Raw genomic sequence first — 57,671 nt, 5'->3', positions numbered from 1 at the left:
ACATTGCATCTTGCTGATGTAATTTTTTATATGATGGATTATAATCATGTGCAATCAGAAGTCAATTTACAGTTTGTTAAAGAGTTAAAACAGCGTAACAAAACCGTTTATCTTGTTGTGAATCAAATTGATAAGCATAAAGAAAATGAGCTGCCTTTTGAGGTATATCAACAAAGCGTAGCGCAATCATTTTTTAATTGGAATATAGAAGTTGACGGTATCTATTATACGTCTTTACGTATGCAGAATCATTCACATAACGAATTAGGACAGCTTGAGCAACGTCTTTCCTCGATCGTAAAGGAAAAAGATATGTATGTGAAAAGAGGAATGGAGAGAGAAGTATCTTATATGTTACAAGAACATTTCTCGTTTTTACATTCACAATATGAAAAACAATTGGAGCCGTTTCAAAAAGAGTTAGCATCGATGTTATCGCTTCAAGATGTAACGGTGATTTTAGAACAGCTTGCGGAAAAAGAAACACATTTTGCAAATACAGTACCGCAAGTGAAAGAACAGTTTTTTAGCGGCTTACAAAATATTTTAGACAATGCATATTTAATGCCGTTTGAGATGCGGGATTTAGCAAATCAATATTTGGAAACGAAGCTTACAAAATTTAAAGTTGGTTTACTGTTTTCAAAAGGAAAAACAGAGCAAGAAAAACAGCGTCGTTTAGAAGAGTTTTATGAAGCGCTACAGAAAACAGTAGAGATGCAGCTTGATTTTCATATGAAAGAATATGTTGTTACTTTCTTTAAGAAACAAGAGCTATTCACAGAAGAGCTTGGAAACGTAATACATGACTTAAATGCGGATTTTACGCCAGCATTACTGGAAGCTACTATTAAACAAGGAGCGGGATTTACTGGAGATTATTTGCTTCATTATACAGAAGATGTAGCAAATGAATTGAAGAAACGTTATCGCCGCGAAGCACAGTATGTATTTGAACAAGGTTTGCCGCTTTTGCACAGTAAAGTGCAAGCAAATATCCAACATGTACAAGAAGAAATAGCACAATACGAAGCGACAAAAAAGGCAAAGGAAATAAAATTACAGTGCATGCAAGAGTATGATCAGTATGAAAAATATTTACAAGATATTTGGCACAATCGTTTTTCGGTTCCGCAAAGTATAGATATAGAAAAAGCTTTACAACAAACGAAGAAAGTAACAAACGAAAAATTCCAATTACAAACACAAGTTGAAGTAGAGGGTGAACTTACTGTCAATGAGTCCAAACCAAATACGGAAACAAAGCTTAACATTGCTCAGATTATAGAACATGTTAAGGATGCAGAAGATGTTTTGCAGCACATGCCAGCTCTTAAACATGTACAACAAGAAATCATAGAGAAGAGAAAACGTGTGGAAGCGAAAAAGTTTACAGTGGCGCTATTTGGAGCGTTTAGTGCTGGGAAATCTTCTTTTGCGAACGCATTATTAGGAGAAAAGGTATTACCAGTATCACCAAATCCTACAACAGCAACAATTAATCAAATTTTGCCAGTAACAGAAGAAAAGCCGCATGGTACGGTAATTATACAGTTTAAATCAGAAACGGCACTTTTTGAAGATTTAAAGGCTGTTTACAAATTGTTTTATCGTGAAATTACTTCCTTGGAAGAAGCGTTTTTGCAAATTGATGATGTCTTGCAATATCCAGCACCGAGTGGTAGACAAAAAACAACGTTTAGTTTTTTACGTGCTGTACAGCGTGGATATGATGATGTAAGGAAACGCTTAGGAGAACAATCTCATGTAACATTAGCTGAATTTGCTGATTATGTTGCCAATGAAGAAAAATCATGTTTTGTGGAGTATATGGAGCTTTATTTTGATTGTGAATTAACAAGACAGGGCATTGCACTTGTGGATACGCCAGGGGCAGATTCTATTAACGCTCGCCATACAGACGTAGCGTTCCAATATATAAAGAATGCAGATGCAATTTTATTTGTAACATATTATAACCACGTGTTTTCACGAGCAGATCGAGAATTTTTAATTCAACTTGGTCGTGTGAAAGATACATTTGCACTTGATAAAATGTTTTTCTTAATTAATGCGGCTGATTTAGCACAGTCCGAAGAGGAATTACAAACAGTAAAAGGATATATTAGCGATCAATTATTGCAGTATGGAATTCGTAATCCACGTTTGTTCGCAATCTCTAGCTTATTTGCATTAGAAGAAAAACAAGGAAAAGAGATTCCAAAAGAAGCGTATGGCATTTTACAACAATCTGGCCTTGCACAATTTGAACAAGCCTTTACTTCGTTTATCATGAGAGATTTAATGCTTGTATCGGTTCATTCTTTACACGGTGCACTTCAAAATGGTTATAAGCTTCTTGCAAATATGATTGAAAGTGCAACACAAGGTAATGAAGAAAAGGAACAACAACGAAAAAAATATGAAGCAGAACGCGAAGAACTGCTTCACATAATCTCTTCCCATAGCGTCATCACAGAGGAAAAGTCTTTAGAAAATGAAGTGAAAGAACTTCTGTATTATGTAAAACAACGATTATTTTTACGTTACAATGATGTATTTACAGAATTTATTAATCCAGCTTCTTTACGAACGCAAGGGAATGTGAAAGATAAATTACAAGAATGCATGATGGAGTTAATTGCTTTCTTACAACATGACTTATTGCAAGAAATGCGTGCAACTTCACTGCGTCTTGAAAAATGGATAAATGAAACGATGAGACATGCGCAAGAAGAAGTGATAGATCAATGTGTGACAAGAAATGAACAGCTCGTAGTTCAGACAGATGGAACATATGACTATCGCGTTCTTACTCATGAAAACCCGTTTCCTAATATAGAAGAAAAACAGTTTAGAAGAGCGTTAGCTCATTTTAAAAGCGAGAAAAATTTCTTCGAGAAAAATGATAAAGCATTGATGCAAGAAGAAATGAAGCAAACGTTAGAACCGTTTGTAGCAGATTACGTAACAGAAGAACAACGCCTATTTAGTAATCACTATAAACGAGAATGGCTTCATAAATGGCAACTTGTGAAAACAGCTATGATGCAAGATGTAACGCAATACTATGAAAGTTTATTATTTGCGTTATTGGAAACAATTGATGTTTCTGCATACGAACAGCGAAAAGAAGAATTAAGAAAGCAATTATTAAAAATTGAAGAGGAACTAGAAGAAAAGTATTAAGAGAAAAAAATACGTTCAATCCGTTTTTGTAGTACAGTATCTAATGATTTTACAAATCCGGCGAATTCATCTGAGGAAACCATATGAGTTAGGACGAGACGTCTTCCATCTGGCGTTTCGCCGCATAAGACGAAGGAAGTGAACTCATATGGTTTTCCTTCTATCACTAATTTTGGATAGGAATACGTACCGTTTTTCTTTTTCTTCTCATCAATGGAGATTATATTGCATTTCTTTTCATTGTTGTCCATTATGATGACCTCCTTTGTATTACTTATGGAAGACAAGTATGGTTTAGAACAAAGAGGAGAGAGAATTTTCATGGGAGAATTAGTAATTGAATGTGTTTCACCAAATGAAGCGCCGCTCCAGCTACTATTACTTGCTGATCCAAGTGAAAGACAATTGAAATCGTATCTTCATAGGGGCATCATTTATGTCGCAAAGCGTTTTGAACGTGTAATTGGTGTATATGTATTGTTAGAAACGCGTCCAAATACAATGGAAATCATGAATATTGTTGTTTCTGAAAAAGAACAGGGAAAAGGCATCGGAAAGCAGTTGCTGCAGCATGCGATTCAAACGGCAAAAGGACAAAACATGCACACGCTTGAAATTGGAACGGGTAATTCTAGTGTCTCGCAGCTTGGTTTATATCAAAAATGTGGATTTCGCATGTTTTCTATTGATTTTGATTACTTTTCCAAGCATTATGAAGAAGAGATTATGGAAAATGGCATTGTATGTCGTGATATGATTCGGCTTACGATGGACTTAAATTAGGGGGAAGAGAACATGGAAGTACATGTAGCAATTACAGCGCATTCTCGTAAACAAAATGAAGTGGTAAAAGCATTTCTACAGTTAGATGCTCAGCGTGAAGCGGCGATTGAAGCGGCTGTATCACTTGCGTTAAATGAGAAACCTTTCTCTGTTGATGTAATTAATATGGTAACAAAACAAATTAATGAACTAGCAAAACACGGTATTGCACAGCAGCGTAAGATTGTAACAGAAGAAATGGTAATGGAATACGTAGGACGTTTAAAAGAGAAAGAAGGTCGTTAAGTATGATCGTTACAGCCGAATGGTTACACGAACATATACAAGATGAGCAGGTTCGAATTATCGATTGCCGTTTTGATCTAGCGAACCCAAATTGGGGAAGAGAACAATATAATGAAGCACATATTCCGTTTGCGCTCTATTTTGATTTAAATAAAGATTTATCTAGTCCGGTTACAAAGCATGGGGGACGTCATCCTCTTCCGAATATAGAAGAATTTGTACAAAAGCTTTCACAAGCTGGGATTGATGAACATACGACAGTTGTGGCGTATGATAGTCAAGGCGGAGCAATGGCTTCTCGTTTATGGTGGCTCTTAACATATCTTGGGCATAACAAAGCATATGTGTTAAATGGCGGTTTTCCAGCGTGGAAGGAACAAAATTTTGAAGTAATGAATGAAATGCCAGTTTTTGCATCGAAGACATTTGTTCCTTCCATAGAACATAATGCTGTTGCAACAATGGAAGAGCTGCAAGCTAAAATTAGCAAACATGCAGATATAGCATTGCTTGATTCGCGAGAACCAAAGCGTTATGCAGGATTAGAAGAATTAGTTGATAAAGCAGCTGGTCACATTCCAACTGCGCAAAATTATTTTTGGAAAGATGGAGTCACAGAGTTTGGTGCTTTTAAGGAGCAAAAGGAACAAGAAGATCGCTTTATCCATCTTGATAAAACGAAAGAAACGATTGTCTATTGCGGATCTGGTGTAACGGCGTGTCCAAACGTATTAACATTAAAAATGGCTGGTTTTACAAATGTAAAGTTATATGTAGGTAGCTGGAGTGATTGGATTTCTTATCCTGAAAATATAATTGTGAAAGAAAAACAGTAGCCTATTGCACCTTAAAAAAATTTGTATTACAATAAGGGCACAAACAAGAAATACTAAAAAAATAATATATTTTACATGTTGCAAACAATGTGATAAGATAACGACAAATAAATAAAACATCCTGCGGTGTGCGTAACTTATTTATGTCTAAAACCGATGATAGTAATACGGAAGTTCGATATTTAGAGGCCAACATCATGCCTTTCTTTGAGAAGGAAGATGAAGGCAACTGTGAGAACATCCACCTGCGAGTAGCGGGTTTTTGGACATTTACAAGAGACGGCACGTGCGGGGGTTCTATTTATACTTACAATTAATAATTACTGCCTACGATGTACGTAGCTTGTGTATGTCTTAAACCAATGATAGTAATACGGAAGTTCAATATTAAAATGTGGCCATCAAGCCATCTTTTTAAGAAGGAAGATGAAAGCATTTTTGAGAACATCCACCTGCGAGAGCGGGTTTATGGACATCTAGAAGAGAACGGCATATGTGGGGCTATAAAAAAACCTTACGTTTTATACGTAAGGTTTTTATTTTATTTGAAAGGATGGTACGGGACTTTGTAATGTTACCTACATTCGCCTGTAAATTCTCCATAATAAACATAGCATTTTCGATCTTCATCAATCTCCCTAGAGTCTAAGGCAAATTCCATTAATACTCCGTCCCTTTGAACATACAAAACATCTGAATGGAGATATGTTAAAATTTCCTCATGATTCCATACATCTTTACTTTCTATTAAAATCGAATTTACTCCTTGTAGTTCTCTAATCTCAAAACCTATATGGGAATATATTGTTTCTAAAGAATCGTCAAAGAACTTTTCTTTTTTGACATATAAAACTGCTGTTCCATCAGAGTCCATCGCGGTTGCTGTTACGGCATACGTATCCCCTTCTTTAATGAAATACTCACAAGTCATCCTTGCGACGGTTTCAGAGATAGAAATATCCGGATAGTTCCATAAGGCAGGATATTGTTTAGCTTGGTCATTGAGTCGATATTCTAACCGCAATCGTAATCCCTCTTCCTTTTTCTTCTATTTTATCATGAGTTCTTTTATAATAGAAATATAATATATAAGGAGCGTGGAAAGGTGACAAAAACAAAATTGTTAGTAACAGGTGTCCTTACTTCTTTAATGGCCGGCACTTTATCCAGCTGTACAAAAGATCTCCCTCCAAAACCAAATGATAGAAGTTGTTCCGATTGGGACTTTGATGATGAACTTGGGGTGTGGCGATGTGATGACAATCATTCAAGTTATCGTGGGCATTATTATTACAGTGGTAATTATTATCAAAATAAATCAACTTTCAAAAATTCACCTGAATTTAAATCCTATCAATCTTCGTCTAATTTTAAAGGAGGAATTGGAAGCGGTTCAAAAGGCGGATCCGGAGGTTAAATCATGTCGTTTTACATAAAAGAGCGAAGTAAATTTTATTCGAGATTTCCTCACTTTTGGTCTGATTTATACGGGAGTGAGTATAGCCTTTTTCATATTTTTGAAATAACCGAACAAACTATTGAGCAGTTGCAATTAGCAACAGAACGAATGGGAAAAGTATTTTTTAAGACTGCTAGTCTTCTTCGGACCTTGGGTGATGATCAACTTCTTGAACTGGGTTTTCCATCTTCAAGTCTGCCTTTTATCAGAATGAAATCATTGTTTCCAGAATCTGTTATTTCACGGTTTGATTTTGCTTTGACGGATGGTCGTATCAAAATGCTTGAGTTTAATAGTGATACCCCAACTTTTATTGTGGAATGCTTCCAAATGAATGGCATAGTATGCAAAGAATTCAATTATCATGACCCAAACGAGAGTCAGGAACTTCTTCTTTCTTCTGGTATCACAAAAGCAGTAATGGAAGCTGCTAAAGGAATAGAAATGCCAAACGTTGTTTTCACAGCCCATCATGAACATGTAGAGGATTGGAATACTACTATGTATTTGAGTCAGCTATGTCAGGTGAAAAACAAAATGGTGTCAATATCAGAACTTAGAATTACTGAAGATGCTTTGGTCGACAGAGACGGTGTGTCAATTGATATTTTATATCGTCAAACATATCCTATCGAAGATTTAGTTGAGGACCGGGATCCTAAAACCGGGGACCTTGTAGGGATCGAGTTATTGCAACTTGTAGAGAAAGGAAAGCTTTTTATAATAAATCCTGTTTCATCCTTTTTACTTCAGCCGAAATCGATTCAATGCTTGATTTGGGGATTAGCTGAGATAGGTGCTTTTTATACAAATGAAGAACGACAATGGATTAAAGAATATATGCTTCCTACTTACTTAGAACCAGATTTATTTTTAGGAAAAAGTTCTTTTGTTCAAAAACCTTCGTTCGGCAGAGAAGGTGACACGGTTACAATTCGTGACAAAGACACGAGCATTATGATTCAAAATTCATATCAAACGTATAAAAAAGAACTTCCCGTATTCCAAAAGTATATAACGCTTCCAGTTGTTTCTCTTGAGACTGAAAAAGGGGACGAGGAACTATCGTATGTGTTTGGGTCGTTTTTAATTGCTGGGAAACCAAGTAGTGTTGGTATACGTGCCGGTGAAAAAATTACGGGGAATGAATCTTATTATTTACCTGTAGGGATTAAGAAGGAGGATTATAAATGATGAACTTTTTACTTTATTTAGGGGTTTCACTCGGTCTTTTATGTATTGGTTTGTTTCTTATGGAAGTGACAACAAAAGTGAAGGAATTTTCATTAATGGCTAAAGGGAATCGAGCAGCAAGCTACGCACTTGGAGGAAGACTTGTTGGTCTTGCTATCGTCTTGTATTCTACTGCTGCCCATTCTGTTTCACTAATGGATATGGTTTTATGGGGAGCGATTGGAGTTTTTGCACAAATCGTTGTGTTTTATTTAGCCGAATGGTTCACACCGCGTTTCAACATTAATCAAAGTATCGAAGAAGATAACCAGGCTGTCGGACTTTTCCTTATGTTTTTATCAATTTCCATCGGAATTGTGATTGCTGGGTGTTTAACATATTAAAAGACCTTAAACAATTAGTATTAGAGTGTTCTTGTCCTAAAGTATTTTCTATAAAATACTTGTTGTAATAAGGAAAAGTTTGAATGCAAAGTGTTGACATCTATTTTAAATAGGAGTAACATTTTTCTTGTAACTAAATATGTCTCTGTTAGGTGAGGCTCCTGTATAGAGAAATGCTACTGCCCAAAAATGTCGAGAGACGCCAATGGGTCAACAAGAATGATCGAATTAAGGTCTTTTTTAATGTAGCTGGTTAAGAACCTATGCTATACAGTGCTAAAGCTCGGCGAGGGAGAGGTGCAATTGTTTTTAATATAGGCTACATAATATGTAGTTGTATTAAGCGTTGCTTATTTATGTATGTTCAGACCTTTACCCGCTCTTGGGTAAAGGTCTTTTTAATTAAGGTGTATTTGTTATATATAGTTAAAAATAATCATATGAGGAGGTGAGGAGCAATGTCAGCTTCGGACTCGGTTCCGTTACCCAGGTATTTCGAAAATAGAATGTGTAATGTAGGTAGGAAACGACTTGTTCCTCCCTCTATATCTATAAATAGATAAATTGAGAAACAATGAGCTTCTTCCTGCATGTGCGAAGGAGGAGACGGACGATGTTATATGTAAACAAACGAGAGGGAATTATAAATAATATAACTCATAAAAAAACGATAAAAGTACAAGAGGTTTTACAGAAGAATAATGAAATGCTGATGGAAGTTGCTATTCGAGATGTAAAATCTGTGTATGCTTATTTTAAAACAACAAGAAATGGCCTTTCTGTTAAAGAGGCAAAAAGACGTATTGTACAATATGGGAAAAATGAACGATATGTGAATAAAAAAGTGATGTTGACTCATATTATGATGAAATTGATGGGAAAAGTAAATCTCTTCGAAAAGGAAGCAAACCCAACGAACGCAATAACAATAAAAACAGTTACTGTTTTAAGAGTAGCAAATGATAAAGTGAACGGGATAGATACAAATTCTGAAATGATGAATATTCCAATAGAAGAATTGGTACCAGGAGATGTGATTTGCCTGTCAGCTGGTGATACTGTACCAGCTGACGCTCGCATTATTTACGCAAAAGATGTACTAGTTGATGAATCTCCTTTAACAGGAAAAGAGATGCTTGTGGAAAAGTATGAAAGCTGTTATCACATTGAAAAAAAACGATTTATGCCGTTAAAACGTATAAAAGATTATAATCCACTTTGTCTTGAAAATTTATGCTATCAAGGTACTCAAATTGTTAGCGGAACAGCAAAAGCGGTTGTTGTTTCCACAGGAAATAATACGTATGTGGAATTATTACATCAATGTTGTAAGTAATATTTATGGATGCTAAATAAAGCAAATCATTGTATAATAACAATTACAATCATTATTTGATTATACAACCTTGCGTCATGACGTGAGGTTTTTATTTTTGTCATTAGGAGATGAATTATGAAAAAAGTATTATTAGTAGATGGTATGGCATTGTTATTTCGTGCCTTTTATGCAACCAGTGTGTACGGACAATTTATGAAAAGACAAGATGGTATTCCGACAAACGGGATTCATGGTTATATGAAGCATTTATTAACAGCAGCTAGTACAATTGAACCGACTCATATTGTAACGTGCTGGGATATGGGGAGTACAACGTTTCGAACAGAAGCGTTTTCAAACTATAAGGCGAATCGCGGAGCACCGCCAGAAGAATTAATTCCACAATTTGATCTAGTGCAAGAAATGACTGCACATTTATCGATTCCGGTTATTGGTATGAAAGGATATGAAGCTGATGACTGTATTGGAACATTAGCAAAAATGTATCAACATGAAGCAGAAGTGTTTATTTTAACAGGTGATACAGATTTACTACAGCTAGTTGATACAAAAACGACAGTCATGCTTCTTCGTAAAGGAATTGGAAATTATGAATTTTACACACCTGGAAAAATCATGGAAGAAAAAGGTATAGAGCCGTGGCAAATTGTTCATGCAAAGGCATTTATGGGTGATTCAAGTGACAACTATCCAGGTGTTAAAGGCATTGGTGAAAAGACAGCTTATAAGATTATTCAAGAGCATGGAACAGTTGCGGGTGTTTTGGAAAACATTACATCATTAACAAAAGCACAGCGTACAAAGATTGAGAGTGACTTAGACAATTTGCACGTGTCACTACAACTTGCACAAATTCATTGTGAAGTACCAATTTCGTGCCAATTAGAAGAAGCTTATCACACAATTGATAAGGAAAAAATACAATTCGTTTGTAAGCAAATGAACTGGGGCAGGCCGGAAATGCTTGTAAATATGTTATAGAAAATAGCTTTGCTGTTGGCAAGTTTACGTTTGAATAGAAGAACGATATACATTTTAAACGATTGTAAAAATATACGTAGTTTTCATTTCAAATTCAAATGGATTTCACATGAATCTTTTATTATTACAACAATACAGATAATTATTTATCTTTTATATAAATAAAATTTTTTATCCTGTATGCATGGGCTCACCCTTTTGAAGATTCAAAGAGAATCGAAGAAGATAGGCGGGGGATCTCACTTGTAATAATGAAGGAGGAAGATTGATATGCGAAAAAAAATAAGAAAATCCATTAAACAGTTATTAATAGAAAATAAACAATTATTATTGAATGATAAAGAAAACATAAGAGAAATTGAAGAAAAAATTGAAAAAAGACATTTATCATATAGCGCAGCGAGTAATTGAGTAAAGAGCGGCTGAGAAATAAAGTGAAACTTAGAGGTTTCACTTTATTTTTTTGAGGAAAAAAAGGTTCTAAAGGAGTTGTCAAAGAAATTTCATTCTCATTGTGTCAGAAAACATGTATGATAGGAAAGGTAGAATTTTTGAATTTAGGTGGGGAAATAATGCAAACAGTTCAAGACTATCTTTCATTCTTACATACGAAAGGGTTTAAATTATCAGAGGATGCCCAAGGATTTATTATGTTTGGCCAAGGCTATACAGGTTCATCTGATGGAATTGTGAATGCGGCAATTGAAGCGACCATTAAGCATCAATTACAGTTTGATGGTAGTTATTTTATCGCTTTGCTAGAACGGTTGAAAGAAGAGGAAATTACCAATAAAAAAAGCGCGATGGCTTTTTTGCGGAAGTTGCAATCATAACTTTACGCAGCCTGCGCTTCTTTTTTTCGTTTATTTGGTAGTTCTACAAAGATCATGCCTAAGAAAATACAAATACACCCAATGATGGCGGATATTGATAATTGCTCATTTGCAACAAGAACACCTGTTATTGCTGCAAAGACGGGTTCCATTGCAAAAATAATTGCAACGCGGGAAGGCGATATATATTTTTGCGCTGTTGTTTGAATAAAAAATGCAAGGGAAGTTGCAAAAAGTGATGTTAACAATAGTGCAAATAAAAATGAGCGATTTGTCCATAATGATATCGAAAATAATTTCTCCCAATCTTCAAACAGAAATGCACAAATAGAAGAGAATAGTCCTACCGCTAATATTTGTGTTGTACTTAATAATAACGGAGATATTTTTTTTGAAAAGAATCCATTTACAAGGATATGAGCAGCAAATGCTACAGCACAACCTAAGATAAGGATATCTCCCATATTGAATTGAAAAGCATCTCCAGCTGTTAATAGAAATAATCCAATTGTAGCTGCTGTAATTCCGAGTATGATAAATAGATTTGCTTTTTGCTTTAAAAAGATAAACGATAAAATGGGTACCATAACAATGCTGAGGCCTGTTAAAAATCCGGCTTTAGAAGAGGTTGTATATAATAAACCAAATGTTTGTAGTAAATACCCAACGAATAAAAAGAATCCTACTATCATACCAGCACCGCTACTATAGCCTATGTATGTAATAGGTATTCTTTTCATAGAGATGAGCTGAATGATGGATAAAATCATTCCAGCTAATAAAAAACGTACACCATTAAAAGAAAATGGCCCGACAAATGACATGGCATTTTGAACGACAACAAATGTAGCTCCCCAAATGAAAGCAACAAACAATAAAGCGAGAGGAGCAATCCACTCTTTTTTCAATCCACTACCTCCGTTCGTTTTTTTGTATAGCTTTTCGTGCTAATTCATCGGCTGCTTTATTTTGGCTGCTTGGAATCCACTTTATAAAAAAGAGATCAAATTGCTGGATCATTTTTAGTGCCTCATCTAAAAGTGGTGCATATAATGGATTTTTCACATATTGTTTTTCAACCGCTCGTTCTACAAGTTGCGAATCTGTTCGAAACGATACAATTTTATAATTATGTTCGGTGCAATATTTTAATGCAGTAAGTAATGCATGATACTCTGCTTCATGGTTGCTCATCATTCCAAGCGGAACAGCCAGCTGTACAGGCGGCTGAACCCCTTTAATAAAAACCCCAGCGCCGGAAGGGCCAGGGTTTCCTTTTGATGCACCATCAATGTACACTTCAATCAAACTAAAACCCTCCAATTAACTGATTGTAATACTATAGCAACATGTAAATATTTCATTCGCTTTTAACATTTGAATTCCTTTTTTCGTTTTGAATCATTGCTGTCATGAACAAACCTCCTAAATCTTTCATGTTTTTATTATACGTCCTGTAAAAACAAAAGGATAGCGTTTGCTATATTGACTTGGATTTAAATAATAATTATAATTTAATTTTGTTTATTAAAATACCCGCGTGGTTCGTAACCATCCCACGTAAAAAAACTAAGGAGATCGTATAATGAAAGTTAAGACACTTGTTGGTAATGGGATTTTAGCGGCACTATATATTGCTGTTACTATGCTTATTCAACCTTTTGGTTTTACGAATATTCAATTTCGTATTTCAGAAATGTTTAATCATCTTATTGTGTTCAATAAAAAATATATTTACGGAATTGTGTTAGGGGTATTTTTAGCAAACCTCTTTTTCTCACCAATGATTGCATATGATCTTGTATTTGGAGTGGGACAATCTATTATCGCCTTGCTTTGTACAATCGTTTCGATGCGTTTTATAAAAGGGATATGGGCACGAATGATCTTTAATACAGTGGTCTTTACCTTTACAATGTTTATCATTGCGATTGAGCTCCATCTTGCATTTGATTTACCATTTTTGTTTACATGGTTAACATGTGCGATTGGTGAGTTTGTTGTAATGGTAATCGGAGGACCTGTTATGTATTTTATTAACAAACGAGTGCAGTTTGAGAAATTTGTGTAAGATTCATCAGAGAGTTGTTCACTTTATCGTGGCAACTCTTATTTATTTTACTTGTGTCATCTTGTATATGAGGATGAAAAATCTTGCGCTGGATTATAAATCCATTTTTATTTTGCAATAGATAAGTCGCTGCTATGTACGGCTAGATACACTCATCCGCCTAAAAAAGATTTTTAACTTTTGTTTATAGAGATAAATGAATTTCGAATAGAATACTGTCCGCATAGATAAAATAGGATAAAATAAGAGCATAATATGTAGTGTGAACGTGCATGGGTTTTATATATATAAGGGGGAGCATTATGAAATATAAAATTACTTGGTTATATCGAACAAAACATGGTTTAGAGACTAACCTAGAATCAGACTTCTTTCATTTAGAAGAGGCAATACAGTTCGCAGCGGATTTTGAAAAAACAGGCAGAGCGAAGGAATTGTTATTTCATGATGAAATGGGAGTAGAGTGGACGTTAAAAGAAGTTAAGAAACTGAGTAAGCAAGTTGAAGAAGAGCCACAAGATATTACGCTATATTTTGATGGAGGATATGATATTGAGACGAAAGAAGCGGGAGTGGGAGTAAGTATTTATTATAAGAAGCAAGGGAAAATGTATCGAATTCGCCGCAATGCGTACATAGAAGGAATTGATGATAATAATGAAGCGGAATATGCAGCGTTATTATATGGAATGAACATATTGGAAGAGCTAGGGGTTAAGTATGAATCGGTTATACTTCGTGGTGATTCTCAAGTCGTTCTCCAACAATTAGCGGGTGAATGGCCATGTTATGAGGAGCATTTAATTCATTACTTAGATCAAATTGAACAAAAAGCAAAACAGCTGAAGATAAAATTAGTATGTGAACCTGTTTCTCGAAAACAAAATAAAGAAGCGCATCAATTAGCAACGCAAGCATTGGAAGGAACGAACATTGATAGTCATAAAGAAATAACAGAATAGGAGTGTAGAAGGAGTGGATCGTAAGCAGTTAATTACCAAAGTAAACGATTTATTAGAAACATATTGCGATGATTGCTTTTTGCAGAAGCATTTTCGAAAAGAACATAGTAAGTATTATGCTCACTCCTTTTGCATTCGACAATGTACGATAGGAGAAAAATTACAAGAGTATGGGAAACAACTGTCTTGAACAATTATATCTTTTTTTGCAAAGCCGAAAGTTTTTTCTCTCACTAATGTGCATGTAAAGACTGGGAGGATTGATAGAAAACAAAAAAGATGGCATTTGCCATCTTTTTTGTTTCGTATTTCTACGTTTTATAATACAATCCGCTTCATTATAGGCGATAAGATGAAATGTTGATACCTTTCCACTCATAGTAATCTAAAATACCAGAGTAAATTGCTTCCGCAGCACGTTGTCTCCAATATTCCGAACCTAATTTTTCATTTTCTTTCGGATTGTCAATGAAAGCGAGTTCTGCAAGGATAGCAGGCATTGTATTTTCACGAACAACATATAAATCGCCATCTTTTACACCGCGGTTTTTCGTTTCCAGTGCATCTACGAGACGACTTTGTATCTTTTCAGCTAGTACACGGCTTTCTTCTGTATTAGGATTTCCAGAACTTCTAGATTGCCAATAGAATGTTTCTGTTCCATTTGCAGTACCATTGTAGCCGTTTGCGTGAATACTCACAAAAATATCTCCGTTATTTTGCTGTGCAAACTGTACTCGTTTTTGAAGTGATTCTTTAGCCGAATTACCAGGGCGCCAATCCGAATCACGAGTTAATAACACTTTAAACGGTGATTTGTGATTAAATAAATCACGAACACGTAAGGAAACATCTAATACAACTTCGTCTTCTGTTATGCCGTCATTGATACCAGCATGACCATCATCAACACCACCATGACCTGGATCGATGATAATTGCTTTTCCGTTTAATGGATCTCTATTTTCAATTACTTGTAGATCGTTTGCATGAACCCACCCTGTTTGATTGCCAACACGAACTTCAATCCAGTTATTTGGATCTTTACGCAGTACATCGACGGTTGTTCCTTGCTGTAGTGTCCATTTTTTATTATTACTATATGGATACGGTTCTGTACGGAACTCGTCAGTTGTTTTTGTCATTTTTCCTTTTGTATTGGCTGCGTAGTTTGTAAAAGGAATATCTTTTGGCAATTGATGTGAATCGGTAACGGATTCATTATTTTTAGGTAAGATATTTACACCGTTATATTCAGAACCGTTATATGGATGTATTTCTTCCATAAGGTTCGCAATCTTAGTTGCCCAGGCAGTATCTGTTGAATAGTTAGCGTTAATATCTGTTACTGTAATTCCTTTATAGCGCCAATCTCCAGGTTCTAAATAATACGCTCTTACGTAAGCGGCATTATAATTAATACTGTCATTAAACGTATTGAAGTAACGAGCTAAACCGTATGGATCAGAATCTTCAGCGCGAAGTCCAAATAGATTATGTTTTCGGTAGGCAATCAATGATTTGCCGTAACCAGACTCTAAAATAGCATGTGATGCTAAAAAGAGAGCATTCACGCCGTATTTATTTTGTGCGTCAATAAAGGCCTGTCCATATCCGGTAAGCGGGCTAGTCCCATTCGTTCTTCGGCTCATATAGTTATCAATTTCTCCGGCAGTTACTTTTGAAGGTTTACGTAAATCTAGCGTTTCATAAGGTTTACCAATATAGTAATCTAGTGAAAGATTTGCTAAGCCGCCTCCTTCAAAATACTCTACGCGCAGCTTATGATTTCCTTTTGTTAAAGAAATGTTTCCTTTACGTACATCGCTGTTACTTGATTGCCAAGAGTTAATAACAGGTTGATCATCTACATAAACGCGAATACCATCGTCTGCTTTCGCTGTGAATGTATAGTCTCCGCCTTCAAAGTATTCTGTTTTCGTGAAGCGAGCTGAGAAGTTATCATTTGGAATGAATGGGCTTGGAGACCCATTTTTCCAGTTGAAATTAAGCTTCTCAATTTTCTGTAAGGCATTAGTGCCGCCAAGAATAATAGAATTACCTTGAAGGTTCGTATTGTTATAGATTTCACCGATCCAAGTAGACGGATAGTGTACAGTACTGTATGGTTCAATACTAAATTCTACGCGACTTTGACCTGTTTGTTCTAAATATTGTACTTCAACTAAATGTGTATCTGGTTTACTGGTTTTACCGAATATTCCGGCTGCAGTACCATCAGAAATATGAATTTTCTTCGCATACTCTGAAAATTCTCCTGAACCCCAACGATCGAGAACAAGTTGACCATCTACAAAGACACGAATCCCATCATCAGCACGGCCGCGAATGACATAATCACCAGCGGATAATCGTTTTACTGTTGTGTAACGAGCCGAGAAGTTGTCAGCTGGTACTTTAGAAGTTGGTGCACCGTAGCCATTATTCTCAGCAAGTTGTTTTAAGCTTCCTTCTGGTGCTAGTACTTTTGCGTCGACAGGATAGCCATCTAAATTCGTATTTGAATAATAATAAGCTAGCCAAGAATCAAATGGTACAATATCAGAAAAGACAGCAGCTTGACCACTATTTTCATAGAAATCAGTTCGAATTTTATGATTACCTTGTGGTACATTTGTTACGATAGCACGGTCAATTTGTCCAGCAGAATCATACCAGCGGTCAATCACTTGTTTTCCATCAAAAGAAACTTTGACACGGTCATCAGCTAATGTATGTATAAAATAATCGCCAGCAGCTAGCTCTCTAGATTGATTAAAAACTGCTGTGAAATTGTCTGCTGCACGATCTGGTGTAGGACTTCCGTATCCCCAATTATAATGAACATCCCCATCTGTTTGATAAAACGGTCCAGGATCTTTTTTATAATCGAATTGAAGATTAGCTTTTCCGCCTTGTTCCAAATATTCAACAGTAATTTTATGCTCTCCAGCCGACATTGGTATTTTTACTTTGCGAGTTTCACTGTCACTAGCAATCCAAGAATCGATTACCATCTTATTATCAATGTAAACACGTACACCATCATCTGCTTTAGCAGTGAATACATATTCACCTTGTTCAAACTTATCTACTTTAGTAAAGCGGGCAGAAAAATTATCGTTTGAGATAGTTGGATGCGGAGAGTTGTAATCCCAATTAAAGTTGATTGTATTCAACTTCTTCGAAGATTGATCTCCACCGATAACAACAGCATCTCCTTTTAGCTCTTTGTTATTATAGAATTCGCCGAGCCAACTAGTTGATTTCGCTGCACTGCTATAAGGCTCAATTTGAAAGTCTACTTGACTGTCCCAGCCTTCTTCTAAGTATTGTACTTCAACTAGATGAGTATCTTTTTCGGTTGTATCCCCAAATATTCCGGCAGCAGTTCCGTTATCAATATGAATTTTTCGAGCATCTTCTAGTGACTGTCCAGGTCCCCAACGGTCAAGAACAAGTCTTCCATCAATAAAAACACGAACGCCATCGTCTACTTTTCCACGAATAACATAATCCCCAGCAGGTAATCGTTTTACTGTCGTATATCGAGCAGAGAAGTTATCTGCTGGTACTTTCGCCATTGGAGAACCGATTCCGTTGTTTTGGAACAGTCTTTTTTCTTTTCCCGTTGGAGCAATAATTTGTGCGTTTACTGGATAGCCCTCTAAAGTTTTATTTGGATAATAGTAGGCTAACCAATGGTCAAAGGGAACAATATCAGAAAAAACTGCTGCTTGACCAGTATTTTCATAGAATGTGGTTTGTAACTTATGAGTTCCTGCCTTTACATTTGTTACAAGTGCACGATCAATTTGCCCAGCAGAATCATACCAACGATTAATCACTTGTTTTCCATCAAAAGAAACTTTGATACGATCGTCCGCTAACGTATGTATGAAGTAGTCTCCAGCTGATAAATTTTTTGATTGATTAAAAATACCGGTAAAGTGGTCTGCTGAAATGCCGGGTTTTGGACTACCATATCCCCAATTGTAATGAACATCACCGTCATTTTGGGTAAATGTATCACTGCTCGCAGCATGTGCAATAAGCGGCGTGAGGAATAAACCGGCTGCTACGAGTGGAGCATACCATTTTTTATTCACCTTTTATTCATCTCCTTTCTTTAAAATAAGTATGTGACTTTATTAATCTATCATAATTTTTTATAAAAGGGTATATAAATATCTAGATGTAAAGATGGTATTAGGTATACAAATATTCATTTCCTTAATCTACTATTATTAAGATGTTATAGGTATACAAATATAATAGAAATAAAGTATTACAGATAAAGGAAACATACGGGTGGGGATGGATATATGAATTACTTCTATTTGTATGATTATACAAGAGAACGGTATTGAGCCGGCTTTCTACTTATACTTGAGTCGTAAATAAACCTTCTAATACATTCGTTTATTTACAGAAAGAGATGTGTCTTGTATATGTGAAGTATAAATGTTTAAATAGCATTTAAAATATTCTTTAATTAAGATTTATATAATGTATTGTGTAGAGTGCGAAATTATAGGAAATGAAGGTGACTTACGTAGAAAAACATCCAGAGAAGTGATCTCTGGATGTTTTTAATTCTTTGCTTCGTGTAATTGGTGCTCGCATCTTTCTAATTTTTCTTCTTGGTCTAATAAAAACGGTGCATCTAAATCGGTGGCTACTTCTTTCATTGTTTCAAGCTGCAAACGAGCGGATTCAACGGCAGTTGTAGCGTGCTGCAATGATTCAGGATCCATTGTGATTGTCGCAGAACCAACCATCTTTTGTGCAGTTTCTACGCGGAATTTCACTTCTTCAAAATCGTTTACAGGTGAACCCATTGTTTTCTCCTCCTTATTTTCTCATTTCACATAGTTTTTGCTCTGTGGAAAAGAAATATGCAGAAGAATAATAAAGGAAGTTATCAAAAGTGTAAAACAAGGAATATTACATTCAAATATCGAATATATAAAGGTAGAAAGATGTAGGGGGGGCTTTGTAGGACCCTTGTGACAGGTTTTAATCGATTAAACTTTGTTTGTTGGTTTAATTTATCCCGCATTAACGGGCAGTAATAATCCACTGATTAAAGTTTCACTTTATATGGAAGTACAATGATTTTCTGGAATAATATTGATTTTTTCTATTCATTTTGCACATAAGGCGTTACAATTGTTTATATAAGAATTGAAGGGGAGATTTCTATGTATCGAACCACAGTAAATGAAAAGGAAATTATTATTACGTTATCATCAAAAATACGTAAAGAAATAACAGACAGAAATCCATTATATGAGGCTGTTCTTCCACTAGCTGAACGATTGTTTCAAACAAAACAACCGACATTTGCTGTAAATCATGAAATATTCGGGTTGATTATTGGAGAAGTACAACGAGGAGAAGTAACAGTTTTTGCAGTAGAACATATTATTCCAAAACAAAATATATTCGGTTCGAGCAATATTTTCTACCCTAATGAAGAAATAAGCAAACTTGTAATGGAAATAGAATAGAAATAAAAAAAGCGGCCCTAACAATATGTTAGGGTCGCTTTCTAAAGAGAGGAGAATGGGGATGAAACGGTTAATAAAAGACTTTTTCTTTAGGTGTGGCACTTAATAATACAATTCGTCTTACATAAAAAATCTATTGGGATTTGGAGAGAAATGACAGAATTTGTCTATCGAAAAATCTTTGCTTACAAAAATAGATTGTCTACAATAAACTTAAGTTTCTGAATATTTATAAAATTTTTACTTTTAGTTATGAGAGAACTTTTTGACGAATTGGATTGAAAAGGAAGGAGAAGGTATGAAATGAAACAAGAAACATCTGCGCGTAAATTGAATGGTGAAATCAATTATACAAACGTAGTACAATCTGCCGAATTTCAAAATTTGTTACAAGCAAAGAAAAAATTTATTGTACCGATGAGCATTTTCTTTCTCAGTTTTTTTATTGCTTTACCAATTTTAACATCGTATTCAAAGGTGCTCAATACATCAGCATTTGGTGATATTACATGGGCATGGGTATTTGCATTTGCTCAGTTCGTTATGACGTGGACATTGTGCATGATCTATAGTAAAAAAGCCGAATCATTTGATCGGTTATCGAATCAAATTCTTGAACACTTGGATAAAGAGAGGGGATAAATATTGAATACAACAGCTTTTACTTTATTTTTAGTCATTGTTCTTGGAACGCTTGTCATTACGTACTATGCATCAAAAAAGACAAAAAATGCAAGTGATTTTTATACAGCAGGCGGTGGGTTAACAGGATGGCAAAACGGTTTGGCAATTGCGGGTGATTACATGTCCGCTGCTTCTTTTCTTGGAATTGCCGGAGCAATAGCATTAACAGGGTTTGATGGATTTTTTTATAGTATTGGTTTTCTTGTTGCCTATTTAGTTGTACTGTATCTTGTTGCAGAGCCGCTTCGAAACCTTGGGAAGTTTACGTTAGCAGATATGATTGCAGCACGCTTTGATGCGAAAAAAGTACGCGGAGTAGCAGCGCTTAACACGATGACAATTTCAATTTTTTATATGATTGCACAGTTAGTCGGAGCTGGAGCGCTTATTAAATTATTATTAGGAATCGAATACTCGGCGGCTGTACTCATTGTTGGGACATTGATGACTGTATATGTTATTTTTGGCGGAATGACAGCAACGAGCTGGGTGCAAATTGTTAAAGCAGTATTATTAATGGCCGGTACTTTTATTATTTCAGTTATTGTATTTGCAAAATTTAACTTTAGTATTACAGAAATGTTTGCACAAATGAAGACAGCAACACCATTGAAAGAAGCATTTTTAAATCCTGGTGTAAAGTATAAAGTTGGGTTAGATACAATCTCGTTAAATTTAGGACTTGTTCTTGGGACAGCGGGATTGCCGCATATTCTCGTTCGCTTCTTTACAGTACGTGATGCAAAAACAGCGCGCCAATCTGTTGTATATGCAACGTGGCTAATCGGAGCTTTTTATATTATGACAATTTTCCTAGGATTTGGTGCAGCAGCATTTGTTGGGAATGGGGCAATTGTGAAAGCGAATCCAGCTGGTAATATGGCAGCGCCAATGTTAGCAGAAGCGTTAGGTGGAAATCTTTTATTTGCTTTCGTTTCGGCAGTAGCCTTTGCGACAATTTTAGCTGTAGTAGCAGGACTTGTATTAACGGCAGCATCGGCGTTTGCACATGATTTCTATAATGAAATCTTACGCCGCGGAAAAGCGACGGAAAAAGAACAAGTAAAAATGGCGCGTTACGCGTCGGTAGGGGTTGCGGTGTTTTCCATTATTTTAGCGCTGTTTGCACAATCGTTAAATGTAGCGTTTCTTGTATCTCTTGCATTTGCTGTTGCTGCAAGTGCGAACTTACCAGTAATTTTATTTACGATATATTGGAAGCGCTTTAATACGACGGGGGCAATTTGTGGTATGCTTATTGGCTTAACTTCAGCGATTGTGCTCGTTGCGATGAGTCCGAACGTATGGAATCCAGTGGCTGGAAAAGCAATTTTTATTGGGGAACCATTATTCCCATATACAACTCCAGGAATCGTTTCTATTCCACTTGGATTTTTAGCTGCATATTTAGGGACGATTTTATCTAGTAAGAAAGAAGATGCCGCGAAATTTGATGAAATATTAGTAAAGTCGAATACAGGACATGGTATTAATGACGTATCGGCGCATTAAGAAAAACAGAGTGCTTTTTGGCTAAAGGAAAGCACTCTGTTTTCTATTTTACTAAATAACATTTATTACTTCTTTTATTTGAGTTTTTTTATTAACTAGTAGGATTCACTGCATTTTTGTGGAATGAAAGTTTAGGAAGAGAAATATTGAAATCATCATGAAGCACCAAGCAGCTTAAAATATAAAAGTTGTCATGGAAGGTGGAATGTATGGTGAAAACGAAGCAATCTGGAGAATTATTAGCAAAAGATGAAAAATACGTATGGCATGGAATGCGTCCGTATAGTCCGAATAGTACAATGATTGGAATGAAAGCAGAGGGCTGCTGGGTGGAAGATAGTGAAGGAAAACGCTATTTAGATGGAATGAGCGGTCTTTGGTGTGTGAATAGTGGTTATGGAAGAAAAGAACTAGCTGATGCTGCTTATGAGCAGTTACAAAAACTTTCTTATTTTCCGATGTCACAATCACATGAGCCAGCAATTCGATTAGCAGAAAAATTAAATGAGTGGCTTGACGGGGAATACGTTATTTTCTTCTCTAACAGTGGATCAGAGGCAAATGAGACAGCATTTAAAATTGCTCGTCAATATTATGCATATAAAGGGGAACCGCAACGTTTTAAAGTTATGGCACGCTACCGCGGTTATCATGGAAATACGATGGCAGCAATGGCAGCAACGGGCCAAGCACAGCGGAAATATCAATATGAGCCGTTAGCAGCAGGCTTCTTACATGTGACGCCGCCAGACTGTTATCGCATGCCAGGAATTGAAGCAAAGGATATTTATGATGTGGAATGTGTAAAAGAAATTGATCGCGTGATGACGTGGGAATTGAGCGAAACGATAGCAGCATTTATTATGGAACCAATTATCACAGGCGGAGGTATTTTAATGCCGCCGCAAAATTATATGAAGGCTGTTCATGAAATGTGCAAAAAGCATGGAGCACTTCTTATTAGTGATGAGGTTATTTGTGGTTTTGGACGTACAGGGAAACCTTTTGGATTCATGCATTATGATGTAAAGCCAGATATTATTACGGCAGCAAAAGGAATTACAAGTGGATATTTACCGTTGTCCGTAACGGCAGTGAAAAAAGAGATCTATGAGGCATTTCAAGGGGCAGGAGAATACGAGTTTTTCCGGCATATTAATACATTTGGCGGAAATCCAGCAGCTTGTGCATTGGCACTTAAAAATTTAGAAATTATGGAGAGCGAAGGATTGATTAATCGTTCTGCTCAGATGGGATCTCTTCTATTAGAGAAATTAAAAGAAACGATTGGTGACCATCCATATGTAGGAGATATTCGCGGGAAGGGGTTACTCATTGGAATTGAACTTGTAAACGATAAAGCGACGAAAGAGCCAATTGATGGGGACAAAATCGCAAGTATTGTGAATGCTTGTAAAGAAAAAGGGTTACTTATTGGCCGTAACGGTATGACGACAGCTGGTTATAATAACATTTTAACATTAGCGCCGCCGCTTGTAATTTCTAACGAAGAAATTACGTTTGTTGTAGAAACAGTGGAAGCGGCGATGGGACGTATTTAATAAACGTTGAAAGCGAGCCAAAATGACAAGGCTCGCTTTTCAGTTTATTATTTATTATAAAGAGTACATATAGTATACTTGCTATTTTATAGAGAGCGAGAATAAAGCGAAACTGTTATGAACGAGGTAAAGGGACAATATAAAAAGTGTGATTAGGTTAATGAATTTGAAACGAACGGAGAAATAAATATGTTATTAAATCAACGTTTTACAATTGGAGAAATGGCGAAAATGCATAATATTCCTGAATCGACATTGCGGTACTATGATGAAAAAGGAATCTTTCATCCAGCGATTGTTGATTCACAAACAAATTATCGCTACTATACAATCGATCAATTTTCAATGTTGGATACGATTAAGTTTTTACGGCAGCTAAATATACCGCTAAAAGAAATTAAACGATATATAGATGAAAGAACACCAGCTTTTGCGCTGGATTTATTAGAGAAACAGGAAGAGATGTTACTGAAAAAACAAAAGGAAATTGAATATACGTTAGCCAAAATAAAGCATAAAATTCATTTAATGAAAGAAGCTGTACAAACAGATGCAGATACGGTGTTTTTTAAAAAAATACCAAAGCGGAAAATTACAGCTCTTCCTATCACTTTAAATGGAACAAATGTAACGGATGATATGTTTGAATATTATATTCATTCACTTCAAAAAAATATGAAACAAACAGATGAAAGTTTATTTTCAGGTGACATCGGTGTTACCGTAGCAAAAGATGCATTGTTACAACATGATTTCCAAGCATACAATAGTGTATTTATTCTCCTTGATTACATGCCGTTTCAAGCTACTACTTTTAATGTGATTGAAGAAGGGACGTATGCGTGTGCGTATCATCATGGACCATACGAAGAAACTGGTAAGACTTATAAGAGGCTACTACTAGCTATTGAGAAGGATGGGTATGAAATATGTGGTGACGCAATTGAACTCACTTTAATTGATTGGTCTGTAACGAGTAATCAAGAGGAGCAAGTGACAGAAATTCAAATCCCTGTGGTAAAAAAGTGAAATTTTAATTTTTTACTTCTCTCTTGACCTTCAAGTTACTTGAAGGTTTACAATGTGAACAGAGAGTCGTAAAGGAGAATTTTATAATGGAAACAACTGAGCATTTAAGAGAAAAACCAATTAAAAGTTTATTTATTTCTTATTTAATTCCGGCTGTACTTGGAATGGTACTGATGTCGGTAAATATTATGATTGATGCAGTTATGGTAAGCCGTGGTGTCGGAGCGAACGGGTTGGCAGGAGTAAACGTTGCTGTTCCTGCATTTTCTATCTTTTTCTCCATTTCACTATGGATTGGAATGGGCGGAGCTACGTTGTATTCTATCGCTTTAGGAGAAAATAAAATAGAGCGAGCGCGTTCTATTTTCACACAATCGATGACAATAGCTGTTGTGATTGTTGGTATGTTAATGATGATTTGTTTATGGAAAATAGAAGAGATAGCATACTTATTTGGTGCAAATGATGTAATTTTACCGTATTCATTAGATTATTTACACGTATTATTCACATTTGGAATGATATATGTGTTAGAAAATGTATTGAGTACATTTATACGGAATGATGGAAATCCCAATTTAGCTATGGCCGGTCTGATTATAACGGCGGTATTAAACATTGTATTTAATTATATCTTTATCTTCATTTTAGGATGGGGTGTAACTGGATCAGCATCTGCTACGATTTTATCTGCAGCAATCGGATTTCTGGTGTTACTAAGTCATTTCTTTAGAAAAAACAGTATTTTAAAATGGTCGAAATTACATTTAGAATGGTCGACTGTAAAGCAAATTATGATTATTGGATTTCCGAGTTTCACGACAGAGGTTACGGTGGCAATTGTAACAATTGCTTTTAATAATACTTTTATTCAGTACGTTGGTGAGCAAGGCGTTGCATCATATGCGATGATAAACAGTATTCACGCTATGACGTTACTTTTATTCTTTGGCGTTGGGGCAGCACTGCAACCGATCGCGAGCTTCCATTATGGTGCAAACTTAACGGAAAGGTTGAAACAAGGGCTACAGATTGCGGTGAAAACAGCCGTTGTACTTGGTGTTATCGCAACACTGATTGGTGTATTGTTTGGGAAATATCTTATCGATTTATTTGACGTTCAATCTGAAGAATTATTAAATATGACGGTAATAGGGATTAGCTTATTCTTCACGCAATACGTATTTTTAGGTTATAACATCGTGTACGGAGAATATTTTCAATCTGTAAGAAAAACAAAAAAAGCTGTTTTAATTATTTTAAGCCGCGGGTTGTTGCTTATCATCCCTCTTCTGTGGGTGATGCCAAAATTATTTGGTGTAAATGGAATATGGCTTGTAATGCCTGTTGCGGAGCTATTAACAGCGTGCGCTGTATTTGTGATGAATCATTTTTCACATCCAGTTTCTATACGCGTGTTGGAAGAAAAACATATATAGTGATGAAGTCCCCTTAACTGTTAAGGGGATTTTTTCTTGTTATATAGGGAGTCGTACAAATATTACTTTTAAAGGGTAAACTATCTTCAAATGGAAAATAAAGCTATACAAGTAATGGGAAGAATATTATGATGAAAAAAATGGGAAATAGGAGAATTTATAGGATGTTAAAAAGAAAGAGATTTAAAAAGTATTGTTTTATTTTCATTATAATTACTGCAGTTTATATGAGTTTTTTACAATATATTATTTATAAGCATGGTCATATGGAAGCACCAAATGATGCAGATTATATGATTGTACTTGGTGCTCGCGTGAAAGGAACAAAACCTTCTTATTCATTGCAATATCGTATTGATAAAGCAGCTGAATATTTAAAAACACATTCACAAACAACTGTAATTGTGTCTGGGGGGAAAGGAAAAGGAGAGGATATTTCCGAAGCTTTGGCTATGAAACGTGGATTGATGGAAGAGGGAATTCAGGAAGAGCGAATTACAATGGAAGATCGTTCAACGAATACAGATGAGAACATAAAATTCTCAAAATCTCTTATTCCACAAAATAAGAAGAAGGGAATCATTGTAACGAATGATTTTCATATGTACCGTGCAAAAAAAATTGCTGAAAAACAGGGTTTGCAGCTAGAGGGATTGTCAGCAAGAACACCAAAGCCTATTATCATTCAATCTAATGTTAGAGAGTATGTAGCAATTACGAAGTATTGGCTGATGAATCAAATATAATGAGAAATCTTGCAAAAAATGTGATAATTATTGAGTATTCAGATTACAGGGGGTAGGATATTGTGAATGAAATAATACATACAATGGAACAACACGTATCAGTACGAAAATATAAGAAAGAGCCCATTCCAAAGAATATAATTGAAAGAATGATTGGAGCAGCACAGCATGCAGCATCATCACATTTTGTGCAAGCCTATTCAGTTGTATATGTAACAGATGAAATGCTGAAAGAGCAATTAGCAGAGCTATCTGGAAATCGTCACGTGAAAAGTTGCGCGGCATTCTTTGTTTGCTGTGCGGATTTAAAGCGGTTAGAAGTTGCGTGTGAGAAGCATGGAACAGAAATTAAATCTGATACTACAGAAAATTTCATTGTGGCAACGGTAGATGTGTCTCTCTTTGCTCAAAATTTAGCGCTTGCCGCTGAATCTCTTGGATATGGTATTTGTTATATTGGGGGAATTCGTAACAACCCAGAACAAGTAAGTGAATTACTACATTTGCCGGATAACGTGTACCCAGTCTTTGGAATGACAGTTGGTGTACCAGATGAAAAGCATGGGGTAAAACCACGCCTACCAGTTGGAGCGATCCTACATGAAAACGCATATGATGAAGAGAAATATAGCGAACTACTAGATGAATATGATTGTACGACTAATGAATATTATAAGGAAAGATTGACAAATCAAAAGGATGTAACATGGACGGGATCAATGAGTACGTTTATGTCACAGGAAAAACGCCTACATATGAAAGAGTTTTTGATTAAAAAGGGATTTAATCAAAAATAATGTAGAAAAAGCAAATCTGTTCAAACAGGTTTGCTTTTTTGCATGATGAAAAAAAGGTCTTTAAAATATTTATTGTACAAGTTTTTACTGCTTACAAGCCTCAACATCAATCCCAGCAGCAACTAATTTTTGTTCGCCTTCTTTTTCAATAATTTTTTGCAGCTTTGATAAGAAAGAATCAAAATCTGTATGCTGGGCAACTTGGAATGTCATTTTATGTTCAATTGGAAGCCACGTATCGATATCTGCTTCATTATGCTGAATTTTCACTTCTAGTTTGTCGAGAGCATTTGCTACTTTTGCTTCATACGTTTCTTTTTCTTCAAACTCCATCCATAGTTCATATAATTCTTCCCCAAGTGGACCTGGCAGTGTATGTTTAATATTTCGGATTGCTTGTTGTTCGTTTTCTTGTTTTTTTCGTTGTAATTCCTCACTATTCATCGTATCGAATGCAGGGATATCACCAGCTTCAGCTTCGACTAAATCGTGAATAATGACCATCTTAAGCAACTTTTCGATATTCACTTTTTTATCTAAATAAGGTTGGACGAGGATAGCCATGAGCGACATCCGCCATGTATGCTCTGCTACACTCTCTTGACGGCCGTTAGAAAGCCAACTGTGCCGCATTTCATATTTTAGTTTTTCTGCTAGTGCAATTACTTTTAAGATATTATATTCCATATTAATTCGCCTCCGTATATTTTAATCTTAATAAGAAAGTAGAATGTGTCAATTTTATGCATACATTGTTATATATGGATTTAAAAAGTATAATAGAGAAGTATGGAAGAGGCAATATATATCCAACTTGACTTTCCAACATACTAGTCGCTTCTATGACAGGCAAAAAGTAACCTGTTACTTTAACATCGCATGTAGCAGAAATAGGTACTGACCGCTTCTACTCATGGCCAGACGCTCTCGCCCACCGAAAAAAAAACGGGTTTTTATGTTAGTTTTTCAATTTGCATCTATATATAAATGAAGTTGTTATTCTCATAGAAAATGAAGGGGAGGATAGTGATATGAAAATTGTCCGAAAACAAAGAACAAGAAGATTTGATATTTCCAGTCCATTTGGTATAATAATTGGATTTGTACTTATTGCTGGCGCTATTATGCTCGAGGGAGGCGGGGTGAAAGGATTTAAAAATTTTCTAGACATTTCTTCAATTTTTATCGTATTAGGTGGAACAATCGCAACTGTTATTGTTGCATATCGTTTCAGTGAGATCAAAAAACACACAAAAAGTATTTTTTATGTGTTAAATAGAAAAGAAGATAATTTGGAACAATTAGCCGATTTATTCGTCGATTTTTCAAAAAAATCAAAAAAGCATGGACTGCTATCATTAGAGGAAGATGGAGAAAAAATTGATAATCCCTTTATTCAAAAAGGCATTCGTTTAATGCTTAGTGGGTACGATGAAGAAGAGTTGAAAGAAGTGCTAGAACGCGACATTGAGACAGAAATAAATGAATTGAAAAAGGGCGCTATATTACTTGATAAAGTTGGTGATTTTGCGCCATCTTGGGGAATGATTGGGACGTTAATTGGACTTATTCTTATGCTGCAAAACTTACAAGATACTTCAAAAATTGGTACTGGTATGGCAGTGGCGATGTTAACGACACTATACGGTTCTGTTCTTGCAAACTTAGTGTTTATACCACTCGCGGAAAAAATGTATCGTGGTATTGAAGATATATATTTTGAAAAGAAATTTGTTATTGAAGCCATTTCAGAACTATATTGCGGTCAAATTCCTTCTAAACTAAAATTAAAACTTGATGCATTTGTTTATGAAAATAAGGTGAAAAAAGTAGCTTAGTTTTAGGGGTGGTATAATGATAAAAAGACTACAAAAAGGCTCGCCAAGATGGATGACGACTTTTACAGATTTAACGATGCTATTGCTTACCTTTTTTGTATTATTAGTTGCGACATCAAAAACAGATGTAGGGAAATTCTCGAAAATGCTAGAAACATTTAATAATGAGAATGAGAAAGAACAGGTAGTCCAAAACACAATACCTGATATTTCACATGATAAAAATAAAGAAAAGATAAATTCAAAAAAAACGTTAGATGAGTTGTATAAAAAGTTAAGTGCGTATGTAACAAATCAAGGTATTAGAGACGTCAATGTGTATCGAGAAGATACAGGTGTAAGTATTGTTATTGTTGATAACTTATTGTTTGATACGGGAGATGCTGTAATTAAGGAAGAAGCAAGAGGAATTGTAGGTCAGTTAGTTGGATTCTTTCAATCTATTCCAAATCCAATTGTTGTAGAAGGTCATACGGATAATAGACCAATTCATAACGAGAAATTTCCCTCTAATTGGGAGCTATCATCTGCACGTGCTGCAAATATGATCCATTTACTAATAGAAGACTATGGAGTTACACCATCACGTTTAGCGGCAGTTGGGTATGCGGATACGAAACCAGTTGCTGAAAACGACTCTCCAAATAATTGGCAAAAAAACCGCCGTGTTGTAATTTACATTAAAGAGTTGTAATATTATGTAGTAAAATGTTCTATTTTTATTCTTATTTTCGTGTAATTTTAAAAAAAAATATAAAAATATGAGCATTCTAAAAAAAAATATTTAAAATGTGTCGTTATTTTTTGTATAATGAATTAGAAATAAGGACATTTAATATTAAGATATCTTTATAAATAGAAGGAGAGAATTATTAACATGGCACACAAAATTTTAGTGGTAGATGATGCAGTATTTATGAGAACGATGATTAAAAATTTATTACAAAGTAATTCTGATTTTGAAATAATTGGTGAGGCGGAAAATGGAATTGAAGCAATTCAAAAATATAAAGAGTTGCAACCAGACATCGTAACACTTGATATTACAATGCCAGAAATGGATGGATTAGAGGCGTTAAAGGAAATTATCAAAATTGACGCAAATGCCAAGGTTGTTATTTGTTCTGCTATGGGACAACAAGGTATGGTATTAGATGCAATTAAAAGTGGAGCAAAAGATTTTATTGTGAAACCGTTCCAAGCTGATCGTGTTATTGAAGCATTAACAAAAGTAGTAACAAGTTAACATACATACCAATTAGGAGGTACCAATGAACACATAAGTGTAGGACTGTATATGTAAGGGAAAGGGTACCTCCTTTTTGTATCCTTTCTATTAGTTTATGAACCATTAAATTGTTATACATGAATAATAGGTTTACAGGACGGACAGGTAGGGGATTGATATGCAAACAGACTTATTAAGCATTTTTTTTGAAGAGTCAGAAGAACATTTACAGGCGTTAAATGAAAATGTGCTCACATTAGAACAAAATCCAGAAGATATGGAAGTTGTCAGTGAGATTTTCCGTTCTGCTCATACGTTTAAAGGGATGTCAGCTAGTATGGGATTTACAGAGATGGCAGATTTAACGCATAAAATGGAAAACGTATTAGACGAAATTCGTCATGGTAATATAGCGGTAAATGCAGATATTATTGATGTCATCTTTGAATGTATTGATAATTTAGAGAAAATGGTTGCAGATGTACAACAAGGTGGTATGGGGAATATTCATGTCGCTAGTACAAAGCAAAAATTAGAAGCATTGCTTCATGCTGAGCAAGCTGTAGAACAGATAGAAAATGAAGAAAATTCAGATGATGTGATGTATGCTGTGCATATTTCTGTTCAGCAGCAGGCAATGTTAAAAGCAGTACGAGCAATTATGTGTATAGAAGCATTGCAAAACATTGGGGAAATTACAAAAACAGTACCAACTGTAGAGGAAATTGAATTAGACGTCTTTGATTTTGAATTCACTGTGCATATAAAAACCAAATCTAGTGAAGATGAAATTCAACAAGCTGTACGTAGTGTATCTGAAATTGAGCACGTAGAAATCAATAAATTAGAGGTACAAAAAGAAGAAAAGCAATCCGTCTTAAAAAGTGAAAAACAGTTAGCGACTTCGCAACAATCACCAGTAAAGGAATCTACTAAGTCACAAGCAAAAAATAAGAATGTAAAAGTTGAAAACCGTTCGATACGTGTGCAATTAGAAAAAATTGAGCGTTTAATGAATATGTTTGAAGAAAGTGTTATTGAACGCGGAAGAATTGATGAATTGGCGGAAGCGATTCAAAACAAAGAATTAATTGAACATTTGAACCGATTGGGAGATATTTCAAAGGACATCCAAAATGTTTTATTAAATATGCGTATGGTTCCAATTGAAACAGCTTTTAATCGTTTTCCACGTATGGTTCGTATGGTTGCAAAAGATCTTGGTAAGAAAATAGATTTGCAAATTACTGGTGAAGAAACCGAAGTTGATAAGATTGTTATCGATGAAATTGGAGACCCGCTTGTACATATTATCCGTAATGCAATCGACCATGGTATTGAAACCGTTGATGTAAGACGTAGTGTAGGAAAGAGTGAAACAGGAACAATTAAACTTGCGGCATTTCATAGTGGTAATCATGTTGTCATTCAAATTTCTGATGATGGTAATGGTATTAATAAAGGAAGAGTCTTGAAAAAGGCGATTCAAAACGGTGTTGTGACAGAAGCAGAAGCAAGTAAGCTAACAGATCGTGAAGTGTACGATCTTATTCTTGCACCGGGATTTAGTACAGCGGAAGTTGTTTCTGATTTATCCGGCCGCGGTGTAGGGCTAGATGTTGTGAAACATACAATTAGTAGTTTGGGAGGACATGTAATCATTGAATCAGAAGAAGGAAAAGGAAGTAAGTTCCGTATTGAGCTTCCATTAACACTTTCCATTATTCAATCTATGCTCGTTCAAACAAATGAAACACGTTATGCCGTACCACTTGGAAATATCGTTGAAGCAATTCGTGTGAAAAAAGAAGATATTCAAACACTGCAAGGAAAAGATGTTTTGAATTATCGTGATCAAATTATTGAAGTAAAGCATTTAAGTGTTATTTTCGGCGAGAAGACATTAGAAGAAGCTTTAGACGCGTATGAGGGACAAATGGTTCCAGTGTTAATTGTTCGTAATTCACATCGTAGTTATGGATTGTTTGTAAATATGATTATTGGTCAAAGGGAAATTGTACTAAAATCGCTAGGAGACTTTTTTGCTGACAGCGTAACATATTTTTCAGGTGCAACGATTCTCGGTGACGGACGGGTAGTCCTTATTGTAAACCCAGAAGGTTTATAATACGAATCAACTCCTCAACAGACATAGTTGGGGAGTTTTAGGTTAATACCTTATTCATAGGCAGTAAGTTTAATAACCTAATTTTTAGAGGAATTAAAGAAGAGAGAACATTATTTAAAATGTATGAATCAATGAAAGGTTTTATTAATAGAAATAGAGCCCCCTCCATTAACGGGAGTTTCAATTTGTATATTCGTTGTTTTTGTAATAATTTTTTAAAAATGTATGAAATATAGTTGTTTTCTTTTGAAATTTTGTATTTAATCTTATATAAGTATAAAAATATTGAAATGTAACAATTTTTTTATTGATATAAAGAAAGAACGATATGAGGGGGTTTAACAAATGTCTGAACAGCATAGACAAGGAGAAAGTGATACTCTTGTACTAGAGAAAGATCACTCCCATTTATTAACACAACAAGAGCGTGATATTCTTGGAGAAATTGCCAATATATCATTTGGATCAGCTTCTACGATATTATCTACTTTATTAAATCGTCAAGTAAGTATTACTGCGCCTCACGTAGAAGTAGTTGAATTATACGATGCAAGAGATGTTGAAGTTCCACACGTTGTATTAAATATTCACTTTATAAAAGGGCTTGAAATGGAAAACTTGCTTGTTATTAAGCAAGATGTTGCTTTAGCAATTGCTGACCTAATGATGATGGGCTCAGGCCAGGTTGACGCTAATAAAGAACTTTCTGAATTAGAGTTAAGTGCTGTTAAAGAAGCGATGAATCAAATGATGGGCTTTGCAGCAACTTCTATGTCGGAGTTCTTTAAAGATGCCGTTGACATGTCTCCTCCAACAATTCAAGTTGTAACACTTCAGGATGAAATTAAGAAAATTTCTGATCTTGATAATAGCAGGGCAATCATTAAAATTGCATTTGATTTGAAAATTGATGATTTAGTCAATTCGAAGCTTGTACAGATTGTTACGATAGAGAGTGCAAAGGGAATGATCAACAAGCTTCTACAAGTATCAGGGAATATGGAGGAGAAAGATAATCCTTCAACAATAGAAGTATTGAACCAACAAGAGCAAGATGCACTTGGAGAGATTGCGAATATATCTATTGGATCAGCTTCTACTGTATTGTCGACTTTGCTAAATCAACCTGTATCAATTAGCATACCAAAGGTTGAAATTATTAATGCGCATCATTATGATAGAGAATCTCTTCCTTTTGTTATTATAAATGTAGATTTTATTCAAGGCTTACAGCATGAAAATATGTTTATATTTTCAAAAGAGGTTGCCTTAACAATGCTAGATTTAATGATGATGGGCAATGGCGAGATTGATTTAGAACAAGATTTAACTGATTTAGAATTAAGTGGTGTGAAAGAAATTATGAACCAAATGATGGGGCATGCAGCAACAGCAATGTCCGAGGTGTTTGGAGAGAAAATGGATATTTCAACGCCAAGAGTTAAATTTGTCACTCTTCAAGAAGAAATGGAAAGTATGAGTGCAGCTAGTATGACAGATGAACTCGCTCAAATTACGTTTCAAATTGAAGTTGGCGATTTACTAGATTTGAAAATGTATCAAATCTTACCAATACCAAAGGCAAAGGGAATAGTAAAGCGCCTAATTCCTCAAGAGGTAAACGAAGTAGAAGTTAAGAAGCAAGAAGCAACTACAGTGGAATCTTTACAGCGACAAAATTATGCTTCTACTACAAATCTAGAAGAGGGTATATTACAAAATGTAGAAGTGGATTTAAAGTTTGTATTTGGTAATACAATGAAAACAATCGAAGATATTTTGGGTTTACATGAAAGTGAAACAGTAGTATTAGATGAGGGTATCGAAGAACCAATTCAAATTTATGCGAATAATGTGTTAATTGCTTATGGAGAACTTGTAAATGTAGACGGCTTTTTTGGTGTTAAAGTAATTAAATCACTATAAACTCATCATATAGGAGTTTGAAATTAAACATGAAAAATATGAGGAATATTCTCAGCGGCTGGATCGTCTTACAACTGCTCATTCATTTTCCTTTACATGGAAAAGCGGAAGTGATTGAGCAAATTCCTGCTGTCAAACAGGATAATCATACACTGGTGAAAGAATACAGTGTAAACACAGAGATAGGATACGTTACTGTAAATACAAAAAAAGCTATTGTTGGAGAAACAATTCATATTGCGATTAAACCAAAAGAATTAGGTGGACAAGCATTAATAGGTTGGCTTCGATTGTTGAAAACAGAAAAACAAGTAGAACAGGAACGCCAGTTGACTTTTACATATGACGCAGAGAAGCAACTATGGACGACGAATTATACAGTTACTCCGTATGATTTAGAAGGAGACTGGCAGCTTGCTCTCCTTATGAATGGTGATAGAGAACCTGTAGAGCAGAAAGTTGATCTTGTTCATATTGAAAATAAAGAGCCTCTTCTTGATAAAGCAGGACCAAAGGTAGAAGAATTTTTGATTCAGGATCATCTAGAGAATGCATTTGAAATGAAGAAAGGTGAATCGCTAAATATTCGCGTTAAGGCAAAGGATGTAGAATCATCTGTTAAACAAGTTGTGATTCGTCTAAAAGATAAAGAAACGAATTTTGCTGTCCCGCTCCAATATGAGAAAAAAGAAGGTATCTGGATAGGGAAATATGAAATTTCTGATGGAATCCCCGCCGGAACCTATAAAGCTATAATTGAATTGATCGATGGAGCTGGGAATAAAAGTTTCATGGAAAGTAAGTATGTCATTTCAGTTGTAGCTGAAAGCAAGAAAGAAGAAATAACGAATCCACCGAAAGACAAAGTGGAGGAGCAAGGGAAGAAAGAAGAAGGGAAAGCTGTAACTCCTTCGAAAGAGGCAATTATTACAATAACAGAACCGATAAAATCAGTAGCACAAAATCAGGATGAGGTGACTTCTGACCAAGGTGTGACAATGAAATCGAAAGAAGAATTAAATACACCAAATGATGAAGAAGCAGCTGAACAACAGAAAAAACATGTTGATGAAAAAAAGAAACAGCAGACTGGAGTACAGTCATCGGATTTATTCGCTATTATATCTGGAGGATTTTTATTATTCTTTATATTTAAAAGTAATAAAGAATGGGGCTTATAAAGTAAAACTACCATCGGTGAGGGAGCATTTCTCATTGATGGTAGTTTTACTAAAGAGACATAATGAGAAAAGGGGGCATGTATATGGAAATCAATCGAGTTACAATGGGACAGAAAACGCTTGAACCATTACAACAGCCTTCAAGTTTTACTGAAAAGGAAGTAACCATAGGACAACAAAAATATACAGTATCGTTTGCGATTGACCATCACCTTGTTACAAAAGGAGATCAAATCGGAATTCTATTATCAAGTGTACAAGATGGAGAAGTTGCTCTTGGCAACATCTCAAATGAATTAAAGTCAGTCTTACAATTGCTGCAGCAGTTATCGATAGTGTTAGAAGAGAAAGATGGACAAAGCGAGCAAATGTATCAAGAAATTTTAAATAAAGTGCAGGAGCTTGTGAAACATGTCCATGTTCGCCAAATACCTTTATTAGATGGCACATATGACTTTATTGAATTACCAATCCCTTTTCTACCGCATGGAAAACAAGTGACGATCCCTTTGCTAGATGTAACAGCCCTTGTTCATATGTTAAGGCAAGACCCATCTAAAATAGATATGGTTATTCAAGTGATAACAAATTACATTGCAAAAGTTCCTAATGAAAGTACAGTTGTTGATGCATCGTCTATTTTTTCGAAAGAACGTGATGTTAGTATGTGGCGAGCGTTAGCTGAAATGAGTATGACACAGTTTCAGCAGCAGGTGAAGCAATTAGTAGGGCAGCATAAATGGTCTATTACAGGCTTTTTCTTGGTTGTCTGGCTAATATGCATATATATAAATACAACTTGATTTTTTAACACATAGATTGTTGCTATGTAGAATACAACATGCCCGCTACTGTCCTGCTCCTTTTATTTAAAACTTGGCATGTGGTAGAAAAGGCTCTGACCGCTCCAATGCGAGGCCAGACGCTCTCGCCCTCCCCTAAAAGAGGAGGTTTTATGTCAGGTTTTCAATTTGGATTCATATATATTATGTATGGATAAGTATAAGTGACTCTAAAGTGAAACCATGAGTATAGTAGTGTCTATTGACCACAAATGTAAGCTTTGCCGATTGGCTTTAATAAAAAACAGGTTGCTATTCAATAATGAAAGCAACCTGTTTTTTATTAAAATTATATTTTTTCATAGAAGAAAGTATCAAATCGTTGTAAGTTATAACGCTCTGGAGTTAAAATTTGTTCCGTACTACCGACAAATAACACCCCGCCTTTTTTGAGTGAGCGGCTAAATTTTTCGTATATTTTTGTTCGTGCTTCCTCTGTAAAATAAATCATAACATTTCGACAAATAATTAAATCAAAATTTATATCGAATGGTTGTACTAATAAATCGTGTTGCTTAAATGTAACTTGCTGCTTTATATCAGGATGAACGCTATATTGATCATTTATTTGCGTAAAATATGTATGTTTTACAGTGCTTGGAACTTCTTTTAAAGAACGGCTAGAATAAGTTCCTTGTTTTGCTTTTTCTAAAATATTCAAATCAAGGTCAGTTGCATGAATTTCAAATCGATATTTTGGTAAAATGTTTGAAAGAATCATTGATAATGTATAAGGCTCTTCACCTGCAGCGCAAGCAGCACTCCACATTTTTAATTTATTTTGATTTTGTTGAATAAGTTTCGGTAATACTTTTGATTCAAGAGCATCCCATCTTTCACGATTTCGGTAAAATTCAGATACGTTTATTGTTAAGTGATCGATGAACTCAGCGAATAGGGAAGAATCGCGTTGTAATTCATGTAGGAAGTTTGTATAACTTGAATATCCTTTTCGTGTAATAAAAGATTCGATTCTTCTTTTCATTCTATCTTGTTTATATAAAGAAATATCGGTACTGAAATATTGTTTAAATTGTTTAATGAAATAATTATAGTCCTGTTCTAAGCTCATTATAATAATAGGCACAATATACAATATTGTGCCTCCTCCTTATTTAATTATTATTTTACATCATGCGAATCTTTTGGTCGAAATTTTTGTTGTCTTCTTTATCTTGCAGACCAGGTAAATCAAAAATAACAGCATTTTTTCTTGCTTCTTTTGCAATATCTATCGGTATGACAGCTGTATGTTTGTCACCGTTATAAAAACAAAACACTAAATCGGACTCTTTGACAATTTGTTTTACAAAAAACACGTATTCTGAGCGATAAATTGCTTCGTTTGGATGATTGAAAGAAAAGAATTGTGCTCCTTGAACTTTTAAATATGCTACAATGTCTTGAAATTCATCTGATAATACATGTAAAGGTTGTAATGTATATATCGATAAATTAGGAGCAAGCTGCTCATTCTCAACAAAAAAGCGAAGGACTTCACTTTCAATTGATTTGTAGCATAACACATAGATTCGATGTTTATAAGCATATTCAGATAAAAAGTTTTTTATTTCCGCTTGATCTAATGTTGTTAATTGATTGGAACCACAAAGGAATATATTCATAGAATCTGCCACCTCATCGTAAATTGTAACATAGATTGTGCAAAAAATAACTGCAAATTATCGTTGAACAAGTTATAATTATAAATAAATAGATTTTACAATAAAACGATAAAGATTAAATAGGTGATGTATTATGTTACGTTTTGTACCAACCAGTCCGATTTTATCCCATATGCCAACCCAGTTACCAACAGCAAGTAATGCGAAAGAAACAATGCGTCCATCTTTTTCGGAGAAATTACAAGCTGATCCAAAAAATGAAAAATTGCTTGAACAAATCGAGGCACTTGTTGATAACATCGGCGAAATAAAAGAAAAGATTGAACAAGAATTAACAGTTGATAATATTATGGAATACAGAAGTACAGTAAAGTCATTTTTGAATTTCTATGTAGATAATTTGATGCAGTATAAAGATGTATTATCACGTCATCCACGCTACGGTTATTCGCAAAAAATGACGGTTATAAAGCAAGTGGAAAATGGATTGAATGATTTAGAAGATGTTATGAATTTAGTAAATACAAAAACTGGACACTTAGAAATATTAAATCAGATTGGAGAAATCCACGGTTTAATTGTTAATTTGGTGTTGTAGAAGGAGGGAGGACATGATGTACCAAAATCTATATGAACAACTTACGGAAATTAAAGATACGTATGAACATATCGGAGCACTCGGAGAACAAATTTATGAGCATCTGCAACAAAAAAAATTAGCAGATGTGCAATCTTTGCATACGAGGCAGCTTCAATATATTGAACAAGTTAAACAATTGACACATCGTTTTCAAGAAACGATAAGTATGTATTGCAAAGAAAAAGGGATAGAGACAACGAAAGTTCATTTTTTATTTTCTTATTTTTCTAATGAAGAAATTAAAAAAATAGAAGAATTACAAAAAAACATGATAGAATTAGAAGAGCACATTAAAATGGTACTTTTAAAAAATCAATATTACTTAAACGTACTATTAAAAACTACAGAAAGTATTGTGGATTCTGTTTCTGAATTTAATCTTGAAAGAAACCATAATTCACAAATTTTCATGAATGAACTATTGTAGATAAGGGAGAAGTGAAAAACATGAAATTAACGGATTACAATACGTCCTTGTCTGGGATGTTAGCAGCACAACTAGGTCTTCAGACAACAAGACAAAATCTTACTAATATGCGAACACCGGGTTATGTTCGTCAAGTAGTAAATTACAGCGCTGTTGGGGGAAGTCGAGGAGACACACCTGAACAACGCATTGGTTACGGTGTAAAGACAGTAAGTATAGATCGTGTAACGGATGAAGTGAAGACACGTCAATATAATGAGCAATTATCACAATTCTCATATCATTCTTATATGAATTCGATATTATCACGAGTAGAAACAGTGGTAGGATCTCCAAACAAAAATTCATTATCAAGTTTAATGGATCAATTTTATAACTCGTTTCGTGAAGTGGCAAAAAATCCAGAGCAACCTAACTATTATAATATGTTAGTCGCTAATACAAATAAATTTACGAATCAGTTAAATAGAATCGCAAAGAATTTCGAAGAAGTAGAAGCACAGGCAGGGGAAGAAGCAGCGCAACATGTGAAAGCATTCAATCGACTGGCTGATAGTTTAGCGGAGACAAATTGGAAAATTGGTCAAGCTGGAGAACATGTACCGAATCAATTACTGGATGAGCGAGATAAAATTGTTAGTGAAATGTCACAATATGCAAATATTGACGTCTCAAGTGAATCTATTAATCCTAATATAGTAAGTGTAAGAATTAACGGAGTATTACTTGTAAGCGGTCAAGATATCATTGGAGATCAAAGAACACAAAAAAACATAGGGAATGGACAAACCGTTTATCCGCTAGACTTAATTAAAAATAATAATACAATGTCTGTCAAAGTTTTAGGTACGGACGTTCAATTACAGGGCGGTACGATTCAAGCAGCGCTAGATGCGAAAAAAACAATTACAGGATATAAAGAAGACTTAAATAACTTAATGATGGCGCTAAAAGGCGAAATAAATGGTGTTATGCAGAAAGATTTCTTTGGTGGAATTGATGCGAAGGGGATGCGAATCAATCCTGATTTTGAAGCAGATGTTACCAAAATGAAGATTTCTGTCGATACAGCAAATGCATTGGCTGCAGTTGGTGATCGCCAGTATGCTGTTGGACTTACTTACAAGCAAACGTTAGATAAACAGATTGTACAAGTTGCATCGGATACGAATGCGTTTGAGGCATATAAAACGATTCATGGGGATCTGTTAAATGGAATTGAGCAAGAAAAAGCAAGTTTAGAAGGCGTAAATATGGATGAAGAAATGGTCAATTTGATGGCCTATCAAAAATATTTTGTCGCGAATTCAAAGGCAATTACTACATTAAATGAAGTTTTTGATAGTTTATTTTCAATTATTAGATAAATAGTGCTATTAACAATGAGAGAACATTAGTTCAATCAGTGTTATAGAATAAATAAAGCTCATGTAGAAGACTATATAAATACGATTGAAACACCGACATAAAAACTCCTTTTTTAAGTGGACGAGAGCATCTGGCCGTGCATAAAAGCGGTCAGTGCCTTTTCCTGCCGCATGCAAAGTTTAAAACAAAAGGAGAAAGCGAGTGCGGGATACGTTTTGTTCTGTATAGCAGCGATTTATATGTTGGAGAATGAAAATAGATTTATATAAAAAGTATATCTACGAAATTGAGTAAGAGTGAGAGGGAGATTTTATGAGAGTATCAACGTTTCAAAATGTGAATTGGGCCCAAAGTGAATTAATGCGTCTAAATACTCAGCAAATGTATCATCGTAATCAAGTGACATCTGGTAAAAAGAATATTCGAATGAGTGAAGATCCACTCGCGGCAAGTAAATCATTTGCAATTCAACATTCTTTAGCAAACATTGAGCAAATGCAAAAAGATTTAGCAGATTCAAAAAGTGTTTTAAAACAAACAGAAAGTTCGTTACAAGGTGTTTATAAATCGTTATCACGAGTAAATGATCTTACGATTCAAGCGTTAAATGGGACAAATGGTCCAAAAGAATTGCAAGCGACTGGAGCGGAAGTAGATCAATTATTAAAACAGGTTGTGTATTTGGCAAATACACAAGAAAACGGACGTTATATATTTGGAGGAGAAGTTACAACCCAGCCTCCGTTTGCTGCTGATGGGGCATACCGTGGTGGAAATCAAGATGTGAAGTGGACACTAAATGATGGGTATACAGTACCAGTGTTTCGAAATGGGAAAGATTTATTAACTCCAACGATCGAAACGTTAGTAAAAATAAAAGATGCAATGCAAACTGGCAATCAACAAGCGTTAGAAACATTAAAGCAAGAGAATAAAGATAATTTAGATAAGGTTTTGGGTCGTACAACAGAGGTCGGTGCGACGCTGAATACGTTAAATGCATTTGAAACAATTTTAAATGAGCACAATTTAGCGTTAAGTGAAAATCGCAAAGAAATTGAGGATGTTGATTTAGCAGTAGCTATATCTGATTTATCGTACATTAATGCAACGTATGAAGCGACCTTAAAAGCAGTAAGTACAATGAGTAAAATTAGTATTTTAGATTATATGTAAAAAATATATGTATATAAGTTAAAAAGCGACATAAAATCCCTTTCTTTTTTATAGGAGGACGAGAGTATCTGGCCGTACATAGGAGCGGTCAGGGCCTTTTCCTGCCACATACCAAAGTTTAAAACAAAGGGAGTAAGCAAGTGCAGGTTATGACGTATTCTGCACAGCAGAGACTTTTATGTTGAAACATTAAAACGGATTTATATAGAATGAGGAGTGGAATAGTATGGCAGGAACGATAAGTAATATTGGGGGAAAACAGCAAATTTGGAATACAGGGAGTAATCTTATAAACGTAAAAGATCTTGTAGATTTAGAATTACAGGCATTAGAGGCAAAGAAATCGCCTTATAATAGTTCAAAACAGAGTTTAGTAGACGAAAAAAATGTATATGCTAGTGTAAAGAAAGAGTTTAATGATTTTGTAACAGCCTTTACAAATTTGTCATCATTTAAAGGAAATGAAAAGAAAACAAGTACATCTAAAGATGGATTTATCACTGCGGAAGCAGATGGGTCTGCGTTCGCAGGGACATATAATATTACTGTTCAAAAATTAGCGCAAAGACATCAAATCACAAGTGTGAAAGATATAAATATAAACGATCAAATTGGTCAAGCTGGTATTTTTAACATTAATGGTAAACCATTAGAAGTTAAAGTTGATATGACATATAAAGATTTAATTAATAAGATGAATAATGGCGGTTATGGTGTATCTGCCTATACATTAGGGACTAAAATGTTTGTAACATCTGCAAAAGCAGGAACAGACGGGGAAATTAAATTAGCAGAAGGGGGTGGAAATATATTACAAACTATAGGTTTGTTTAATGCATCTAATCAAATTGCTCATGAAGAAACACCACCTCAAGATGCCGAATATACGATTAATGGCATTACACAGACAAGTAAATCTAATACAGTTAATGCACTTCCAGGTGTAACGATTAAGTTAGAAAAAGAAACATCAGAACCAATTAAGCTAACGGTTGAAGATTCTAATATAAACGCTGCTATGGATGCAATAAAAAAAATGACGACAGAATATAATAAGGCTGTTTCAAAATTGGATTTATTTGCAGGTAAGGACGGGATTTTACAAGGAAGCAGTGTAGGATTTTCGTTGCAAAATGCAATGACGAGTATGTTTTCCTATTCTAAGGGGAATCAATATGTATCCTCTTTTGGTATTCAAGTTGAGAAGGATGGAAATGTGAAACTTGATGAAGAAAAATTAAAGACGGCATTTAGAGAAAATCCAGATACAGTAAATGCTTTTTTCTTTGGCTTTAATGGCCTTGGACACGAGATAGAGAAAAAACTAGATGGCATATTCGGTGTTAAGTCATTCATGACGGAACGAACTAAAAGTATTGATAAAGAAATTCGTGATTTAGATAGTAAAATTAAAGATATCGATTCTCTTAATAAAATGAAACAGGAAGCAATTGTTGGTAAATATTCAAAATTAGAACAGCAATTAGCTATGCTTGATATGCAGTTAAAACAAATGAAAGCAATGACAAAACAAAAGAGTGATGATTAAGGAAAGTGTATAAATACAAATTGAAAAACCAACCTAAAAGTTCCTTTCTTTTTAAAAGGATGAGAGCATCTGACCATACGTAGAAGCGGGGGTCAGGGCCTTTTCCTGCCATAGCAAGGATAAAACAAAAGAAGAAAGCGAGTAGGGGGCATTTTTTAGTCTGCATAGTCCCGGCTTATATGTTGGAAAATCAAAATGGATTTATATAGAAGGAGTTAATGGTATGCAAGCGTGGCAGCGATATATGCAACATAACATTATGACAAGTAATCCAATTAAAAATACAATTTTTATTTATGAAAGATGTATTGTAGAATTTCGAAAATTAGAAGAACTACTAAATAAATTTCAGTTTGAACAAGCTGATGAAGTAGTAGACAAATTGGATCGTATTTTTGATGAATTAAAGTTACAGTTGAATCCAGACATTAGTAAAGATTTATATGACAGTTTATATTCGCTATACGATTGGATTAGTCAGCAAATTGGAATGATGAAAATGACACGTACAGTTACAAATATGGATGGAATTGTACAAGTGTTGCAAGATTTAATTGAAGGATATCGTGGAGTGTTAGCGGATGAACAATAAAGCGTATGAAAAATTTGTGAGCTGTTTTAATGATACCTACGATGTGATTGTATCAGAAGAGGAATTAAAAACACGAATGGCAGAATTTAATACGTGGTTTTCAACATTAGAGGAATCAATGAATGATCAAATCGCTAATGAAGTTATTCCGCTTATTACGAAGGCAGCAGAAAAAATTCGTCATAATCAGCACTTATTAGAAGAAATGATTATGGTAAATGATAGCAGAATGAAAGCAAATTCGTATTACGGTAAGTATTGAAAGTCTTGTATATAAAGGAAGAGCGATCGTATTCGAAAGGATCATCGCTTTTTCTTTTGTTATATTTGTAAAGTTGTATTTATATAGAAATACAGTTTGAAAAAACGGCATAAAAAACCTTTTTTATGGGAGGATGAGAGCATCTGGCCATACGTAGAAGCAGTCAGAGCTTTTTTCTGCCACATGTGAGGTTGAAAACAAAGAGAGAAAGCAAGTAGCGATTATTTTTTCTGTATAGCAGCAACTTATATATGTATATAAGTTAAAAATCGACATACCCCCCTTTCTTTTTTATGGGAGGAGACGAGAGCATTTAGCCATAGATATATAAATGCAAATTGAAAAACTAACATAAAAACCCTTTTCTTTTTCGAGGGGCGAGAGCAACTGGCCATGCATAGAGGCGGTCAGTTCCTTTTCTTGCCACGTGCAAAGTTTAAAACAAAGATAGAAAGCGAGTAGCGGCCATGTTTTGTTCTGCATAGCAGCGACTTAGATGTTAAAAAGTCAACTTGTATTTATATAGTAGCGGTCAAGGCTTTTTCCACCCTGTGCGCGGTTTAAAGCAAAGATAGAAAGCAAGTAGCAGTCATTTTTTTCTGTATAGCAGCAACTTATATATGTATATAAGTTAAAAATCGACATAAAGCCCCCTTTCTTTTTTATGGGAGAAGACGAGAGCGTCTAGCCGTAGATAGAAGCGTTCAAGGCCTTTTTCTGCCACATGCGAGGTTTAAAACAAAGGGAGAAAACAAGTGCAGATCATGATGTATTCTGCATAGTAGTGACTTATATGTTGAAACAGTAAAATGGATATATATGGGTTAAAAATTAAAAAATATTTATATAGAAGAATATTTTTATATTTTTTTTAATTTTTTTAAAGACAAGATTGTAAAAATGACATAAAATATTGAGAGATACATAATAATATATTATTTTAATAAATGTATGCGTTTGTTAATAATATCGAAATATCAAAATTAAATGATGGAGGGAGTTGAGAATATGCCGAATTTTATTAGTGATGTTGGTCATTATATGAATTATTTAGTGACAAAGAGAAATGCTGTTTCTAATAATGTTTCTAACGCGAATACGCCAGGCTTTAAAGCGCAAGATGTTGATTTTGCTGAACAACTTGTAGGGAGTAATGAACTGTATAAAAAAAATGAATTAGATTTACAAAAAAATAGACAAATGTATCAAACGAATGTAATGCATTTACCACTGACAAACGAAACAAATACATATGCAAAGATTCGAACAAATAATTTGGCTGTTAAAGAAGATGGCAATAGTGTTGATGTGACAAAAGAAATGATTGATCTTGTCAAAACGAATCAGTTATACGGTGTATCTATTAATGCGATTAATACGCAGTATACAATTGATCAAGCAGCTAGAGGACGTTAGGAAAAGAGGGGAAATATATGTTTCAAGCAATTAATGCGAGTGGTTCTGGTTTAACAGCAGCAAAGAAATGGATGGAAGTTACTTCTGATAATATTGTAAATGCCAATACGACAGTAGGAGCTGATGGAGGACCATACCATCGCCGCAGCGTAGTGTTAGCGCAAAATAATAGTTTTGCAAGCATGCTACAACAACAACCTAACACAGGTGTGAAAGTAGAATCTATTGAAACCGATCCAAGGGAGAATTTGATTTACGATCCATCGCACCCACAAGCAAATGCAGAAGGGTACGTACGTTATCCGAATATTGATATGACTGCGGAAATGACAAACGTAATGGTCGCTCAAAAGATGTATGAAGCAAATACAAGTGTATTTAATGCTAATAAAAAAATGCTTGATAAAGATTTAGAAATTGGGCGAGGTTAAGAATCCAAAAGGAGAGGGAGATAACGTATGAAAATTCAATCGATTGTTAATACACAGCCGTTTAGCGGAATTCAGCCGCTCACAGCACCGAAAACGTCTTCTGTGCCTGTAGAAGGAAAAGCGTTTATCGATTTACTTGAAGGCATGAATCAAACACAAAATAATGCCCAAACAGCAGTATATGATTTGCTTACAAAAGGTGTAGGAGAAACACATGAAGTAATGATTCAACAAAAAAAAGCAGAAGCACAAATGAAAACTGCAGCTGTTATTAGAGATAATCTTATCGAAAATTATAAACAGCTTATGAGTATGCAAATTTAGAAATATGGACGGATGTGTGTGAAATGGAAAAAATAAAAGGTGTGTTCCAGTCGTTAAAGACGTGGCATAAGATGGTGATTGGAGCTGCTATTTTAGCTATTATTACAGCTGGATTGCTATATTACACGATGCCTGATAAATATGTGACTGTTTACCAAAGTTTAAGTGATAAAGATAAACAAGATATAACTGTTGAATTATCGAAGTTAGGGGTTGACTATAAGCTGAATCAAGACGGTTCTATTGCTGTATTAAAGAAAGATGCCTCTATGATTCGAAAAGAAATGACAGGAATGGGTTTACCGTTTAATTCGAAAAGCGGTGAAGACATTTTGTTGGAAAGTTCGCTTGGTTCTAGTGAGCAAGATAAAAAGATGAAACAGCTTGTCGGAACGAAGAAGCAATTAGAGCAAGATATTGTAAGAAATTTTGCAACAATTGAAAGTGCAAATGTACAAATTACTTTACCAGAAAAAGAAACAATTTTTGAGGAAGAGAAAGCAAAAGGTACAGCAGCTGTGACAGTTGGCGTGAAAAGAGGCCAAACGTTAACGGAAGATCAAATTATGGGTATTCAACATATGATTAGTGCTGCTGTAACAGGGGTAAAATCAGAAGAAGTAAGCGTTATTGATAATAAAAAAGGAATCCTTTCAAAAGGCACAAGTGAATCACAAAATAAGGGTTCATCTTCTTATGACAAAGAAATAAAACTTCAAAATGAAATTGAAGATAAATTAAAGCAAGATATTGAATCAACATTAACGGGCATGTTTAAGTTAAATGATTTTAAAGTGAATACGAAAGTATCTGTGAACTACGATGAAATGACAAGGCAGTCTGAGAAGTATGGTGACAAAGGTGTACTTCGCAGTAAACAAGATCAACAAGAGAAATCGACAGCACAAGAAGGAGCACCGCAGCAAAGCGCAGGGATTACTGCAAACGGTGAAGTTCCTAACTATGGAATTGATAAGAACAAAAATGGAAAAGTTGTCTATGATCAAAATAGTGGAAATAAAATCGAAAACTATGAAATTGATAAAACGGTTGAAACAGTTAAGAAACATCCAGAATTAACGAAAACGAATATCGTTGTTTGGGTAGATAATAAAACATTAGCAAAAAGAAATATTGATATTAATGCCTTTAAGCAAGCAATTGGAACTGCTGCTGGATTACAAGCTGATCCAAATGGAAACTTTACGAATGGTCAAGTGAATATTGTGACTGTTCAATTTGATGAGCCGAAGAAAGCAGAACCAAAAGAAGCACAAGAAAGTGGCTTTAATTGGTGGGTTCTTGGAGGTTCTTTAGTAGGCTTATTATTAATAGGCGGTGCACTATGGTACTTCTTGGCGAAACGAAAAGAAGAAGAAGAAGAAGAGTTTGAACCAGAAGTAATGGAAGAAATAGCGGCTACCGAAGACGTTATGGAATATAAAGAGAAAATAGAAGTACCAGAAACGACAGAACCTTCATTAGATGAGCAAGTACATCAAGTAGCCAGAGAACATACAGAAGGTACTGCAAAAGTAATTAAAAAATGGTTAAACGGACAGTGAGGGACATAAGTGATGATAGACGGAATCTCTTCGAAAGAAAAAGCTGCCATACTTGTTCGTATGTTAGATGAAGATGTGGCAACACAAATTATTGAATATATGAATGAAGAAGAAAAAGAAGTATTATTACGCGAAATTGCTAAGTTTCGTGCATATAAAGCCGAAACGTTAGAAAACGTATTAGGGGAATTTTTATATGAATTAAATGTAAAAGAATTGAATTTAGTAACACCAGATAAAGAATATATTCGCCGTATTTTCAAAAATATGCCGGAAGAAGAGCTGGAAAAGTTATTAGAAGACTTATGGTACAATAAAGATAATCCGTTTGAGTTTCTTAACTCACTGACGGATTTAGAACCATTACTAACGGTATTAAACGATGAATCACCACAGACAATTGCCATTATTGCGTCGTACATAAAACCACAACTTGCTTCAAGGTTAATTGAAAGATTGCCAGATTATAAAAGAGTGGAAACAGTTATGGGGATTGCAAAGCTTGAACAAGTTGATAGCGATCTGATTGCACAAATTGGCGATCTGTTAAAATCGAAATTAAACATGATGGCGTTTAGTGCAATTAACAAAACGGATGGCTTGAAAACGATTGTAAACATCTTAAATAACGTTTCTCGCGGTGTAGAGAAAACAGTATTTGAAAAACTTGATGAAGTTGATTATGAATTATCTGAGAAAATTAAAGAGAACATGTTTGTCTTTGAAGACTTATTACGTCTTGAAGATTTAGCAATGCGTCGTGTATTAGAAGAAATTGCCGATAACGGACTTATTGCTAAAGCATTAAAAATTGCGAAAGAAGAAATTAAAGAGAAGTTATTTACATGTATGTCTAATAACCGTAAAAATATGATTTTGGAAGAACTAGATGGTATTGGTCCACTTAAGATGAAAGATGCTGAAAAAGCACAACAAACGATTACAAGTACTGTGAAAAAACTAGAAAAAGAAGGTCGTATTGTTATTCAAAGAGGTGAAGAAGATGTCCTTATTTAAAAACAGAATTCCCAAGAATTCTGTTTCTTTTTCTCATCAAACATATGAATTACAATTTCCACAACCGGAAATAGAAGAAATAGAAGAAATAGAAGAAATAGTAGACAGCGAAGAAGCATCAGAAATAAGTGAAATGAAAAGGGAATTATTTGTTCAAAAGGAACAGCTGCAGTCAAAAACGCTTCATTTGCAACAAATAGAGAAAGAGTTAGAGGAAGAGAAAACAAGGTTGCAGCAAGAAAGAGCACAGTTTGAAGTGTTACGAGAAGAACACAAAAAACAAATCGCAGCAGATCGCCGTGCTTTGCTTGAAGAACAGAAAGAAATTGCAACACAATGGTCAGAATTACTTTGGGACCAATCGCTGCAGTTAGCTCAAAATATTGTAAATCAAGCTATTGATGTTCGGCAGCTGGATTTGTTACCGATTTTAAATGGTATTGTTCAAACGTTACCGACATCTTTTGAAAAGCTTTCTATTACCGTTCACCCTGAAACGTTTGAGCAAATTGAACGAGAAAAAACGGTAACAAAAGAGTATTGGCTCCTGGAACTTGTTGAATGGAAATATGATTTTTCATTACAGTTTGGTGAATTTATTTTAGAAGAAGAAAAAGAGTTTTTTGAATTTAAATTCAGTCCAATTTTTGAAACGCTTCGCGAACAGTGGAAAGAAAAGCAATTACTCGAGGGGCAACCAGTATGAAAGAATGGCTTATAACAGAACATGAAAAATGGAATGCGCACATGGAAGCACCGTTTTATATTAAAAGAGGGAAAGTACATAGTGTACAAGAGCAATTCTTTGTTTCAAAAGGGCCGAAAGCAAAAATTGGTGATGTTTGTCTTGTTGGAGAACATAATGTCTTATGTGAAGTAATTGCGATTGAAAAAGAAAATAATATGCTTCTGCCATTCGAACAAACTGAAAAGGTCTGTTATGGAGACGCGGTTACCCTTATTAGCGAAGATGTTACGGTGCCGCGCGGTGAGCATTTGCTCGGGAAAGTGTTAAATGCAAATGGCGAAATCTTAAACGAACAAGAAGCTACTACACCACTGCAAAAAATAAGGCTCGATGCACCGCCGATTCACGCGTTTGACCGTGAAGAAATTACAGAAGTGTTTGAGACAGGTATTAAATCAATTGATGGTATGTTAACGATTGGTGTCGGTCAAAAGATTGGGATTTTTGCAGGCTCGGGTGTTGGGAAATCAACATTGCTTGGGATGATTGCCAAAAATGCAAGTGCAGATATTAATGTAATTAGTTTAGTTGGTGAACGAGGACGTGAAGTAAAGGATTTTATTCGTAAAGAGCTAGGCGAAGAAGGAATGAAAAAAAGCGTTGTTGTTGTAGCAACGTCTGACGAAAGTCACCTTATGCAGCTTCGCGCTGCAAAATTAGCAACTTCAATCGCAGAATATTTTCGCGATCAAGGTAAGAATGTTCTGCTCATGATGGACTCTGTAACTCGCTTTGCCGATGCCAGAAGAAGCGTGGATATTGCAGTGAAAGAGCTGCCTATTGGCGGAAAAACATTGTTAATGGAAAGTTATATGAAGAAATTACTTGAGCGCTCTGGAAAAACAAAAATAGGTTCGATTACAGGCATTTATACGGTACTTGTTGATGGTGACGATTTAAATGGCCCAGTACCGGATTTAGCACGTGGTATTTTAGATGGACATATTGTATTGAAGCGCGATTTAGCTACATTAAATCATTATCCAGCTATTTCTGTATTAGATTCTGTAAGTCGAATTATGGAAGAAGTTGTAGCACCTGAGCATTGGAAGCTTGCGAATGAAATACGAAAGACGCTATCAATTTATCAAGAAAATGAATTGTACTTTAAACTTGGTACAATTCAAGAGAATGAAGAGAATGCATATATTTTTGCATGTAAAAATAAAATAGATGATATTCATACATTTTTAAAGCAAGGTCGAACGGAAAGCTATCGTTTTGCCGATGTAATTCAGCAAATGGATGGTGTTATGTAAAGACCTCAATTTTGAGGTCTTTTTATTTAAGAAATATATTCAGATTCTAGAATATTTAGCAGATTTTTTTCTAAAAAACCTATATAATAAGAATAAGTAAAGGTATAATAGAAAGGGGTTTAAAAAGCAGGTGAAAACAAAACAGTATGAAACGATAAAACTACAAATGAATCAAGAAAAAGAACATGTCTTAAAAGAAGTGTATGAATTAACAACGGAAAAACGAAAGATAGAAGCAAAAAAAGCACATGATTTGAATGTTTTTCAATCACGTAGTAAAGTGATGCAAGTCAATGAAAGTATTCATATTGGCATGTTGTCCTCTCATACGTTTTCACCTGAAAGAATAGAGGAATGGAATAGAAAAATAGAAAAAATTGAAGAGTTTATCTTGAAAAACAAACTCCTTCTAGAGCAAATTCAAGAAAAAGAACGCGTGATTGATGAGATGTTTCAGCAAAAGTGTCAGAAAGCTGCAAAGGAACAAGGAAAACGCGAAGAAAAAATGTTGCTCGACTTAAGAATGTGTATGAATGGGTGATGTGAAAGAAATGATTGAATCTATCTTACCAGTGCAATTGAATGTGTCACAGCGAAAAGAAAAACCATTAGAAGTGCAAGCGAAAGAAGAACAAACTTCATTTTCAGAGAAAATGAATGAGAAGTCGGTGGAGAAGCCAAAACGATCAACGATAGAAAAAAGCGAACCGCCAAAAGAAATGAAGGAAAATAGTTATGAAATTGAAAAGAGTAAGTTTGTAAAAAAGGAATCGCTTGTTTCAAAAGAAGAGAAAGAAGAAGACAAGCCGATAGAAGAGTTACTGTTAGCCATTTCAGAACAGATGCTAGGAATTGAGCAACTACGTGCACAACCAGAATCGTTATATCAATACATACAAAAAATACAAAAGATATATGAAACGTATGGAAATATAAAATTAAATGAGCTTCCAGCAACAGAGCTTCAATCGCTTATGGGATTTTTGAAAGAAAATAATATTCAAAATACAATATGTTTGGAAGATACAATAGGGATGGCGTTAGAAAAATTAACAACGCCAGAAAATATGACTGACTTTGCAAAGATCATACAAAGTGAAACGTGTGATTTAATGAAAAAGGAGCAGGAACCAATTGCAACAATAAGTAAACATGAAATAGAACAATCTATTAACAAAGATGAGTTGGAAAAAACGCCAACACTCGAAGATACGGATGTTCAACTTCCAACAGGCGAAACCAATGCGAAACCATTTCTTGTAGGAAATGATTCAGTTGTAAAGCAAGATATGCCAGCGCAAAAAGTATCGCTTCCTGATTTAGGAAAGAAAATGGAAGCACACGTTGAAGAGTTGCAAAAGTTTGTCGTAAAACAAGAACGCGTTCTTTTTCAATTAAATCCTGAAAAGCTTGGCGCATTAACTGTGTATATGAAAAAGCAAGGTGATCAAATTCAAGTTCATATTGAAATGGACAAACACGATGCGAAGAAGAAAGTCGAAATTATTTTTGAGGAATTGAAAAATAAATTAAAAGAAAAAGATATTCAAATTGAACTAAGCTATACAGATAAAGATCAAAAACGTGAGCAGCAGGAAAAAGGACAACAATATAAGCAAAAGCAAGTAGTTGTCAAGAAAGAACAGAAGGCAGAGCAAGACTTTGCTGGATTATTGGAGGAATAAAAAGTGCCAACGGTTGGACTCAATACAACAAGTACAAACCATATCCCAGTAGGACAAACGCAGCAAGTACAAAATAAAAATGCTGTAGCAGCTACTCAACAAAAAACACCTGGTATTATGGGGAAAGATGATTTTTTAAAACTCTTTTTAGCGAGTTTTCAACATCAAGATCCAATGAATGCTATGGATACGAATCAAATGATGAATCAAATGTCACAATTGTCACTTATGGAGCAAGTGCAAAATATGACAAAAGCTGTTGATTCCTTGAAAGACACGATGTATACAACAGCACTAGATGGTGGGATGAAGTTTCTCGGTAAATACGTAAAAGGTGTAAACGGCGAAGGGAAGGAAGTAGTAGGGAAAGTTGATACGATTCGCCTTGGAGCCAACAATGATGTACAGCTTGTAATGGGTGATCAAGTTGTATCACTTCGTTTCGTTGTGGATGCTTCTGATAAAGAAATAATGCCATCAGCAACAACAAAATAAGCAATATAAACAAACATTAAACAAAATTTTAAGGAGTGTACAAAGAATATGATTAAAGCATTATATACAAGTATTACAGGTATGAACGCAATGCAAAACGCATTAAGTATCACATCAAATAACATCGCTAACAGCCAAACAGTGGGCTACAAAAAACAAAAAGCAATGTTTGATGATTTATTATATAACAATACAATGGGTGCCAGAGGCGATGAAAATTATGCTGGCACGAACCCAAAAAGTATTGGTAATGGTGTGAGACTAAGCGGAACAACAACAGATTATTCAGCGGGCCCTATTAATATGACAAATGGAAAAACAGATGCAGCAATTGACGGAAATGGATTTTTTGTTGTAGGTGATTCAAAAGGTGGAAATGTACAATACACACGTAAAGGGACATTTAGTGTATCTAATGATTATTATATTGTGAATTCTGAAGGGAAATACGTACTTGCGTATCCGACGAAACCTGGAAAACAGGACATTGATTTTTCTAATGCACCACAGCCAATGAAAGTTCCAATGGGCAGTGCAATTCCTGGAACACGTACTGATCATATAGAAATGACGGGAAACGTAGCAAGAACTGACGCGGAAACTGCAGATGAATTTTCAGTGTATGATGAAGAAGGAAATACATTTACGATGCGTGTAGAGCTGAAACAAGTGACAGACGCACAAGGAAAACCAGTAGCTGGTGAGTATAAGTATAGAGCATTAGTTCGAAAGGAACACGAGCAAACTTATACTGAAATAGTTAATAATAAAAATTTGAAGTTTAATAATCTTGGTGAACTAATCCAAACGGATACTGCGGTAGTTCGTGATCCAGCTACGAATAAAGTTATACAAGGCGGAAAAGTGACAATTCCATTTGGCGCTGGAGTAGAAGTAGATTTCAGTGGTGCAACAAATTATCCAACTAAAAAAACAATCACTCATGAAGGAGTTACAGGTCGTCCTGCGGCAACAGTGGAAGATTGTGAAATTTCTGAGGGTGGCTATATTATGGTGAAGTATAGTGATGGAAGTAGTAGAGCTGCAGGACAACTTGCGGTAGCAACGTTCGCGAATGAACAGGGACTTATGAAAATAGGAAATGGTAACTATGTATCGACACCATCTGCTGGTGATCCTGCTGTAGGTGTTTCTGGACAAAATGGAACTGGTACAGTTCGTGGGAAATCACAAGAAGGATCAAACGTTGATTTAGCTGTAGAATTTGTTGATTTAATGGTGTACCAAAAAGGATTTACTGGAAATACAAAAGTAATTAAAGTAGCAGATGATGTATTAAATGAAGTTGTAAACTTAATTCGTTAAGAAAGCTGAGCCTCTATCATTGGGACCTTCATCCTAACTGATAGAGGTTGAACCAATTGGACAGTTATCCTCCACCTATATGTTTTCTTTGCAAGGTGGAGGTTTTACTGCCTGTTAATGCGAATAAAAGATATAGATTCTATATCTTCTCATCATGAATAGTGAGGTTTCTACAAATATGACAAGAGAAGAACGAATTTTGCAGTTGCCGTTTTTTCAAGATAAACGAGAGCTTGCACAGCAAATTGTAAATATTGAACAAAAAGAAGGTAAATATTTACCAAACCAATTTGTTATTAAACAGGTACCTCCTTACACATTTGGAGAGAAACAAGCAGTAATTGGTCGTGTTCATGAATTTTATTTTATTGGGATTTATAGCGGTAATAAATGGAAGTATCAAGCGTTTGCGGATGTTATTCAATGTCGTTCATTCTTTATTCGTTTGCCAGGTATTATAGATCAGCAGTTAGCATTTTGGTTTAATAATCTGGAATTACTAGCAGTTTCGTAAAATGAAGTTTTTATAACATGTGAGGCTGTTATATATACGAGTTAAAAATGACATAAAAACCTATTTCTTTTTAGTTAGGCGAGAGCAACTGGCCATGCATAGAAGCGGCTAGGGCCTGTTCCTTCCACGTGCAAGGATCTAAAACAAAGAGGGATAGCGAGTGCAGGTCGTGTTGGATTTTGCATAGCAGTGGCTTATATGTCGGAAAATTAAAATGAATATGTAGTAAATGTCAATAAGGGAGGAAATGAATATGGCGCAAAATAAATACCGTGTAACGTTCATTTCGCCAAGTGAAATTGAGCAGCGAACGATTATGGTAGCAAATAGTTTACCTGATTTAATTCGTAAAGTAGAGAGTGTAATGACGGATCCAAACGGTTATTTTATCAATGACAAAAAAAATAACTGTTATTTTCAAGTTGTAAAACAAAATGTCACGTTCATTCAATATGAACTCTTATTCTCTGATAAAGCAATTCATATTGAAAAAGTGAAACATGTTGCACCCGTGATTATGAAGAAATTATTTCAAATGATGCCAGATCCGGAAATATATGGACTTGCATTACTTGATGTTGATGAAGAAACGAAAACTTTTCTCTTAACAGAAATGGATGATTCCTTACGCGTACAAGTTGAGAAAGAAATTAGGCAAAAGTGGGAAGCCTCACCGGCAGAAATATCAGAGGCACAAGAGGTATTACTTGATACGCTCGTTTCACTTACAAATGAGTAAAGTATATATAGATACAAATTGAAAAACTAACATAAAAACCCTTTTCTTTTTCGGTGGGCGAGAGTAACTGGCCATGCATAGAGGCGGTCAGTTCCTTTTCCTGCCCCGTGCAAAGTTTAAAACAAAGATAGGTTCTGCATAGCAGCGACTTAGATGTTGAAAAGTCAACTTGTATTTATATATAGAAAAATAGAGAGGAGCATTACCCGTCTATGTCACAAGCGCAAAGTATTTTACTAGAAAGTGGAACAAATGAGTTAGAAATCGTAACATATACAATTGGGGAAAATTTATTTAGTATAAATGTTATGAAAGTGCGTGAAATTATCAATCCGTTTCCAGTAACACCAGTTCCAGAAGCAAATACAGCAGTTGAAGGTGTTGTACAAGTACGCGGTGAAATTTTACCTGTTATTAACTTAGCAAAAGCATTGAACTTAAAATCTAGTAAACCACTAGATCAAACAAAGTTTATCATTTCAGAATTGAATCAAATGAAAGTGATCTTCCGTGTAGATGAAGTGTATCGCATCCAGCGTATTTCATGGGAACAGATTGATGAACCAACTTCTTTATCGATGGGACTAGAAGAAACAACATCGGGAATTGTTAAGCTTGATGAGAAAATTATTTTATTATTAGATTATGAAAAAATCGTATGTGAAATTAGCAATGTTGGTTATGAAACAAAAAAACTAACTGGACTAGTAGAAAAAACAGACCGTGCCGAAAAAAGTATTTATATTGCAGAAGATTCTGCGATGCTTCGCCAAATATTAGAAGAAACATTAACAACAGCTGGATATACAAAAATTAACTTCTTCAGTAACGGTGCAGAAGCATTAGCACAAATTGAAAAATTGGCAGAAGAACAAGGAGAGAATATGTTCCAACATATTCATCTACTTATTACAGATATTGAAATGCCGAAGATGGATGGACATCATTTAACGAAAGTAATTAAAGATCACAAGGTAATGAACCGATTACCAGTTGTTATTTTCTCTTCTTTAATTACAAATGAATTGTATCATAAAGGCGAATCTGTTGGAGCCAATGCACAAGTAAGTAAGCCGGACATTCAAGAACTGATCGGGCTTGTAGATAAGCTTGTTTTATAAAAAAATATGGTAATGACTCAGTCACTCTATGAAAAACCGATAGAAAAGCATTTTTTAAATGGGCGAGAGGTACTGGCGGTGCATAGGAGCGGTCAGGGCCTTTTCCTGCCACACGCAAAGTTTTAAAACAGAGAAAGGCAGCGAAGTCTAGGTCCATTTTTATCTTCATGGCAGTCATTATACTCCTTACCAAACTTCTAAATGAAATGTATGGCTGAGTAGTTACTAGATATGTAAAGTTTTATTATAGACTATTGAGAAATTTATTTTAAGTAATTAAACAATACACACATCCTAATGAAAAGAGAAGGTAATGATCTATTATATAGAGAATTATCTTCTTTTTTCTATTTATATGACGAATTGTATTATTAAGTGCGACACTTAAAAAAAAACAAAAAAGCCCACCTCGCTTCGTGTAAAATAGAAGTTACCACACAACCTTTTACACGGAGGACGAGTATGAGCTATTCACATTTTACCACGTTTGAACGTGGACAACTAGAAGCACTTTATAAATTAGGGTATTCCACAAGAAAAATTGGTGCGATTTTGAAGCGGCATCACTCTTCTATCGCACGAGAATTAAAAAGAAATGTCAAAGAAAACAGTACGTACTGTAGTGAAAAAGCACAAAAGGAATATGTACAGC

General features: G+C 35.0%; 59 protein-coding genes, 2 other RNA genes, 2 pseudogenes and 2 riboswitches (1 of these 65 running past the window's edge). Of the genes and pseudogenes, 54 read left to right on the top strand and 9 right to left on the bottom strand.

Going from position 1 to position 57,671, the window contains the following annotated elements:
• Nucleotides 1-3,189 carry the 3' portion of a dynamin family protein gene (locus tag H280_RS0102570; RefSeq protein WP_020059548.1) on the top strand. It extends 474 nt beyond the left edge of the window, so the window shows 3,189 of its 3,663 coding nt (coding positions 475-3,663); the start codon falls outside the window, past its left edge; it ends in the stop codon at nucleotides 3,187-3,189.
• On the opposite strand, the gene H280_RS0102565 is transcribed toward H280_RS0102570, so the two are convergent.
• The gene (locus H280_RS0102565; RefSeq protein WP_020059547.1) at nucleotides 3,186-3,440 is read right to left on the bottom strand and encodes a DUF3931 domain-containing protein; all 255 of its coding nucleotides are present in this window, start codon (nucleotides 3,438-3,440) and stop codon (nucleotides 3,186-3,188) included. The two genes, H280_RS0102570 and H280_RS0102565, sit on opposite strands and share 4 nt — an antisense overlap.
• A 70-nt stretch (nucleotides 3,441-3,510) precedes the next feature.
• Between H280_RS0102565 and H280_RS0102560 the strand changes: the two genes are divergently transcribed.
• The 5 genes from H280_RS0102560 (at nucleotide 3,511) to ssrS (H280_RS24610) (ending at nucleotide 5,599) form a co-directional block, all read left to right on the top strand.
• Nucleotides 3,511-3,972 (top strand): GNAT family N-acetyltransferase, encoded by a 462-nt coding sequence (locus H280_RS0102560; RefSeq protein ID WP_020059546.1) that lies wholly within the window; start codon nucleotides 3,511-3,513, stop codon nucleotides 3,970-3,972.
• Nucleotides 3,973-3,984: 12 nt separating this feature from the next.
• Complete coding sequence (locus H280_RS0102555; protein WP_020059545.1) at nucleotides 3,985-4,257, top strand: DUF2533 family protein; 273 nt, start codon at nucleotides 3,985-3,987, stop codon at nucleotides 4,255-4,257.
• 2 nt (nucleotides 4,258-4,259) lie between these two features.
• Complete coding sequence (locus H280_RS0102550) at nucleotides 4,260-5,093, top strand: sulfurtransferase (protein WP_020059544.1); 834 nt, start codon at nucleotides 4,260-4,262, stop codon at nucleotides 5,091-5,093.
• Between the two features lie 115 nt (nucleotides 5,094-5,208).
• Nucleotides 5,209-5,392, top strand: a non-coding RNA gene (ssrS, locus tag H280_RS24615) — 6S RNA.
• Nucleotides 5,393-5,414: 22 nt separating this feature from the next.
• Nucleotides 5,415-5,599: non-coding RNA, 6S RNA (gene ssrS, locus H280_RS24610), on the top strand.
• A gap of 68 nt (nucleotides 5,600-5,667) precedes the next feature.
• Here ssrS (H280_RS24610) and H280_RS0102545 read toward each other — a convergent pair.
• Nucleotides 5,668-6,117, bottom strand: a complete 450-nt coding sequence (locus H280_RS0102545) for a hypothetical protein (RefSeq protein WP_020059543.1) — start codon at nucleotides 6,115-6,117, stop codon at nucleotides 5,668-5,670.
• An 81-nt stretch (nucleotides 6,118-6,198) separates the two neighbouring features.
• Here H280_RS0102545 and H280_RS0102540 point away from each other — a divergent pair, with 81 nt between their 5' ends.
• The 7 genes from H280_RS0102540 to H280_RS0102510 all read left to right on the top strand — a co-directional run bounded on the left by H280_RS0102540 (nucleotide 6,199) and on the right by H280_RS0102510 (nucleotide 11,282).
• Nucleotides 6,199-6,510: a hypothetical protein gene (locus tag H280_RS0102540; protein WP_020059542.1), complete on the top strand. Its 312-nt coding sequence runs from the start codon at nucleotides 6,199-6,201 to the stop codon at nucleotides 6,508-6,510.
• Nucleotides 6,511-6,513: 3 nt separating this feature from the next.
• Complete coding sequence (locus H280_RS0102535) at nucleotides 6,514-7,746, top strand: glutathionylspermidine synthase family protein (protein ID WP_020059541.1); 1,233 nt, start codon at nucleotides 6,514-6,516, stop codon at nucleotides 7,744-7,746.
• On the top strand, nucleotides 7,743-8,129 hold the full coding sequence (locus tag H280_RS0102530; RefSeq protein WP_020059540.1) for a DUF350 domain-containing protein: 387 nt from the start codon (nucleotides 7,743-7,745) through the stop codon (nucleotides 8,127-8,129). Before H280_RS0102535 ends, H280_RS0102530 begins: the two co-directional genes overlap by 4 nt.
• 137 nt (nucleotides 8,130-8,266) lie before the next feature.
• Nucleotides 8,267-8,432, top strand: a riboswitch (M-box (ykoK) riboswitch).
• Nucleotides 8,433-8,742: 310 nt separating this feature from the next.
• Complete coding sequence (locus tag H280_RS0102525) at nucleotides 8,743-9,465, top strand: P-type ATPase (protein WP_020059539.1); 723 nt, start codon at nucleotides 8,743-8,745, stop codon at nucleotides 9,463-9,465.
• A gap of 117 nt (nucleotides 9,466-9,582) precedes the next feature.
• The gene (locus H280_RS0102520; RefSeq protein ID WP_020059538.1) at nucleotides 9,583-10,449 is read left to right on the top strand and encodes a 5'-3' exonuclease; all 867 of its coding nucleotides are present in this window, start codon (nucleotides 9,583-9,585) and stop codon (nucleotides 10,447-10,449) included.
• Nucleotides 10,450-10,719: 270 nt separating this feature from the next.
• Nucleotides 10,720-10,860: an FbpB family small basic protein gene (locus H280_RS24605; protein ID WP_020059537.1), complete on the top strand. Its 141-nt coding sequence runs from the start codon at nucleotides 10,720-10,722 to the stop codon at nucleotides 10,858-10,860.
• Between the two features lie 161 nt (nucleotides 10,861-11,021).
• Nucleotides 11,022-11,282 (top strand): DUF6123 family protein, encoded by a 261-nt coding sequence (locus H280_RS0102510; protein ID WP_020059536.1) that lies wholly within the window; start codon nucleotides 11,022-11,024, stop codon nucleotides 11,280-11,282.
• Between the two features lie 2 nt (nucleotides 11,283-11,284).
• Here H280_RS0102510 and H280_RS0102505 read toward each other — a convergent pair whose 3' ends face one another.
• Nucleotides 11,285-12,190: a DMT family transporter gene (locus H280_RS0102505; RefSeq protein WP_020059535.1), complete on the bottom strand. Its 906-nt coding sequence runs from the start codon at nucleotides 12,188-12,190 to the stop codon at nucleotides 11,285-11,287.
• A gap of 4 nt (nucleotides 12,191-12,194) precedes the next feature.
• Nucleotides 12,195-12,590, bottom strand: a complete 396-nt coding sequence (locus H280_RS0102500; protein WP_020059534.1) for a reverse transcriptase-like protein — start codon at nucleotides 12,588-12,590, stop codon at nucleotides 12,195-12,197.
• Nucleotides 12,591-12,816: 226 nt separating this feature from the next.
• Nucleotides 12,817-12,861: riboswitch (PreQ1 riboswitch) on the top strand.
• Between the two features lie 6 nt (nucleotides 12,862-12,867).
• Between H280_RS0102500 and H280_RS0102495 the strand changes: the two genes are divergently transcribed.
• From H280_RS0102495 to H280_RS24600, 3 genes are all read left to right on the top strand, one after another.
• On the top strand, nucleotides 12,868-13,353 hold the full coding sequence (locus H280_RS0102495; RefSeq protein ID WP_020059533.1) for a QueT transporter family protein: 486 nt from the start codon (nucleotides 12,868-12,870) through the stop codon (nucleotides 13,351-13,353).
• A gap of 302 nt (nucleotides 13,354-13,655) precedes the next feature.
• Nucleotides 13,656-14,315, top strand: a complete 660-nt coding sequence (locus H280_RS0102490) for a ribonuclease H family protein (RefSeq protein ID WP_020059532.1) — start codon at nucleotides 13,656-13,658, stop codon at nucleotides 14,313-14,315.
• A 13-nt stretch (nucleotides 14,316-14,328) separates the two neighbouring features.
• Nucleotides 14,329-14,505 carry a zinc-finger domain-containing protein gene (locus H280_RS24600; RefSeq protein WP_020059531.1) on the top strand — a complete coding sequence of 59 codons (177 nt, stop codon included), beginning with the start codon at nucleotides 14,329-14,331 and terminating at the stop codon, nucleotides 14,503-14,505.
• Nucleotides 14,506-14,653: 148 nt separating this feature from the next.
• Here H280_RS24600 and H280_RS24340 read toward each other — a convergent pair whose 3' ends face one another.
• Together H280_RS24340 and H280_RS0102465 are read right to left on the bottom strand one after the other, a co-directional pair.
• The gene (locus tag H280_RS24340; RefSeq protein WP_020059530.1) at nucleotides 14,654-18,424 is read right to left on the bottom strand and encodes a PA14 domain-containing protein; all 3,771 of its coding nucleotides are present in this window, start codon (nucleotides 18,422-18,424) and stop codon (nucleotides 14,654-14,656) included.
• A gap of 483 nt (nucleotides 18,425-18,907) precedes the next feature.
• Nucleotides 18,908-19,156 (bottom strand): DUF2564 family protein, encoded by a 249-nt coding sequence (locus H280_RS0102465; RefSeq protein WP_020059529.1) that lies wholly within the window; start codon nucleotides 19,154-19,156, stop codon nucleotides 18,908-18,910.
• A gap of 363 nt (nucleotides 19,157-19,519) precedes the next feature.
• Here H280_RS0102465 and H280_RS0102460 point away from each other — a divergent pair, with 363 nt between their 5' ends.
• The 8 genes from H280_RS0102460 to nfsA all read left to right on the top strand — a co-directional run bounded on the left by H280_RS0102460 (nucleotide 19,520) and on the right by nfsA (nucleotide 27,597).
• Nucleotides 19,520-19,828, top strand: coding sequence for a hypothetical protein (locus tag H280_RS0102460; RefSeq protein WP_020059528.1), 309 nt, complete (start codon nucleotides 19,520-19,522; stop codon nucleotides 19,826-19,828).
• Nucleotides 19,829-20,131: 303 nt separating this feature from the next.
• Nucleotides 20,132-20,470: a DUF485 domain-containing protein gene (locus H280_RS0102455; RefSeq protein WP_020059527.1), complete on the top strand. Its 339-nt coding sequence runs from the start codon at nucleotides 20,132-20,134 to the stop codon at nucleotides 20,468-20,470.
• 3 nt (nucleotides 20,471-20,473) lie between these two features.
• Entirely contained in the window at nucleotides 20,474-22,024 is a 1,551-nt protein-coding gene (locus H280_RS0102450; protein WP_020059526.1) for a solute symporter family protein, read from the top strand.
• 209 nt (nucleotides 22,025-22,233) lie between these two features.
• Nucleotides 22,234-23,586: an aspartate aminotransferase family protein gene (locus H280_RS0102445; RefSeq protein WP_020059525.1), complete on the top strand. Its 1,353-nt coding sequence runs from the start codon at nucleotides 22,234-22,236 to the stop codon at nucleotides 23,584-23,586.
• A 189-nt stretch (nucleotides 23,587-23,775) separates the two neighbouring features.
• Nucleotides 23,776-24,615 (top strand): MerR family transcriptional regulator, encoded by an 840-nt coding sequence (locus H280_RS0102440; protein WP_020059524.1) that lies wholly within the window; start codon nucleotides 23,776-23,778, stop codon nucleotides 24,613-24,615.
• A gap of 86 nt (nucleotides 24,616-24,701) precedes the next feature.
• Nucleotides 24,702-26,054: an MATE family efflux transporter gene (locus H280_RS0102435; protein WP_020059523.1), complete on the top strand. Its 1,353-nt coding sequence runs from the start codon at nucleotides 24,702-24,704 to the stop codon at nucleotides 26,052-26,054.
• 164 nt (nucleotides 26,055-26,218) lie between these two features.
• Nucleotides 26,219-26,800 (top strand): YdcF family protein, encoded by a 582-nt coding sequence (locus tag H280_RS0102430; protein WP_020059522.1) that lies wholly within the window; start codon nucleotides 26,219-26,221, stop codon nucleotides 26,798-26,800.
• A 62-nt stretch (nucleotides 26,801-26,862) separates the two neighbouring features.
• The gene (gene nfsA / locus H280_RS0102425) at nucleotides 26,863-27,597 is read left to right on the top strand and encodes an oxygen-insensitive NADPH nitroreductase (protein WP_020059521.1); all 735 of its coding nucleotides are present in this window, start codon (nucleotides 26,863-26,865) and stop codon (nucleotides 27,595-27,597) included.
• An 84-nt stretch (nucleotides 27,598-27,681) separates the two neighbouring features.
• Here the strand turns inward: nfsA and H280_RS0102420 are convergent, their stop codons facing one another.
• Entirely contained in the window at nucleotides 27,682-28,284 is a 603-nt protein-coding gene (locus tag H280_RS0102420; RefSeq protein ID WP_020059520.1) for an HD domain-containing protein, read from the bottom strand.
• A 344-nt stretch (nucleotides 28,285-28,628) separates the two neighbouring features.
• Here H280_RS0102420 and H280_RS0102415 point away from each other — a divergent pair, with 344 nt between their 5' ends.
• The 8 genes and pseudogenes from H280_RS0102415 (at nucleotide 28,629) to H280_RS0102385 (ending at nucleotide 36,701) form a co-directional block, all read left to right on the top strand.
• Entirely contained in the window at nucleotides 28,629-29,435 is an 807-nt protein-coding gene (locus H280_RS0102415) for a MotA/TolQ/ExbB proton channel family protein (protein ID WP_020059519.1), read from the top strand.
• 16 nt (nucleotides 29,436-29,451) lie between these two features.
• Nucleotides 29,452-30,129: an OmpA family protein gene (locus H280_RS0102410; RefSeq protein ID WP_020059518.1), complete on the top strand. Its 678-nt coding sequence runs from the start codon at nucleotides 29,452-29,454 to the stop codon at nucleotides 30,127-30,129.
• A 183-nt stretch (nucleotides 30,130-30,312) separates the two neighbouring features.
• The gene (locus H280_RS0102405) at nucleotides 30,313-30,681 is read left to right on the top strand and encodes a response regulator (protein WP_020059517.1); all 369 of its coding nucleotides are present in this window, start codon (nucleotides 30,313-30,315) and stop codon (nucleotides 30,679-30,681) included.
• 160 nt (nucleotides 30,682-30,841) lie between these two features.
• Nucleotides 30,842-31,090, top strand: a pseudogene (locus tag H280_RS26890) (Hpt domain-containing protein); the annotation flags it as partial.
• A gap of 186 nt (nucleotides 31,091-31,276) precedes the next feature.
• Nucleotides 31,277-32,791 (top strand): annotated as a pseudogene (locus tag H280_RS0102400) (chemotaxis protein CheW); the annotation flags it as partial.
• Between the two features lie 345 nt (nucleotides 32,792-33,136).
• Nucleotides 33,137-34,717 (top strand): flagellar motor switch protein, encoded by a 1,581-nt coding sequence (locus tag H280_RS0102395; protein ID WP_020059515.1) that lies wholly within the window; start codon nucleotides 33,137-33,139, stop codon nucleotides 34,715-34,717.
• Nucleotides 34,718-34,746: 29 nt separating this feature from the next.
• Nucleotides 34,747-35,898, top strand: coding sequence for a hypothetical protein (locus tag H280_RS0102390; protein ID WP_020059514.1), 1,152 nt, complete (start codon nucleotides 34,747-34,749; stop codon nucleotides 35,896-35,898).
• Nucleotides 35,899-35,981: 83 nt separating this feature from the next.
• Nucleotides 35,982-36,701: a hypothetical protein gene (locus H280_RS0102385; RefSeq protein ID WP_020059513.1), complete on the top strand. Its 720-nt coding sequence runs from the start codon at nucleotides 35,982-35,984 to the stop codon at nucleotides 36,699-36,701.
• A gap of 328 nt (nucleotides 36,702-37,029) precedes the next feature.
• Here the strand turns inward: H280_RS0102385 and H280_RS0102380 are convergent, their stop codons facing one another.
• Together H280_RS0102380 and H280_RS0102375 are read right to left on the bottom strand one after the other, a co-directional pair.
• Nucleotides 37,030-37,812 carry a CheR family methyltransferase gene (locus tag H280_RS0102380; RefSeq protein WP_028411072.1) on the bottom strand — a complete coding sequence of 261 codons (783 nt, stop codon included), beginning with the start codon at nucleotides 37,810-37,812 and terminating at the stop codon, nucleotides 37,030-37,032.
• Nucleotides 37,813-37,867: 55 nt separating this feature from the next.
• Nucleotides 37,868-38,365, bottom strand: coding sequence for a hypothetical protein (locus tag H280_RS0102375; RefSeq protein WP_020059511.1), 498 nt, complete (start codon nucleotides 38,363-38,365; stop codon nucleotides 37,868-37,870).
• A gap of 133 nt (nucleotides 38,366-38,498) precedes the next feature.
• Between H280_RS0102375 and H280_RS0102370 the strand changes: the two genes are divergently transcribed.
• From H280_RS0102370 to H280_RS22945, 22 genes are all read left to right on the top strand, one after another.
• The gene (locus H280_RS0102370) at nucleotides 38,499-38,963 is read left to right on the top strand and encodes a YaaR family protein (RefSeq protein WP_020059510.1); all 465 of its coding nucleotides are present in this window, start codon (nucleotides 38,499-38,501) and stop codon (nucleotides 38,961-38,963) included.
• 16 nt (nucleotides 38,964-38,979) lie between these two features.
• Complete coding sequence (gene flgN, locus H280_RS0102365) at nucleotides 38,980-39,432, top strand: flagellar export chaperone FlgN (protein ID WP_028411071.1); 453 nt, start codon at nucleotides 38,980-38,982, stop codon at nucleotides 39,430-39,432.
• A gap of 20 nt (nucleotides 39,433-39,452) precedes the next feature.
• Nucleotides 39,453-40,799 (top strand): flagellar hook-associated protein FlgK, encoded by a 1,347-nt coding sequence (gene flgK, locus H280_RS0102360; RefSeq protein ID WP_020059508.1) that lies wholly within the window; start codon nucleotides 39,453-39,455, stop codon nucleotides 40,797-40,799.
• A gap of 313 nt (nucleotides 40,800-41,112) precedes the next feature.
• Nucleotides 41,113-41,976, top strand: coding sequence for a flagellar hook-associated protein 3 (locus H280_RS0102355; protein WP_020059507.1), 864 nt, complete (start codon nucleotides 41,113-41,115; stop codon nucleotides 41,974-41,976).
• Nucleotides 41,977-42,202: 226 nt separating this feature from the next.
• Nucleotides 42,203-43,525, top strand: a complete 1,323-nt coding sequence (locus tag H280_RS0102350; protein WP_020059506.1) for a flagellar hook-associated protein 2 — start codon at nucleotides 42,203-42,205, stop codon at nucleotides 43,523-43,525.
• A gap of 223 nt (nucleotides 43,526-43,748) precedes the next feature.
• Nucleotides 43,749-44,117, top strand: a complete 369-nt coding sequence (locus H280_RS0102345; protein WP_020059505.1) for a flagellar export chaperone FliS — start codon at nucleotides 43,749-43,751, stop codon at nucleotides 44,115-44,117.
• The gene (locus H280_RS0102340) at nucleotides 44,107-44,379 is read left to right on the top strand and encodes a hypothetical protein (RefSeq protein WP_020059504.1); all 273 of its coding nucleotides are present in this window, start codon (nucleotides 44,107-44,109) and stop codon (nucleotides 44,377-44,379) included. Before H280_RS0102345 ends, H280_RS0102340 begins: the two co-directional genes overlap by 11 nt.
• A 987-nt stretch (nucleotides 44,380-45,366) precedes the next feature.
• Entirely contained in the window at nucleotides 45,367-45,795 is a 429-nt protein-coding gene (gene flgB / locus H280_RS0102335) for a flagellar basal body rod protein FlgB (protein WP_231401756.1), read from the top strand.
• Nucleotides 45,796-45,812: 17 nt separating this feature from the next.
• Nucleotides 45,813-46,226: a flagellar basal body rod protein FlgC gene (gene flgC, locus H280_RS0102330; RefSeq protein WP_020059502.1), complete on the top strand. Its 414-nt coding sequence runs from the start codon at nucleotides 45,813-45,815 to the stop codon at nucleotides 46,224-46,226.
• Between the two features lie 27 nt (nucleotides 46,227-46,253).
• Entirely contained in the window at nucleotides 46,254-46,550 is a 297-nt protein-coding gene (fliE, locus tag H280_RS0102325) for a flagellar hook-basal body complex protein FliE (protein WP_020059501.1), read from the top strand.
• A 23-nt stretch (nucleotides 46,551-46,573) separates the two neighbouring features.
• Nucleotides 46,574-48,115 carry a flagellar basal-body MS-ring/collar protein FliF gene (gene fliF / locus H280_RS26005; RefSeq protein WP_020059500.1) on the top strand — a complete coding sequence of 514 codons (1,542 nt, stop codon included), beginning with the start codon at nucleotides 46,574-46,576 and terminating at the stop codon, nucleotides 48,113-48,115.
• A 12-nt stretch (nucleotides 48,116-48,127) separates the two neighbouring features.
• Nucleotides 48,128-49,132, top strand: a complete 1,005-nt coding sequence (gene fliG / locus H280_RS26000) for a flagellar motor switch protein FliG (RefSeq protein WP_020059499.1) — start codon at nucleotides 48,128-48,130, stop codon at nucleotides 49,130-49,132.
• Nucleotides 49,119-49,838, top strand: a complete 720-nt coding sequence (locus tag H280_RS0102310) for a FliH/SctL family protein (RefSeq protein ID WP_020059498.1) — start codon at nucleotides 49,119-49,121, stop codon at nucleotides 49,836-49,838. The genes fliG and H280_RS0102310 overlap by 14 nt, the downstream gene beginning before the upstream one ends.
• Nucleotides 49,835-51,139: a flagellar protein export ATPase FliI gene (locus tag H280_RS0102305; protein WP_020059497.1), complete on the top strand. Its 1,305-nt coding sequence runs from the start codon at nucleotides 49,835-49,837 to the stop codon at nucleotides 51,137-51,139. Before H280_RS0102310 ends, H280_RS0102305 begins: the two co-directional genes overlap by 4 nt.
• Nucleotides 51,140-51,305: 166 nt before the next feature.
• The gene (locus tag H280_RS0102300; protein WP_051094725.1) at nucleotides 51,306-51,680 is read left to right on the top strand and encodes a hypothetical protein; all 375 of its coding nucleotides are present in this window, start codon (nucleotides 51,306-51,308) and stop codon (nucleotides 51,678-51,680) included.
• Nucleotides 51,673-52,824: a flagellar hook-length control protein FliK gene (locus H280_RS0102295; RefSeq protein WP_020059495.1), complete on the top strand. Its 1,152-nt coding sequence runs from the start codon at nucleotides 51,673-51,675 to the stop codon at nucleotides 52,822-52,824. The genes H280_RS0102300 and H280_RS0102295 overlap by 8 nt, the downstream gene beginning before the upstream one ends.
• 3 nt (nucleotides 52,825-52,827) lie before the next feature.
• Nucleotides 52,828-53,319 carry a flagellar hook capping FlgD N-terminal domain-containing protein gene (locus tag H280_RS0102290; protein WP_020059494.1) on the top strand — a complete coding sequence of 164 codons (492 nt, stop codon included), beginning with the start codon at nucleotides 52,828-52,830 and terminating at the stop codon, nucleotides 53,317-53,319.
• A 48-nt stretch (nucleotides 53,320-53,367) separates the two neighbouring features.
• On the top strand, nucleotides 53,368-54,645 hold the full coding sequence (gene flgE, locus H280_RS0102285) for a flagellar hook protein FlgE (protein WP_020059493.1): 1,278 nt from the start codon (nucleotides 53,368-53,370) through the stop codon (nucleotides 54,643-54,645).
• A gap of 178 nt (nucleotides 54,646-54,823) precedes the next feature.
• Complete coding sequence (locus tag H280_RS0102280; protein ID WP_020059492.1) at nucleotides 54,824-55,159, top strand: DUF3964 family protein; 336 nt, start codon at nucleotides 54,824-54,826, stop codon at nucleotides 55,157-55,159.
• Between the two features lie 253 nt (nucleotides 55,160-55,412).
• Nucleotides 55,413-55,898: a hypothetical protein gene (locus tag H280_RS0102275; RefSeq protein ID WP_020059491.1), complete on the top strand. Its 486-nt coding sequence runs from the start codon at nucleotides 55,413-55,415 to the stop codon at nucleotides 55,896-55,898.
• Nucleotides 55,899-56,110: 212 nt separating this feature from the next.
• On the top strand, nucleotides 56,111-57,019 hold the full coding sequence (locus H280_RS0102270; protein ID WP_020059490.1) for a chemotaxis protein: 909 nt from the start codon (nucleotides 56,111-56,113) through the stop codon (nucleotides 57,017-57,019).
• Nucleotides 57,020-57,481: 462 nt separating this feature from the next.
• A partial coding sequence (locus H280_RS22945) for a helix-turn-helix domain-containing protein (RefSeq protein WP_020059489.1) occupies nucleotides 57,482-57,671 on the top strand: 190 nt, incomplete at its 3' end.

The sequence above is a fragment of the Bacillus sp. 123MFChir2 genome (genome assembly GCF_000383235.1).
GTDB lineage: Bacteria > Bacillota > Bacilli > Bacillales > Bacillaceae_G > Bacillus_A.
The sequence above is the reverse complement of the archived record's forward strand: the minus strand, read 5'-3'. Positions and strand labels throughout refer to the sequence as shown.

Coding starts and splice junctions, on each gene's coding strand:
- H280_RS0102565 (WP_020059547.1), bottom strand. CDS start 3,440: ATGGACAACAATGAAAAGAAATGCAATATAATCTCCATTGATGAGAAG.
- H280_RS0102560 (WP_020059546.1), top strand. CDS start 3,511: ATGGGAGAATTAGTAATTGAATGTGTTTCACCAAATGAAGCGCCGCTC.
- H280_RS0102555 (WP_020059545.1), top strand. CDS start 3,985: ATGGAAGTACATGTAGCAATTACAGCGCATTCTCGTAAACAAAATGAA.
- H280_RS0102550 (WP_020059544.1), top strand. CDS start 4,260: ATGATCGTTACAGCCGAATGGTTACACGAACATATACAAGATGAGCAG.
- H280_RS0102535 (WP_020059541.1), top strand. CDS start 6,514: ATGTCGTTTTACATAAAAGAGCGAAGTAAATTTTATTCGAGATTTCCT.
- H280_RS0102530 (WP_020059540.1), top strand. CDS start 7,743: ATGATGAACTTTTTACTTTATTTAGGGGTTTCACTCGGTCTTTTATGT.
- H280_RS0102525 (WP_020059539.1), top strand. CDS start 8,743: ATGTTATATGTAAACAAACGAGAGGGAATTATAAATAATATAACTCAT.
- H280_RS0102520 (WP_020059538.1), top strand. CDS start 9,583: ATGAAAAAAGTATTATTAGTAGATGGTATGGCATTGTTATTTCGTGCC.
- H280_RS24605 (WP_020059537.1), top strand. CDS start 10,720: ATGCGAAAAAAAATAAGAAAATCCATTAAACAGTTATTAATAGAAAAT.
- H280_RS0102510 (WP_020059536.1), top strand. CDS start 11,022: ATGCAAACAGTTCAAGACTATCTTTCATTCTTACATACGAAAGGGTTT.
- H280_RS0102495 (WP_020059533.1), top strand. CDS start 12,868: ATGAAAGTTAAGACACTTGTTGGTAATGGGATTTTAGCGGCACTATAT.
- H280_RS0102490 (WP_020059532.1), top strand. CDS start 13,656: ATGAAATATAAAATTACTTGGTTATATCGAACAAAACATGGTTTAGAG.
- H280_RS0102465 (WP_020059529.1), bottom strand. CDS start 19,156: ATGGGTTCACCTGTAAACGATTTTGAAGAAGTGAAATTCCGCGTAGAA.
- H280_RS0102460 (WP_020059528.1), top strand. CDS start 19,520: ATGTATCGAACCACAGTAAATGAAAAGGAAATTATTATTACGTTATCA.
- H280_RS0102455 (WP_020059527.1), top strand. CDS start 20,132: ATGAAACAAGAAACATCTGCGCGTAAATTGAATGGTGAAATCAATTAT.
- H280_RS0102445 (WP_020059525.1), top strand. CDS start 22,234: ATGGTGAAAACGAAGCAATCTGGAGAATTATTAGCAAAAGATGAAAAA.
- H280_RS0102440 (WP_020059524.1), top strand. CDS start 23,776: ATGTTATTAAATCAACGTTTTACAATTGGAGAAATGGCGAAAATGCAT.
- H280_RS0102435 (WP_020059523.1), top strand. CDS start 24,702: ATGGAAACAACTGAGCATTTAAGAGAAAAACCAATTAAAAGTTTATTT.
- H280_RS0102430 (WP_020059522.1), top strand. CDS start 26,219: ATGTTAAAAAGAAAGAGATTTAAAAAGTATTGTTTTATTTTCATTATA.
- H280_RS0102420 (WP_020059520.1), bottom strand. CDS start 28,284: ATGGAATATAATATCTTAAAAGTAATTGCACTAGCAGAAAAACTAAAA.
- H280_RS0102415 (WP_020059519.1), top strand. CDS start 28,629: ATGAAAATTGTCCGAAAACAAAGAACAAGAAGATTTGATATTTCCAGT.
- H280_RS0102410 (WP_020059518.1), top strand. CDS start 29,452: ATGATAAAAAGACTACAAAAAGGCTCGCCAAGATGGATGACGACTTTT.
- H280_RS0102405 (WP_020059517.1), top strand. CDS start 30,313: ATGGCACACAAAATTTTAGTGGTAGATGATGCAGTATTTATGAGAACG.
- H280_RS0102395 (WP_020059515.1), top strand. CDS start 33,137: ATGTCTGAACAGCATAGACAAGGAGAAAGTGATACTCTTGTACTAGAG.
- H280_RS0102390 (WP_020059514.1), top strand. CDS start 34,747: ATGAAAAATATGAGGAATATTCTCAGCGGCTGGATCGTCTTACAACTG.
- H280_RS0102385 (WP_020059513.1), top strand. CDS start 35,982: ATGGAAATCAATCGAGTTACAATGGGACAGAAAACGCTTGAACCATTA.
- H280_RS0102380 (WP_028411072.1), bottom strand. CDS start 37,812: ATGAGCTTAGAACAGGACTATAATTATTTCATTAAACAATTTAAACAA.
- H280_RS0102375 (WP_020059511.1), bottom strand. CDS start 38,365: ATGAATATATTCCTTTGTGGTTCCAATCAATTAACAACATTAGATCAA.
- H280_RS0102370 (WP_020059510.1), top strand. CDS start 38,499: ATGTTACGTTTTGTACCAACCAGTCCGATTTTATCCCATATGCCAACC.
- flgN (WP_028411071.1), top strand. CDS start 38,980: ATGTACCAAAATCTATATGAACAACTTACGGAAATTAAAGATACGTAT.
- flgK (WP_020059508.1), top strand. CDS start 39,453: ATGAAATTAACGGATTACAATACGTCCTTGTCTGGGATGTTAGCAGCA.
- H280_RS0102355 (WP_020059507.1), top strand. CDS start 41,113: ATGAGAGTATCAACGTTTCAAAATGTGAATTGGGCCCAAAGTGAATTA.
- H280_RS0102350 (WP_020059506.1), top strand. CDS start 42,203: ATGGCAGGAACGATAAGTAATATTGGGGGAAAACAGCAAATTTGGAAT.
- H280_RS0102345 (WP_020059505.1), top strand. CDS start 43,749: ATGCAAGCGTGGCAGCGATATATGCAACATAACATTATGACAAGTAAT.
- H280_RS0102340 (WP_020059504.1), top strand. CDS start 44,107: ATGAACAATAAAGCGTATGAAAAATTTGTGAGCTGTTTTAATGATACC.
- flgB (WP_231401756.1), top strand. CDS start 45,367: ATGATGGAGGGAGTTGAGAATATGCCGAATTTTATTAGTGATGTTGGT.
- flgC (WP_020059502.1), top strand. CDS start 45,813: ATGTTTCAAGCAATTAATGCGAGTGGTTCTGGTTTAACAGCAGCAAAG.
- fliE (WP_020059501.1), top strand. CDS start 46,254: ATGAAAATTCAATCGATTGTTAATACACAGCCGTTTAGCGGAATTCAG.
- fliF (WP_020059500.1), top strand. CDS start 46,574: ATGGAAAAAATAAAAGGTGTGTTCCAGTCGTTAAAGACGTGGCATAAG.
- fliG (WP_020059499.1), top strand. CDS start 48,128: ATGATAGACGGAATCTCTTCGAAAGAAAAAGCTGCCATACTTGTTCGT.
- H280_RS0102310 (WP_020059498.1), top strand. CDS start 49,119: ATGTCCTTATTTAAAAACAGAATTCCCAAGAATTCTGTTTCTTTTTCT.
- H280_RS0102305 (WP_020059497.1), top strand. CDS start 49,835: ATGAAAGAATGGCTTATAACAGAACATGAAAAATGGAATGCGCACATG.
- H280_RS0102300 (WP_051094725.1), top strand. CDS start 51,306: ATGAATCAAGAAAAAGAACATGTCTTAAAAGAAGTGTATGAATTAACA.
- H280_RS0102295 (WP_020059495.1), top strand. CDS start 51,673: ATGGGTGATGTGAAAGAAATGATTGAATCTATCTTACCAGTGCAATTG.
- flgE (WP_020059493.1), top strand. CDS start 53,368: ATGATTAAAGCATTATATACAAGTATTACAGGTATGAACGCAATGCAA.
- H280_RS0102280 (WP_020059492.1), top strand. CDS start 54,824: ATGACAAGAGAAGAACGAATTTTGCAGTTGCCGTTTTTTCAAGATAAA.
- H280_RS0102275 (WP_020059491.1), top strand. CDS start 55,413: ATGGCGCAAAATAAATACCGTGTAACGTTCATTTCGCCAAGTGAAATT.
- H280_RS0102270 (WP_020059490.1), top strand. CDS start 56,111: ATGTCACAAGCGCAAAGTATTTTACTAGAAAGTGGAACAAATGAGTTA.